The sequence below is a fragment of the Lysinibacillus sp. 10T31 genome (assembly GCF_056394365.1).
The window spans coordinates 1-57671 of record NZ_JBFTHS010000025.1 but is presented as its reverse complement, the minus strand read 5'-3'; the positions used below and the strand labels follow the sequence as shown (position 1 = coordinate 57671).

55 protein-coding genes, 1 pseudogene, 1 riboswitch and 1 other annotated feature (1 of these 58 running past the window's edge) are annotated in these 57671 nt (G+C 37.3%); of the genes and pseudogenes, 35 read left to right on the top strand and 21 right to left on the bottom strand.

Features of this window, described 5'->3' with window-relative positions; genetic code table 11:
* From AC1DCY_RS15715 to AC1DCY_RS15680, 8 genes are all read left to right on the top strand, one after another.
* Positions 1-731, top strand: the end of a protein-coding gene (locus AC1DCY_RS15715; protein ID WP_477351591.1) for an acyl-CoA carboxylase subunit beta. The gene continues 808 nt to the left of window position 1, outside the view; 731 of the gene's 1539 nt are visible here — the last part of the coding sequence; its start codon lies beyond the left edge, outside the window; its stop codon occupies positions 729-731.
* Positions 732-958: 227 nt separating this feature from the next.
* Positions 959-1558: a VanZ family protein gene (locus tag AC1DCY_RS15710; RefSeq protein WP_477351590.1), complete on the top strand. Its 600-nt coding sequence runs from the start codon at positions 959-961 to the stop codon at positions 1556-1558.
* 307 nt (positions 1559-1865) lie between these two features.
* Positions 1866-2582, top strand: coding sequence for a hypothetical protein (locus AC1DCY_RS15705; protein WP_477351588.1), 717 nt, complete (start codon positions 1866-1868; stop codon positions 2580-2582).
* Between the two features lie 24 nt (positions 2583-2606).
* Positions 2607-3101 carry a Cys-tRNA(Pro) deacylase gene (gene ybaK / locus AC1DCY_RS15700; RefSeq protein ID WP_477351586.1) on the top strand — a complete coding sequence of 165 codons (495 nt, stop codon included), beginning with the start codon at positions 2607-2609 and terminating at the stop codon, positions 3099-3101.
* A 103-nt stretch (positions 3102-3204) separates the two neighbouring features.
* Positions 3205-3840, top strand: a complete 636-nt coding sequence (locus AC1DCY_RS15695) for a YczE/YyaS/YitT family protein (protein WP_477351584.1) — start codon at positions 3205-3207, stop codon at positions 3838-3840.
* Positions 3841-3939: 99 nt separating this feature from the next.
* Positions 3940-5016, top strand: coding sequence for a nucleotide kinase (locus AC1DCY_RS15690; RefSeq protein WP_477351582.1), 1077 nt, complete (start codon positions 3940-3942; stop codon positions 5014-5016).
* A 58-nt stretch (positions 5017-5074) separates the two neighbouring features.
* Positions 5075-6274: a glycine C-acetyltransferase gene (locus tag AC1DCY_RS15685; protein ID WP_477351581.1), complete on the top strand. Its 1200-nt coding sequence runs from the start codon at positions 5075-5077 to the stop codon at positions 6272-6274.
* Positions 6275-6635: 361 nt separating this feature from the next.
* The gene (locus AC1DCY_RS15680; protein WP_477351579.1) at positions 6636-6824 is read left to right on the top strand and encodes a hypothetical protein; all 189 of its coding nucleotides are present in this window, start codon (positions 6636-6638) and stop codon (positions 6822-6824) included.
* An 856-nt stretch (positions 6825-7680) separates the two neighbouring features.
* On the opposite strand, the gene AC1DCY_RS15675 is transcribed toward AC1DCY_RS15680, so the two are convergent.
* Positions 7681-8841, bottom strand: a complete 1161-nt coding sequence (locus tag AC1DCY_RS15675; RefSeq protein WP_477351577.1) for an alpha-hydroxy acid oxidase — start codon at positions 8839-8841, stop codon at positions 7681-7683.
* A gap of 13 nt (positions 8842-8854) precedes the next feature.
* Positions 8855-9877: an aminotransferase class I/II-fold pyridoxal phosphate-dependent enzyme gene (locus AC1DCY_RS15670; RefSeq protein WP_477351575.1), complete on the bottom strand. Its 1023-nt coding sequence runs from the start codon at positions 9875-9877 to the stop codon at positions 8855-8857.
* A 132-nt stretch (positions 9878-10009) separates the two neighbouring features.
* On the opposite strand from AC1DCY_RS15670, the gene AC1DCY_RS15665 reads away from it, so the two are divergent.
* Entirely contained in the window at positions 10010-10804 is a 795-nt protein-coding gene (locus AC1DCY_RS15665; RefSeq protein ID WP_477351573.1) for a PhzF family phenazine biosynthesis protein, read from the top strand.
* A gap of 1058 nt (positions 10805-11862) precedes the next feature.
* The gene (locus AC1DCY_RS15660) at positions 11863-13356 is read left to right on the top strand and encodes a BglG family transcription antiterminator (RefSeq protein WP_477351571.1); all 1494 of its coding nucleotides are present in this window, start codon (positions 11863-11865) and stop codon (positions 13354-13356) included.
* A gap of 371 nt (positions 13357-13727) precedes the next feature.
* Here AC1DCY_RS15660 and AC1DCY_RS15655 read toward each other — a convergent pair whose 3' ends face one another.
* Complete coding sequence (locus AC1DCY_RS15655; RefSeq protein ID WP_477351569.1) at positions 13728-14303, bottom strand: HD-GYP domain-containing protein; 576 nt, start codon at positions 14301-14303, stop codon at positions 13728-13730.
* Positions 14304-15220: 917 nt separating this feature from the next.
* Here AC1DCY_RS15655 and AC1DCY_RS15650 point away from each other — a divergent pair.
* Together AC1DCY_RS15650 and AC1DCY_RS15645 are read left to right on the top strand one after the other, a co-directional pair.
* Positions 15221-15556, top strand: coding sequence for a late competence development ComFB family protein (locus AC1DCY_RS15650; protein WP_477351567.1), 336 nt, complete (start codon positions 15221-15223; stop codon positions 15554-15556).
* A gap of 205 nt (positions 15557-15761) precedes the next feature.
* Positions 15762-16556, top strand: coding sequence for a carbon-nitrogen family hydrolase (locus AC1DCY_RS15645; protein WP_477351565.1), 795 nt, complete (start codon positions 15762-15764; stop codon positions 16554-16556).
* 85 nt (positions 16557-16641) lie between these two features.
* Here the strand turns inward: AC1DCY_RS15645 and AC1DCY_RS15640 are convergent, their stop codons facing one another.
* Positions 16642-18210 carry a PucR family transcriptional regulator gene (locus AC1DCY_RS15640; RefSeq protein ID WP_477351563.1) on the bottom strand — a complete coding sequence of 523 codons (1569 nt, stop codon included), beginning with the start codon at positions 18208-18210 and terminating at the stop codon, positions 16642-16644.
* Between the two features lie 493 nt (positions 18211-18703).
* Between AC1DCY_RS15640 and AC1DCY_RS15635 the strand changes: the two genes are divergently transcribed.
* From AC1DCY_RS15635 to AC1DCY_RS15625, 3 genes are read left to right on the top strand one after another with little or no spacing between them, the layout of a single operon-like run.
* The gene (locus tag AC1DCY_RS15635) at positions 18704-20119 is read left to right on the top strand and encodes an amino acid permease (RefSeq protein WP_477351561.1); all 1416 of its coding nucleotides are present in this window, start codon (positions 18704-18706) and stop codon (positions 20117-20119) included.
* An 18-nt stretch (positions 20120-20137) separates the two neighbouring features.
* Positions 20138-21667, top strand: a complete 1530-nt coding sequence (locus tag AC1DCY_RS15630) for a CoA-acylating methylmalonate-semialdehyde dehydrogenase (RefSeq protein WP_477351560.1) — start codon at positions 20138-20140, stop codon at positions 21665-21667.
* A 24-nt stretch (positions 21668-21691) separates the two neighbouring features.
* Complete coding sequence (locus tag AC1DCY_RS15625) at positions 21692-23050, top strand: aminotransferase (protein ID WP_477351558.1); 1359 nt, start codon at positions 21692-21694, stop codon at positions 23048-23050.
* Positions 23051-23709: 659 nt separating this feature from the next.
* Here AC1DCY_RS15625 and AC1DCY_RS15620 read toward each other — a convergent pair.
* Complete coding sequence (locus tag AC1DCY_RS15620) at positions 23710-24894, bottom strand: FtsW/RodA/SpoVE family cell cycle protein (RefSeq protein WP_477351556.1); 1185 nt, start codon at positions 24892-24894, stop codon at positions 23710-23712.
* A 435-nt stretch (positions 24895-25329) separates the two neighbouring features.
* Between AC1DCY_RS15620 and AC1DCY_RS15615 the strand changes: the two genes are divergently transcribed.
* Together AC1DCY_RS15615 and AC1DCY_RS15610 are read left to right on the top strand one after the other, a co-directional pair.
* Positions 25330-27000, top strand: coding sequence for a methyl-accepting chemotaxis protein (locus AC1DCY_RS15615; protein WP_477351554.1), 1671 nt, complete (start codon positions 25330-25332; stop codon positions 26998-27000).
* A gap of 354 nt (positions 27001-27354) precedes the next feature.
* Entirely contained in the window at positions 27355-28308 is a 954-nt protein-coding gene (locus AC1DCY_RS15610) for an L-threonine 3-dehydrogenase (RefSeq protein ID WP_477351552.1), read from the top strand.
* 317 nt (positions 28309-28625) lie between these two features.
* Here the strand turns inward: AC1DCY_RS15610 and AC1DCY_RS15605 are convergent, their stop codons facing one another.
* On the bottom strand, positions 28626-29618 hold the full coding sequence (locus AC1DCY_RS15605; RefSeq protein ID WP_477351550.1) for a serine hydrolase domain-containing protein: 993 nt from the start codon (positions 29616-29618) through the stop codon (positions 28626-28628).
* Between the two features lie 209 nt (positions 29619-29827).
* Between AC1DCY_RS15605 and AC1DCY_RS15600 the strand changes: the two genes are divergently transcribed.
* Both AC1DCY_RS15600 and AC1DCY_RS15595 read left to right on the top strand, forming a co-directional pair.
* Complete coding sequence (locus AC1DCY_RS15600; protein WP_477351548.1) at positions 29828-30043, top strand: hypothetical protein; 216 nt, start codon at positions 29828-29830, stop codon at positions 30041-30043.
* Positions 30044-30206: 163 nt separating this feature from the next.
* Positions 30207-31832 carry a long-chain fatty acid--CoA ligase gene (locus AC1DCY_RS15595; RefSeq protein ID WP_477351621.1) on the top strand — a complete coding sequence of 542 codons (1626 nt, stop codon included), beginning with the start codon at positions 30207-30209 and terminating at the stop codon, positions 31830-31832.
* 46 nt (positions 31833-31878) lie between these two features.
* Here the strand turns inward: AC1DCY_RS15595 and trpB are convergent, their stop codons facing one another.
* The 4 genes from trpB to AC1DCY_RS15575 form a co-directional block, all read right to left on the bottom strand.
* A complete protein-coding gene (trpB, locus tag AC1DCY_RS15590) occupies positions 31879-33042 on the bottom strand; it encodes a tryptophan synthase subunit beta (protein WP_477351546.1) in 1164 nt (387 codons plus the stop codon).
* Positions 33043-33102: 60 nt separating this feature from the next.
* Positions 33103-33303: a binding site (T-box leader), on the bottom strand.
* 90 nt (positions 33304-33393) lie between these two features.
* Positions 33394-33876 (bottom strand): QueT transporter family protein, encoded by a 483-nt coding sequence (locus AC1DCY_RS15585; protein ID WP_477351544.1) that lies wholly within the window; start codon positions 33874-33876, stop codon positions 33394-33396.
* A 6-nt stretch (positions 33877-33882) separates the two neighbouring features.
* Positions 33883-33927, bottom strand: a riboswitch (PreQ1 riboswitch).
* 276 nt (positions 33928-34203) lie between these two features.
* The gene (locus AC1DCY_RS15580) at positions 34204-34599 is read right to left on the bottom strand and encodes a DUF1259 domain-containing protein (RefSeq protein ID WP_477351543.1); all 396 of its coding nucleotides are present in this window, start codon (positions 34597-34599) and stop codon (positions 34204-34206) included.
* 152 nt (positions 34600-34751) lie between these two features.
* A complete protein-coding gene (locus tag AC1DCY_RS15575) occupies positions 34752-35000 on the bottom strand; it encodes a hypothetical protein (protein WP_477351541.1) in 249 nt (82 codons plus the stop codon).
* 548 nt (positions 35001-35548) lie between these two features.
* On the opposite strand from AC1DCY_RS15575, the gene AC1DCY_RS15570 reads away from it, so the two are divergent.
* The 4 genes from AC1DCY_RS15570 to AC1DCY_RS15555 all read left to right on the top strand — a co-directional run bounded on the left by AC1DCY_RS15570 (position 35549) and on the right by AC1DCY_RS15555 (position 39893).
* On the top strand, positions 35549-36571 hold the full coding sequence (locus AC1DCY_RS15570) for an ABC transporter substrate-binding protein (protein WP_477351540.1): 1023 nt from the start codon (positions 35549-35551) through the stop codon (positions 36569-36571).
* A 387-nt stretch (positions 36572-36958) separates the two neighbouring features.
* Positions 36959-37987 carry an ABC transporter permease gene (locus AC1DCY_RS15565; RefSeq protein ID WP_477351538.1) on the top strand — a complete coding sequence of 343 codons (1029 nt, stop codon included), beginning with the start codon at positions 36959-36961 and terminating at the stop codon, positions 37985-37987.
* Positions 37980-38774: an ABC transporter ATP-binding protein gene (locus tag AC1DCY_RS15560; RefSeq protein ID WP_477351536.1), complete on the top strand. Its 795-nt coding sequence runs from the start codon at positions 37980-37982 to the stop codon at positions 38772-38774. The genes AC1DCY_RS15565 and AC1DCY_RS15560 overlap by 8 nt, the downstream gene beginning before the upstream one ends.
* Positions 38775-38948: 174 nt before the next feature.
* On the top strand, positions 38949-39893 hold the full coding sequence (locus tag AC1DCY_RS15555; protein WP_477351535.1) for a nuclease-related domain-containing protein: 945 nt from the start codon (positions 38949-38951) through the stop codon (positions 39891-39893).
* 200 nt (positions 39894-40093) lie between these two features.
* Here the strand turns inward: AC1DCY_RS15555 and ilvA are convergent, their stop codons facing one another.
* A complete protein-coding gene (gene ilvA / locus AC1DCY_RS15550; protein ID WP_477351533.1) occupies positions 40094-41356 on the bottom strand; it encodes a threonine ammonia-lyase IlvA in 1263 nt (420 codons plus the stop codon).
* 244 nt (positions 41357-41600) lie between these two features.
* On the opposite strand from ilvA, the gene AC1DCY_RS15545 reads away from it, so the two are divergent.
* Positions 41601-42344 (top strand): TerC family protein, encoded by a 744-nt coding sequence (locus AC1DCY_RS15545; RefSeq protein ID WP_477351531.1) that lies wholly within the window; start codon positions 41601-41603, stop codon positions 42342-42344.
* A gap of 51 nt (positions 42345-42395) precedes the next feature.
* Here AC1DCY_RS15545 and bshB2 read toward each other — a convergent pair whose 3' ends face one another.
* Positions 42396-43085, bottom strand: a complete 690-nt coding sequence (gene bshB2 / locus AC1DCY_RS15540) for a bacillithiol biosynthesis deacetylase BshB2 (protein WP_370082812.1) — start codon at positions 43083-43085, stop codon at positions 42396-42398.
* Between the two features lie 13 nt (positions 43086-43098).
* Positions 43099-43449 carry a YojF family protein gene (locus AC1DCY_RS15535; protein WP_477351529.1) on the bottom strand — a complete coding sequence of 117 codons (351 nt, stop codon included), beginning with the start codon at positions 43447-43449 and terminating at the stop codon, positions 43099-43101.
* A gap of 282 nt (positions 43450-43731) precedes the next feature.
* Here AC1DCY_RS15535 and exaC point away from each other — a divergent pair, with 282 nt between their 5' ends.
* Both exaC and AC1DCY_RS15525 read left to right on the top strand, forming a co-directional pair.
* Entirely contained in the window at positions 43732-45252 is a 1521-nt protein-coding gene (gene exaC, locus AC1DCY_RS15530) for an acetaldehyde dehydrogenase ExaC (protein ID WP_328007773.1), read from the top strand.
* Positions 45253-45273: 21 nt separating this feature from the next.
* A complete protein-coding gene (locus tag AC1DCY_RS15525) occupies positions 45274-45636 on the top strand; it encodes a DUF779 domain-containing protein (RefSeq protein ID WP_477351527.1) in 363 nt (120 codons plus the stop codon).
* 393 nt (positions 45637-46029) lie between these two features.
* Here the strand turns inward: AC1DCY_RS15525 and AC1DCY_RS15520 are convergent, their stop codons facing one another.
* A complete protein-coding gene (locus tag AC1DCY_RS15520) occupies positions 46030-46365 on the bottom strand; it encodes a hypothetical protein (RefSeq protein ID WP_477351525.1) in 336 nt (111 codons plus the stop codon).
* A 190-nt stretch (positions 46366-46555) separates the two neighbouring features.
* Here AC1DCY_RS15520 and AC1DCY_RS15515 point away from each other — a divergent pair, with 190 nt between their 5' ends.
* Complete coding sequence (locus AC1DCY_RS15515; protein WP_477351523.1) at positions 46556-47080, top strand: acyl-CoA thioesterase; 525 nt, start codon at positions 46556-46558, stop codon at positions 47078-47080.
* 57 nt (positions 47081-47137) lie between these two features.
* Here AC1DCY_RS15515 and thiD read toward each other — a convergent pair whose 3' ends face one another.
* Together thiD and AC1DCY_RS15505 are read right to left on the bottom strand one after the other, a co-directional pair.
* Positions 47138-47968, bottom strand: coding sequence for a bifunctional hydroxymethylpyrimidine kinase/phosphomethylpyrimidine kinase (thiD, locus tag AC1DCY_RS15510; RefSeq protein WP_477351521.1), 831 nt, complete (start codon positions 47966-47968; stop codon positions 47138-47140).
* Positions 47969-48130: 162 nt separating this feature from the next.
* The gene (locus tag AC1DCY_RS15505; protein WP_477351519.1) at positions 48131-48298 is read right to left on the bottom strand and encodes a hypothetical protein; all 168 of its coding nucleotides are present in this window, start codon (positions 48296-48298) and stop codon (positions 48131-48133) included.
* A 159-nt stretch (positions 48299-48457) separates the two neighbouring features.
* On the opposite strand from AC1DCY_RS15505, the gene AC1DCY_RS15500 reads away from it, so the two are divergent.
* From AC1DCY_RS15500 to AC1DCY_RS15480, 5 genes are all read left to right on the top strand, one after another.
* Entirely contained in the window at positions 48458-49135 is a 678-nt protein-coding gene (locus tag AC1DCY_RS15500; RefSeq protein WP_477351517.1) for a uracil-DNA glycosylase, read from the top strand.
* A 76-nt stretch (positions 49136-49211) separates the two neighbouring features.
* Complete coding sequence (locus AC1DCY_RS15495; protein WP_477351515.1) at positions 49212-49391, top strand: uracil-DNA glycosylase; 180 nt, start codon at positions 49212-49214, stop codon at positions 49389-49391.
* Complete coding sequence (locus tag AC1DCY_RS15490; protein WP_477351513.1) at positions 49388-49654, top strand: YwdI family protein; 267 nt, start codon at positions 49388-49390, stop codon at positions 49652-49654. Before AC1DCY_RS15495 ends, AC1DCY_RS15490 begins: the two co-directional genes overlap by 4 nt.
* Positions 49655-49855: 201 nt before the next feature.
* Positions 49856-50236, top strand: coding sequence for a DUF423 domain-containing protein (locus AC1DCY_RS15485; RefSeq protein ID WP_477351511.1), 381 nt, complete (start codon positions 49856-49858; stop codon positions 50234-50236).
* Positions 50237-50461: 225 nt separating this feature from the next.
* A complete protein-coding gene (locus tag AC1DCY_RS15480) occupies positions 50462-51640 on the top strand; it encodes a M20 family metallopeptidase (protein ID WP_477351509.1) in 1179 nt (392 codons plus the stop codon).
* A gap of 316 nt (positions 51641-51956) precedes the next feature.
* Here the strand turns inward: AC1DCY_RS15480 and gerQ are convergent, their stop codons facing one another.
* The 3 genes and pseudogenes from gerQ to AC1DCY_RS15465 form a co-directional block, all read right to left on the bottom strand.
* A complete protein-coding gene (gerQ, locus tag AC1DCY_RS15475; protein ID WP_477351507.1) occupies positions 51957-52298 on the bottom strand; it encodes a spore coat protein GerQ in 342 nt (113 codons plus the stop codon).
* Positions 52299-52319: 21 nt separating this feature from the next.
* Positions 52320-52702: pseudogene (locus tag AC1DCY_RS15470) on the bottom strand (cell wall hydrolase).
* 486 nt (positions 52703-53188) lie between these two features.
* On the bottom strand, positions 53189-53344 hold the full coding sequence (locus AC1DCY_RS15465; protein ID WP_477351505.1) for a hypothetical protein: 156 nt from the start codon (positions 53342-53344) through the stop codon (positions 53189-53191).
* A gap of 533 nt (positions 53345-53877) precedes the next feature.
* On the opposite strand from AC1DCY_RS15465, the gene AC1DCY_RS15460 reads away from it, so the two are divergent.
* Positions 53878-54060: a hypothetical protein gene (locus tag AC1DCY_RS15460; RefSeq protein WP_477351503.1), complete on the top strand. Its 183-nt coding sequence runs from the start codon at positions 53878-53880 to the stop codon at positions 54058-54060.
* Between the two features lie 283 nt (positions 54061-54343).
* Here the strand turns inward: AC1DCY_RS15460 and hemQ are convergent, their stop codons facing one another.
* Positions 54344-55093 (bottom strand): hydrogen peroxide-dependent heme synthase, encoded by a 750-nt coding sequence (gene hemQ, locus AC1DCY_RS15455; RefSeq protein WP_477351502.1) that lies wholly within the window; start codon positions 55091-55093, stop codon positions 54344-54346.
* Positions 55094-55250: 157 nt separating this feature from the next.
* Here hemQ and lipL point away from each other — a divergent pair, with 157 nt between their 5' ends.
* On the top strand, positions 55251-56084 hold the full coding sequence (gene lipL / locus AC1DCY_RS15450) for an octanoyl-[GcvH]:protein N-octanoyltransferase (protein WP_477351500.1): 834 nt from the start codon (positions 55251-55253) through the stop codon (positions 56082-56084).
* A 65-nt stretch (positions 56085-56149) separates the two neighbouring features.
* On the opposite strand, the gene AC1DCY_RS15445 is transcribed toward lipL, so the two are convergent.
* On the bottom strand, positions 56150-56797 hold the full coding sequence (locus tag AC1DCY_RS15445) for an RsfA family transcriptional regulator (RefSeq protein WP_477351499.1): 648 nt from the start codon (positions 56795-56797) through the stop codon (positions 56150-56152).
* A 444-nt stretch (positions 56798-57241) separates the two neighbouring features.
* On the opposite strand from AC1DCY_RS15445, the gene AC1DCY_RS15440 reads away from it, so the two are divergent.
* Positions 57242-57466 carry a YuzB family protein gene (locus AC1DCY_RS15440; RefSeq protein ID WP_049667962.1) on the top strand — a complete coding sequence of 75 codons (225 nt, stop codon included), beginning with the start codon at positions 57242-57244 and terminating at the stop codon, positions 57464-57466.
* Positions 57467-57671 lie beyond the last annotated feature (205 nt).

The window sequence follows — 57671 nt, the reverse complement described above, 5'->3', positions numbered from 1 at the left end:
TACCAAAAAATCAAAACGTTCCTTTTGATATGTATAAACTAATTGAACGTATTATTGATGAAGATACGTTTTGTGAAGTGAAAAAATTATTCGCTCCAGAATTAATTACAGGACTTGGGCGCATTAATGGGCAATCCGTTGGAATTATCGCCAATCAACCGCGCGTAAAGGGAGGCGTTCTGTTCCACGATTCAGCTGATAAAGCAGCAAAGTTCATTTCACTTTGTGATGCGTTTAATATTCCACTTCTTTTCCTGGCGGATGTACCAGGCTTTATGATTGGTACACAGGTCGAAAAGGCTGGGATTATACGCCATGGTGCGAAAATGATTTTCGCAATGAGCGAGGCAACTGTCCCTAAATTAACGGTCATTGTTCGTAAAGCATATGGTGCAGGGCTGTATGCAATGGCAGGTCCTGCTTTTGAGCCAGACTGCTGTATTGCGCTATCCAACGCGCAAATTGCTGTAATGGGCCCTGAAGCTGCGGTCAACGCAGTATATGCAAATAAAATTGCTGAACTCCCAAAAGAGGAGCAAGCAAGCTTTATTGCAGAGAAGCGCAAAGAATATCAAGAGGAAATCGATGTCTATCGTCTAGCTTCAGAGCTTATCATTGACGATGTTATTGAGCCAAAAGATTTAAGAAAAGCACTCGAATCACGTTTAGAGCTTTATATGTCAAAATATTTATTATTCTCGGAACGTAAACATGGAGTAAATCCAGTATAAAGTCTGAAATAATGCTGTCTCAGTTTAATCGAGGCAGCTTTTTTATTTTTTAAGTTCATCACCGAAAGCTTGGGGACAGAATTTTGTTAAAATTTGTTTACTCATCTCTTTTCTAATTGAACCTGGACAAACGTATAGTATAGGGGGATAAGTACTCCTAATGCGCCTTTGAAACGCATTACCCATCTTATTATTACCACTTGCTTGGGGAAGTGGAGCATATTAAAATGATGAGAGGATATAGGGAAGTAGGTGGTATAGGCATGACAAAAAATAATATACAGGGTAGTGCCAAGCTACCATTACCTTATCGTTCATTGATAGATACATATTATTTACCAATTAAGATAACAGGCTGGATATTTTTTTGTATTTATTCCGTTATAGCTTTTTATAAACTAGTCATTGATCGTCTAGTGAATGTAATCATTATTTTATTCCATGGCGAATATTCTTTTGATGAATTAGGGCTGTTTGATTATAGTGACTGGCGTTTAACTACAAATTTTATTCCCTTTGATACAATTCTTCGTTATATAAATTACTCTCAGTATTTTAATTTTGATATCATTATTATTAATTTACTCGGCAATTTATTAATATTTACCCCAATGGGCTTTTTACTTCCATTATTATCAAAAAAGTTTCGGAAAGCTCGGACAGTTATTTGGGTAGGCTTTTTCTCTAGCTTAGCGGTAGAAACTATCCAGTTTATTTTTAGGGTCGGATCGGCAGATATTGATGATTTAATTTTAAATACACTTGGAGCATGGCTTGGTTACCTAGCCTATAAAAGTATACTTATTAAATCTAAAAAAAATAGATAGAAACAGTCCTTGCTAAAGGGCTGTTTTTTTTAGTGGTGAATTAACACCATTTATAAAGTGGTTACAGTAATAATTTTTATTGAAATTATATATTGCAGTAATAAATGAACGAAAAAATGAATTTGAAGATAGGTCTTTATGCCCGTTTTATCGAAAGTGGGTTATTCCTTTAGGAGCTTAGTATTAATTTGTTCTTGAATTTGGTAAAGAAAATTCCGATAATTAGGGTACAGAAACTATTAGAGAAGAAATTATCATATCTATTATTTAAATTGCATATTAAATAAGAAAGCCGAGGTGAATCTATATGAAACTATCAAGTTTAATCGAACAAGAAAGAATTTCATCACACTATAATCGTAAAAAACTTTTACAGCGCAAACAAGCAGGTGATGCATATCGAAAAAACTCACTGTATTTTCAGCCAAAGAAAAATCCGTTATTGCTTGAGCTAGAAAATTTACTTTTAGGGCATACAGATCAAGAACTCTATGAGCAACAAAAAGAGGAATCCAACGAAATCACGCCTCAACAGCAAGCAATTATTGAAGATTTACAACAAACTAAAAAGAATGTGCTCGCTCATGAGCAAACGCAAAAAACTGAAGCTCTTGAGAATTCACAGCTAGAGCATGTAGATGAAGAGACGTTACAAATTTTAGAGCAGGTGAGGAATACAGCGCTAGCACCCACGCAATCTTCACCACAGGATTTACGTATAGCGTCAAGTGCAAATGATCAAATACAGCAAATGCAAGCACAATTAAATGGCCAAGAGCTAGATAAAAGTGAACTCGATGAGCCTGCTTTTGTTCGTGAAGTAATTGAAGTTAAAGTGCCAGAACGTTTTTCGAAGGAATTGAAATTAAATCCATTTGCAGATACAATTTTCGGTAAGAGTTATGCAGAGGCATATAAGGCGCGAACATTTAAATATGCGTCTGAAAAATATACCACTCATATTCAAATGGCGAAAGACGGCTATCGACCAGGAAATGACCCTATGTTCTCCATGATAGCCTAATGCTGCAGATGGGAGTTTTTTAATATGGCTAAGGCGAAGCATGCGAAAACGAATGCTATAAGATTATTGGAGCAACAAAAAATTCAGTTCGAAGTAATTGAATATGAAACAGGTGACGGCCAAGTTGACGGAATATCGGTTGCTGAAAAAATTGGTCACCCGGTTTCTCGTGTTTTCAAAACATTAGTAGCAAAGGCAAGTGCACAAAAGCTTTTTGTATTTGTTATTCCTGTAGCAGAAGAGCTTGATTTAAAAGCTGCTGCAAAGGTTATAGGAGAGAAGAAAATCGACATGCTCCCTGTCAAGGAGTTGCTCGGCTACACAGGCTATGTACGAGGCGGATGCTCTCCGGTCGGCATGAAGAAGCTTTATCCTACTGTCATTGATGCGTCAGCTCAAGAGCAAGGAAAGATTATTGTGAGTGCCGGAAAAATCGGCATGCAAGTCCACCTACAACTAGATGATTTAGTTGCTGCAACAAAGGCAAAGCTCGCACCAATTACCACTACCCAAGCATGATATGTTGGGTAGTTTTTTATTTAAGTTGTCAGGAAGTAAGAGTAAGATTTTTGTAGAAATAGGTTACTGTTAGAGCAATATCATACATGAGAGAAGGATATGAATGAGGAAAATTACGGGGTGGCGTTGGACTTTTTTTATTGGTGGCTTAATGGTGATGTCACTTGGAATTACAATGTCCATTAAAGGGAAAATCGTAGGAACGAGCCCTTGGGATGTGTTGCATGTGGGTTTATTTCAGAATTTTGGTTTATCAATTGGTACTTGGTCTATTTTAACAGGGCTTTTAATTGTTATTTCAACTTCAATTGTTTTACGAGAATGGCCAAAAATCGGGACATGGCTCAATATGCTTCTTATCGGATCTTTTATTGATGTTTTTAATTGGCTATTACCGTCAACAAGTATTTATGGCTTACAGATAACTTATTTTGTGGTAGGTTTATTTGTTTTAAGCTTTGGCTGTGGTATGTATATTGCTCCGAATATGGGGGCAGGGCCACGGGATACATTAATGATGATTCTTGTTGAAAAATTTGGCGGAACGATTAAAACAGCACGAATGGGTATCGAGGTGCTTGTAACAATTCTTGGCTGGTTACTCGGAGGTCCTGTTGGGGTTGGTACTGTGGTCATTGCTTTAACATCAGGCTATATTGTGCAATATTCGTTACCTTATTGTCGAAAAGTATTAATGAAGTGTATTGGCAATGTAGAGGACATGATCCCATTCTATTAAATAGGAAGCTACTTTTATTTGTAAAAAATAAAAGTAGCTCTTCATTTTTTTTAACGTTCCTTCATATAATGCAAGGCATAAGATAAAGGGGGAGCGTTATTGAACGGAAATGTGACCTATTATTATGGGCACGCACTGACTGGGCAAGGAATTAAACATTTATATAAAGAAATGATGGATGAGGCAGAATTAGTTTATATTTTGCAAGGTGCACCTACGTTTAAAGGATCCGAGCTTATTAAAGAGCTAGGTTATTTTTATGTGAAGCAAGGCTTTGCGGTGGAGTGGTTTAAGCATTCTTTGCTGGAGGATATTGTTGAGGCAGTGTATGTTCAAGGATGTAATCGACTATTTGTATGGTCATCAGGGTGGGGGATTGAACCGATTTTCCTTGGAACAAAGCATCGGGTAATGTCATTTTATGATTGCTTAGAAGAAGTCCAGCTTGAAAGGGTTGGCGAACAGCTCGCTGATGCTATGACGGAACGAGAGTCGTGGCGTGAGAAGTGTATTTCGAAGCTTAATAGTGCTATAAAGATCCATGATGATTGGGAAGTAGTTACACAAAGCTGTATGAACTGGCAGGCATTAAATGACCAAGTTGAAAATTTAAAGACAGATGTTTTCCAGTCAATCGTCTTAAATAAAACAGGAATGCGTACGCATCGCTTACTCGGAACGTTAACACCGAGGGGGGCCGAAAATACAGTAGATAGCATAACAAAAAATGTATCTCGAAGATTGATGATCAAAGGGAAGCCGGGTACAGGTAAATCTTCTTTAATGAAAGGTTTAGCAGACGAAGCAAATGCGAGAGGGCTCGATGCACAAATTATTTGGTGTGGCTTGGATTCAAACTCTGTTGATATGGTTATTATTCCGGAATTGAATTTTTGCATCTTTGATAGTACAGATCCACATGTCTTCGAACCTCAGGATGGAAGACTAGGAGATGAAATTTTCGATATAGGGGTACATTGCGCAATTTCACAGGAAGCAGAAGCTAAAATTGAAGATATTCGGGCAAAGTATAAAGAAGCAATGCAGGATGCAATGGGTTATTCGAAGCGTTATGCGGAAGCGGAGTATACTGTTCGTCGATTAATAGATAATTGTTTATCTTCATCGCTTTGGCGAGAAAAAACTGCCCCACTATTCGAAAGATTAACAAAGTAATTTTTCTAATAGCATGCTTGTGCTACACTAGGAACTAGAATAGTGTTCCTAGGAAAGGATGATACGCTTGTCAAAAGTATTGAATGCATTTTTAGATGAAAACCTACAAGCCTTACGCAATCAAGGCTTATACAATGAAATTGATCCAGTAGAGGGAGCAAACGGACCAACTATCCAGGTACGTGGCAAAAATCTAATTAATCTATCCTCAAACAACTATCTTGGCTTAGCAACGAATGCAGATTTAAAGCGTATTGCCAAAGAAACAATTGAGAAATACGGTGTGGGGGCTGGAGCAGTCCGTACGATTAACGGTACACTTGATCTACACGTAAAATTAGAGGAGAAGCTCGCTGAATTTAAAGGAACAGAAGCAGCGATCTCTTACCAATCAGGTTTTAACTGTAATATGGCAGCTATTTCAGCTGTTATGGATAAAAATGATGCGATCCTTTCAGACCAATTAAACCATGCATCGATTATTGATGGCTGTCGTTTATCACGTGCGAAAATCATTGCCTATAATCACTCTGATATGGACGATTTACGTGCGAAGGCAAAGGAAGCAAAAGAATCAGGCTTATACAATAAAGTCATGGTCATTACTGATGGTGTATTCTCAATGGACGGTGATATTGCAAAATTACCAGAAATCGTTGAGATTGCGAAAGAGTTTGATTTAATAACATACGTTGATGATGCACACGGATCAGGCGTAACAGGTAAAGGAAAGGGTACTGTGAAGCATTTCGGTTTAGAAAAAGAAATTGACTTCCAAATTGGTACACTTTCTAAAGCAATTGGTGTTGTTGGTGGATATGTAGCAGGTAAGAAAAATTTAATTGACTGGCTGAAAGTGCGTTCTCGTCCGTTTTTATTCTCAACGGCATTACCACCAGGTGATGTTGCTGCGATTACAGCGGCAGTGCAAATGCTGATTGACTCAACAGAGCTTCACGATAAACTTTGGGAAAATGGCGATTATTTAAAAGCGGGTCTTGCTAAGCTAGGCTTCAATATTGGTGCATCTGAAACGCCAATTACACCATGTATTATTGGTGATGAAAAGCTTACGCAGGAATTTTCCCATCGCCTATTTGAAGAAGGTGTCTACGCTAAATCAATCGTTTTCCCAACGGTTCCAAAAGGCACAGGACGTGTTCGTAACATGCCTACAGCGGCACATACAAAAGAAATGCTGGACGACGCTCTAGCAATCTATGAAAAAGTCGGCCGTGAGCTAGGCGTTATTCAATAATAAAAAGAACCTTTATAATTTTAACTGTACCCTATAAGATAGACATTAAAAGTCTGTCTTATAGGGTAATTTTTTATAATTATAACTAGGTGAAGCAGATTTCCTAATATATAATCAGAAAGTTTGAGTGCTATACATTATAGATTTAAAGCATTGGATATAATGGGGGCCAAAAATAGAGGCTTTTGATGAAAATCTGAGGTTGGGTTATTTCAAGAATAATTTTCAAGGGATTGCAACGCTTGGCTTTAGTTCGTGAGGAATCTATTTATTGAAGCAAAATGTAGTTGTCATAATTTTTTTCATAAAATACCTCCTCATTTGTTGCGATATACTTAATAACACCAAAGGTGGGAATAAAATGAAATTGTTTGATGTGATGACTGCAATTTCTTTAGGATTTTTTACAGGTGTTTTACTTAGTGGTGGTGGAATAAAACTTCATGAAAGTGGAATCCATATTTTATTAGGTTGTATTTTTTGGATGTTAACTTTCATTTATTGGCGCATGCCTTCCCTGAAAACTACCAGAGAAAATAAAGAGAACTAGTATTGATTAAATTTTATATACCCTAGGGATTTAAGTTTAATCTGACTTCTTCTTTTTAACTTAAAAGGCAGTAATAACAAGAAAAAAACGTGTTATTACTGCCTTTTACTAAAGTTATGTGTTAACAGAAATTGTATAAGAATATATAAAAGCTCACGTGCTCTGGGAAAGTACTTTGCAAAAATTTTAAAATTGTTGAAGTGAGCATGCTTCTAGTATGAATGAAACAGGGGAACCCCATAGCTTTTCTGTACCTGACAGATCCACAAAACTTTCATCAACACTGTATACGTGTATAGCATCCACAGGAACATAACTAGAAATCAAAAAAATAATTCCAGTCCCTTTTCAGTCGATGAAATTCGATAACCAGTGAATTCATCTGGTTATAGAGAGCCTACCATTTGTGCAAGCACAAAGACGTTTCCGAACGCATTGTTTATCTACGCGAAAGCGACAATTAAGGCATAATTGATCTGTAACTACATCTGAGGCAATGCCTATAAGTTTAGGAATTACTTTTAAGCCATTTAAATACATATTTAATTTTTTACTGTAACTTTTATTGGACTTAAGCGTACTAATTAATAGAATCTAAAACTAAGCAAAAGTTATTAGTAAGATTCACTTTCGCGAAAAGACCAGGACTCACTTCATTGCTGAGATCCTGGTCTTTTTGTATTTGTTCCTAAGAAATGTTTTTAAAGCTGCTCTTACACAGACAACAGCGATATCATTTTTAACTTCTTTCAGCGGTTTTTCTCCGTAACGAAAGTGAAACGGCAGTTACAATTATTTTCTGTAGCGAAAGCGAAGCGTCAGCTACAAATGTTTGTTTTGGTTCTAACTACTTGTTTCATTTACTATCGACTTCATCTTTTTTCAGCAATGTGATATCACGTAATCCCTTTATAGATATTGCCCCTGCTAATGCGATAGAGACTTTTAATTCATCATATAAATTCGTCATTACTTTTTCGACTCCTTGCTGGCCTTCTAAGGCAAGTCCGTAGACGAAGGGACGACCAATGGCAACAGCATCTGCTCCTAAAGCGAGTGCCTTAAGAGCATCCATACCACGATACACACCGCTATCTAAAATAACAGGAATTTGTCCCTTTACGGTTTTCACAATGTCAGGAAGTGCATCAAGTGAAGCGATTACGCCATCCAATTGGCGGCCACCATGGTTTGATACGATAATACCGTCAATGCCGTTTTCTATAGCTAGTTTTGCGTCTTCAGGATGTAAGATTCCCTTCAATAAAATAGGGAGATTAGAACGGCGCTTTAATTCACGCACATTGTCCCAATTTAATGTTGGATGGAAAACATTTTGTAAAACGCCCTGTACATATGACTCAAATGAATCATCTGGTAAGGAAGCAGTAAAAACAGGGTCATTCATATAGTTTCCTCGTGCATACCCAAGCTTTAATGGTGAAAATTGATTGCGAACATCTTCTTCACGCCAGCCGAGCATGACTGTATCTACAGTTAAAACAATAGCCTCAAAACCAGCAGCCTCGGCTCGTGCAGCCATACTATAGGCTATTTCTTCATTTGTTGACCAATATAATTGAAACCATTTAGTAGCAGTGGGAGCTGTTTGTGCTACATCCTCAAGTGCATAGCTTGAAACTGTACTTTGAATATAAGGAATTTTTAACTGATCGGCAGCACGTGCAACGGCAAGCTCTCCCTCATCATGCGCCATTCTATTCATGCCAACAGGAGCAAATAAGAACGGGGTTGGATGTACTTTTCCGAACAGTTCAATCGATGTATCAATACTTGAAACATCATGTAAAAAGCGTGGAATAATAGAGTATTTTTCAAAAGCTGCACGGTTATTTCGTAATGTTTGCTCACCACCAGCACCTGAACGGATGTAACCAAACGGACCAGCTTCCATTTTTTCTGTAACTGCTTTTTCTAAATCTGCAAAGCAAATAGGGAAGGGGGCTTGTGCATTAATATTTTTTAACAGTAGATCGCCATCTGTTGTCTTTGTCATCGTAATCCTCCTACTAATCTTTCTTTAGCTTTGCAGCAAAGCGATTACCTATTGATTGAATAATCTGAACAAGGATGATTAAGATAAACACTGTCGCATACATCACATCGACCTCATAGCGTAAATGGCCGTAACGGTATGCGAGATCACCTAAACCACCAGCACCAACCATTCCTGGAGAAGCGGTAAGTGCAACTGCCGCCGCTTGTTGCACGGCAGGGAATTGACTACAAAATAGATGATCTTGAATAAGATTAATGGCTGCAACAATATCAGGGTTACCAACTGCAAAACCAATGCGCCAGCCTGCCATATTATACGTTTTGGATAATGTATACATTTCGATACCGACATCTTTAGCACCGTCAGCTTGTAGGAAACTGATAGGCTTATTGCCGTCAAATCCAATCGCCCCGTAAGCGAAATCATGTGATACGATAATGTTGTGCTCTTTTGCAAAGCGTACTGTTTCCTCGAAAAATTCAAGTGTTGCAGTACCACCAGTTGGGTTATTCGGGTAATTCAAGTAAAGCAGCTTCGTCTTTTCTTTTACTTCATCGGATAGAGCATTATAATCAGGCAGAAAATTATTTTCTGCAAAAAGTGGCATGACTTCAAAATTAACATCGCCTAATACGACACCAGATAAGTAATCTGGATATCCAGGGTCAGGTAACAGCATTGTATCACCGGGGTTTAAAACGGCTAACGGTAACTCAACAAGACCGATTTTCGTACCACCAAGAATAGCTACCTCTGTTTCAGGGTCAATGTCAACATTGTATTCACGTTTGTAGAAGTTTGCTGCTGCTTGGCGTAATTCTGCTATGCCACGAAATGGAGAGTATTTATGATTTTGAGGATCTTCTGCTGCCTCCTGTAATGCTTTAATAATGTGTGGAGGAGTGGGTTGGTCTGGATTACCTTGACCAAGATTAATAACATCACGCCCTTCAGAAAGAGCGGCGTTTACTTTTTGCACAAGTGCTGCAAAAAATTGAGTTGGAAGTTGCTGTAGTTTTTTTGAGAATTCCATGCATGTCCACCTTTTTCAGAATATAATAATTATTAAAGATATGATGCACATAATATTACTTTTTTTAGTAATTGTCTAGAGCTTTTTCAAAAACTACGGGCGACTATAAGAGGCCCATATGGGGTGGGGAAATTGAACAAAGTCTCATATTTTATCGTCAATTCTTTTACTACAGAGCTTTACAAGGGAAATCCTGCAGCAGTATGTTTACTTGATTCAACAATAACTGAGTCGACCATGCAGAAAATTGCTCAGGAGATTCCCGTACCAACAACAGCTTTTGTCCAAAAGAAGGATAATGATTTTTTTCTTAGATGGTTTACGCCAGCAAAGGAAATCCCGATTTGTGGACATGGAACAATCGCTAGCGCTTTTTTACTCTGGAAACAAGGGATTGTACCCGTCAACTTTTCCATTACATTCCAAACTTTAAGTGGTCTTTTGCAAGCAATTTGGTTGAATGAACTAGTAGAAATAACAATTCAAAAGTATCGGCTAGAAGAGATTGAATGTCCTGTGGAGCTTGAAGAATGGCTTGGTATGAAACCAATATATGTAGGGAAAACAGAATTGGATTATATCGTGGAGCTAAGTCATGAAGAGTATATTGCAGATTTCAAAGCAAATTTTCATGCGATGAATCAGTTCCCTGTACGTGGTGTTTGTATTACAAGTCGTTCTAAGGATGAGGGGATTGATATTGTCTCGAGATTCTTTTCTCCAGCACAAGGCATTGATGAAGACCATGTAAATGGTTCCACTCATGGTGCGTTAGGACCTTACTGGTGTGAAAAGTTATCAAAAGAAAGCATCGTTAGCAAACAGCTTTCAAAACGTGGTGGATTATTATACGTTACACCAAAAATAAAAGATGTGGCAATTGCGGGTTCGGCTGTTCAAGTATTAAATGGTGAGATATTAATCTAAATATTGAGCTAAAACCATGGAAGTAAGGTTGTTTTTGTGATTTTAAGTATATCTTTGCCACATTGGCAAGGATATACTTAATTTTATTTTAGGCAAGATTATACTTAAAAATAAGTCTGTAAACAAATAACGGATAACTTTAGATTTTTCAAACAATATACCCTTACTAACAAGTGATTTTAAATATAACATGTGACGTAAAGCATTAAATTTCCTGTTGGAAACTTTATGCTTTATTTTATTTCAGGAAATTTTATGCTTGATTTATTTTCCTGAATTGCAATTCCAAGTTGAACACTTTTTCTCAAAAAAACCTCAGAGGTTCCTTTGTCTTCTGTTCGTCGGTCGGCGTAGTCCGTTCAACCTGTGTTGGCTAGGTCTACAAGGCGTTTCTCTTGTAGGCTTTTCTGTTTAGAGGGAGGCTCGGCTTGAGGGGTATTCCCGCGGTCTTAGACGATGAGTTTCTAGAGTTCCTCTTCAAACAGTTCATTTGGTGTCTTGTAGACAAAAAAATTTCTTGGTAGGTTGTTCATAGCTTCCTCAACCATACGAATCTGCGTCAGGCTATAATCCTCAATCGCATGTCCTTTTGGGTGAAACGACGGATGATTCTATTGTGGTTCTCATTCGTTTGTCAAAGCTATGTCAATGAAACAAAATGATTTCTCTTTCGTATAATACTTTTGTCATCGTTTTAAATTGGTTGATGGTTCATCTGAATTATATATATTTTAAAGATATGTGGGATAAAAGATCCTCTATATAATACTTATTATGGTATAATAAATGCTGTATTTTTATAATATAGAAATTTATTACTTTTTTAATGAATTGTATTAAAATGGTTTTGAATAAAAAGGAAATTTAGTTTGATAATAGCTCTTCACCAAAAGTTGTGGATGACATTTGTTAAAAAGCATGACGACTTCGTGAGGTCAGAGTGAAAGCGCACAGTCGGAACGGATATAAACCACACGCTTATGGTGATGATCCCTGATAATAACATCATTTTAATAATTAATTTGTTAGGGAAAATTAAGTTATGAAGGATGAAAATAATGCGTAATTTTTTTATTGAGGATAATGGATTTGAAGTTAAGATTCAATCAGATTTACAACGAAAAATCAAAGTAATACAATTCCTTTCAAATAAAAAAAGGTGGTATTCATTCGAAGAGATATCGAATGCCATAGAAGCTACAGATAAAACAATTAGAAAAGATTTGAATTATATAAAAGATGTAATACCTGAAAATTGGAGTATTGAAATAAAAAAAGGTTATGGTGTTCAATTAATAATGCCTATCCATGCATCAGTAAATGAAGTGATTACGTTATTTTTTAGAAAATCTTTAACATTTCAGATTTTAAATAAGTTAATAGTGAACAATGAAACAACGGTAGTGAATATAGCTGAAGAACTGTTTGTTCAACCATATGTTGTCTCTAAAGCTTTAAAAAAAGTTGAAAGAGACTTAGCTCATTTTGGTTTAAAACTTGAAAGGAAACCGATTAAGATAGTAGGTGATAACTGGAGAGTAATCCATATGTTTACGAAATTATTTTCAAAAGCTTACATGAGTACAGATTGGCCATTTTCATTTGCCAAAGATGATATTTTTGATTTTATAGAGAGAGTAGAAAATTCGATGGATATTGTTTTATATATAAGTTCTAGACGTAAATTTGCATATTTTTTAGCTATTTTACTATTAAGGAAGCAACAAGGACATGAATTACAATGGATTAACGAATTTTCAAATCATAATTGGGATACACCGCAGTACAATGAAATATCTTTACATTTAGATCAGGTGGAAAGAGAACATAATATAGCATTTTCTGACGCAGAAAAAATTACAATAACGATTGTTTTTAAATGTTTGGATTATATATATAAGTATCCAGATAAAGAAAGAAAAAATGAAGTAAGCTTATTTTACGAAAGTAGTTTACCTGTGTATAATATCACAAGAGATTTTATATCTATGTTAGATAATAAATTTAGTAATTATTTTATTAAAGATGAGGAATTTATCTATTCAATTATTCTTTACTTTAGGAAGAAAGTACATATTTTAAATTTGCTTTCTTATATTCCAGGTAATAATAAAAACACTACATCTTCTATGAAAAAACAACACTTTAAAACTTTTCTGAAAGTTAAGGACGTATATATAGGCTGGGTACGAAAGCATAAAATAACTAATTATGTACCAGATGAAGAAATTATTAATATTGTAATGTACATAGAAGCTTCTCGAATTTCTAATGAGTTTAGACCCAAAAAAACTCTTATCATTGCAGGAGAAGGAAGAGGCTGGAGAAAATATATTTCAGCGAAATTAAAGAATCAATTTGGAAATAAAATAGAATTTCCACCTCTTATTTCGACTAACTTAGCAGAAGAAAAAGAGTTGGAAGTAGATTATGATATAGATTTTATTATTTCTACTATACCGCTTAGAATAAAATCACTTCCGGTCATACAAATCCAGCCTTTTGTAACAGAGCGGGATATTGATAATATAAGTAAATATATAAATGAATAAGTGACATTACAACCATCCTCCAAATGAAACGCCCTGTAAAGTTAGACCACAAAATCTAACTTTTGCGGGGCGTTTTATGTCCAAATTTATTCTGATGAAGATTGGCATTTTCACGTATCTAATCCTTGGCATATTTTATTGTTTCGCTGTGCTCCTACTGTCCACCTGTTTAATTGCGATTCGTAATTCATTTACTATGTTAATCCCTTAGATATTAGTAGGTTCGATGGCTAGTTTAATAAATAACTTTCCAATTATGGGGATACAGAATTTAATTAATGAAACGTTCTAAGGACAGCTGTTAAAAAGTGTGAATGGGACCATTTGGAACGCTTCTATTTAGGTAATTACATAGATAATTTGTTAAATTTTTATTCGTAATTTTTATTCTTCAAAAGTTCAATCCACTTAGGATATACCTTTTGAAAAATTTCTATTAAACCCGGATCGAATTGAGTACCTGCCCCTTCAATAATCCGTTTATAAGCTTCTTCTGCGGACAGTGCATTACGGTAAGACCTTGTAGATGTCATTGCATCAAATGCATCGGCAATAGAAACAATTCTTACATTTAAAGGAATTTCATGACCTTTTAATCCGTCTGGATAACCACTTCCATCCCATTTCTCATGATGAGAACGTATTATAGACCGATGTTCATGAATAAAAAGAGGAGTAAATGAAAGATTATTCAATAATTTTGCGCCAAGAAGACTGTGTTTTTTAATAACACTATATTCTTCATTTGTAAGATGAGAATCTTTATTTAGAATTTCATCGGGTATTCCTATTTTCCCAACATCATGTAATAAACAAGCGAGATAGAAATTTTCCAAATCCTTTTTTGTATATATTCGGCTTTCTTCAGCAAGAATTGTTGCATATTCGGCAACTCGTTCACAATGACCTTTTGTATACGGATCCTTTAGCTCTAATATTTCCATCATTAATAAAATGATATCCTTTATTCGTATTTCATATTCTGATTTAAATGTTCTAACTAAAAATTTTAGAGTGAACAAGATTAAAATAGAAACAAGTACAGCTGTATTAAATGCGAAAATTAACTCATCTAGATAATAAGATGGGTAGAAATAAAATAGTAGAAGATATTTTAGTAAAACAAAGAAAGAATACAAAGCAACGAGTTACTTAAAAACATAAGTGAAAATATAATCATGAAGAAATCAATATAGGATGCGATGATTAACTTTTCAAAGTCATCAATAAGGACAATAACGTGTACGATCCTATAGATGATATAGAGTAAAAGAAATACGTATTTTAAGTATTTTTGTTTTTTTATTAGGTATTTATTTATCAATAGGGAAGTCGAAAATAATAAGAGGAAAATCAGGAATTCTAGTATAGCTATTTTTAACGAGAGTATAGTATTAAAGATTATAAAATCATAGAAATTATGAGCTGATAACAGTATATATAATACAATAATAAATAATGCACTTATCAATAATTTAGTTGATGTAATTTTATTAAAATTAAGCTTCTTTGCCCTCATGATTATCACCTATTAAATCGAATATTTTATACCCATTACTATAAGATTATTCACTTCATCATTTTTTGATAGAAGTGTTATCAATTATTTTATATTTAAGTGGCTCGTGGTTTATTATTATTTTTCATGAGCTACTTTATAATTTATCAAAAGAGTAAGAAGTCATACCTATTAAAATATACCTAGTAGTAGGTAAATTTTAATAGGGTGATTTTCGTATATTTCTATATAATTTTACTTAGATGAAGCCAGTTGGCTAGAAATTCTGAGCAAGGCTTTGTTAACACTAATATCGTTTTAGGAATAGTAAAACAATAAAATATAAAATGAGGTGAAGGTTTGAATATGTCAAATCCTATTTTAGTAAATGTTACAGAAGAAATTGTGCGTGGTTTAGTGCGTTTTCTACTACAAGGACCGGAATATCAAACATTTTGTAAATGTGAAACCTGTGAACTTGCCGTAGTAGCACATACACTGAATGAATTGCCAAACACGTATGTTACATCTAATGAATACCGAGATGCAGCGTTTGAAATTATGAAAACTCCTGAAAATCTGAAATTAATCAATAAAGAGATTATTCATGCATTACATGCGGAAAATAATCATCCTCAACCAATATTTTCGAGAGTTCCTTTAGTTAATCATACATATGCCAAAAGTAAAATAATTAATTAAATCGATGCTGAAAGTTATAGATTAGCTCAACTGAAATCAATATAATACCTTTAACAGGATACGGTATTAAAAATAAGTAAGTTAAAATGGTTGGTGTGACAATGTTGGCAAATATATCGATAATTAGTTGGCAAATAAATAATTAAAATCACAGTTTTATTGTAGTATAAAATACAGAACAGTACTGTCTAGAGGAGGAATAACAATGAAAATCGGTTGTATCCAATTAAACGTAGGCTTTGGTAAAGTAGAAGAAAATTTTGCTCGCGCAGAGGAAAAAATTCGTGAAGCGGTAAAACAAGGTGCAGAAATTATTGTCTTACCGGAGATGTGGAATTCAGGCTATGCTCTTGAAAAATTACCAGAGCTTGCAGATGTTAATGGAGAGCGTTCGAAAGCATTTTTATCAGATCTGGCGAAAGAGCTTGGCGTACATATTGTTGGTGGCTCTGTTTCAACGAAGAAGGGCGATAAATTTTACAACACGATGTATACGTTTGATAAGAATGGTGAGTTAGTAGGTGAATATAACAAGGCACATCTTTTCCGTTTGATGGACGAGCATTTATATTTAGAAGCTGGGGATGAAATGAATCGCTTTGCCCTTGGAGATATCGAGGCTGCGGGTGTGATTTGCTATGATATCCGCTTCCCGGAATGGCTACGCGCTCACGCCTTAGAGGGTGCAAAGGTATTGTTCGTACCGGCGCAATGGCCGACACCACGTATCGATCATTGGAAAACATTGCTGCAAGCACGTGCCATTGAAAATCAATGTTTCGTCATAGCTGTTAATCGTATTTCTAGAAAGGTAGAAAACTTCAATGGTCAATCAATGATTATTCAACCGTGGGGCGAAGTGCTTTGGGTTGGCGCCGAGGACGAAGAAGTAGCTGTCATCGATGTGGACTTTTCGATTGTCGATGAAGTACGAGGCCGAATTCCTGTTTATGACGACCGTAGACCAGGATTATATAGCGGAGTAGTTACCGAAAACTAAAATTGATAGCACGCTCAAGAAGCAATGCAATCTTGAGCGTGCTAACCAATCAATATCGCCGATAACCCCTGCTAAAACTAAGAAATTAGTTTTTCTCCTCAATCAAAGAATTAGCAAGCAACATAAATTCAAGTGTAATTCGATTATGTCCCTTCATAAAATTTTCCCCTAAGAGACTTTCAAGCTTTTTTAAACGATGGTAGAGCGTTTGTCGTACGATATACAGTTGGTTGGCTGTTTGTTGTTTGGAGCCATTCGTTTGCAAGTATACCTGCAGAGTTTCTAATAGCTTACTGTTATATTTTTTGTCGTATTCAATAACAGGCTGCAAATAATCTTGAATCACTTCCTGTAAATTTACTTGCATCTGTAATTTATAGATGAGGTGATGTAGATGTAAATCATCGTAAAAATAAGATGTTGTTTGTACTTTACTGCAAATATACAATGTTTCGAGCGCGGTTTGATAGCTCTTTGGTATTTCTTCTACGTCTGCAACGACTTTGCCAATTGCGATTTGATAACCTTGGGCCATTTGCTTTTTATAAAAATCGGTTTTCTGAACAGAAGAAACTAACGTATTTAATAATTCGCGACTCGATTTGCTATCCTTCGTATGGAATAAAATAAAAATGACATAGCTTTTTCTTTCAAATAAAAATGGTATAAATCCATTTTGCTCAAAAAGGTTTCGATAGTAGAGCTTACTATAGACAATATCCTCTTGCACCCTAGAGACTGCATTAGGAGTTGCTAAAATAAAAACCGCTCCGCTAGAAAGTTTATAGTTAGAATGATGGGTTACAATAAATTTATAAATTTCCTCTTTTGATAGTTTTTGATCTATCCAATCCGCTAAAATAGAGGCATCCTCAATGTCCCTTTTCTCTTCAATATAAATTTCTCTCATTAACAGCTGCGCTAACGCAGTAGCTGTACGATCTAAAATAAGTAATTCGAACTCTGAGAATAGACCATCCTCTCTATAGAGCGTTAAATCTGCATAATGCTGATCAAAAATAAAGATTGGTTCATTTTTAAATACTGGTGCTGATTTGCTCATCGTTAAAAGCTGTTGGCGCTTATGATGAGGCATATTTGGAAAAAAGATAGGTTCTCGACCTTTAATAGAAAAGATAATTTGTGTCTTCAGTTTATTATACATATTTTGTAAAACTTCTTCTGCGGTGTGCCCTAATAGAGCATTTTTATTTAATGTTTGAGAGTAGGATTCTAAAGTAGAGATCATTAAATATTGTTGATTCATAATTTGACTATGTAAATCTTGTGTGATGCGGACAAAAGGAACAGTGTCATGAAAAACGATAATAGGGAAGCTATGACGGTTAGCAAGAGCTACAATCTCTTCTGGAATGATTTGTATGGAAGTCCCATATTCAATGCACAATGCAGCGCAATTTTTTTGAATTAAGGACTCTACAAAAAAGATAAAATCCTCTATGCAGTGCTGAAGGCTTATCCCTGTTGTTAAAACCAATTCATCACCAGCTAGAAAATTATCTACTTGTATAATTTCAATAACATGAGCCCACTTTACAATGCGTAATAATCCATCCTCTCCAGCTACGACCTCAGCACTTTGGAAGTATGTATTTTCTAATACATCCTTCACCTGAAGCTTAAATTGACTCATTTTTATCCTCCTACCATTTGACATAGACCATCTTCTGGTTTTCTTATTGATGTATCATTTCTGCTTAAATAAACTGAAATATCATATTTTAAGAATCTTTAGTCTATTTTACATTATGTATAAAACAAATGTATAGAATTTTACAGTTTGTCTATTACTTCGTTTCTATGTAACATGTAAAATTTTTGTAAGCGGTAATCCAATTTAACTTCTTTCAGCGGGTGTCCAACATCCGCTGAAATAGAGGAACTCAGTCTAAGAACGCCACGTCCTGTGGCAACGACTGAGTGACCAACTTCGTGCTGCTGACGCTACGTTAGCACTACGCTTTCGCGCAAAAAACATCTGTTGGCCTAAAGCCTCCGGCGGATGTCACGGAAATCGGAAAGGAGTATGTACAAAGCCGATTCCGGACGCATTGTTTATCTGCGCGAAAGCGAAGCGTCAGCGGCAATTATGCCGAGGCATAATTGATTAAAAGAGGTGAACAGATATGGAGCAACAGACGCATTTACAGAGAGGGTTAAAGAAAAGGCATATGACGATGATCGCTATTGCAGGGGTTATCGGAGCCGGTCTATTTATGGGGAGTGGCTCAGTGATTAACTTAGCTGGCCCTGGAGCAATTTTATCTTTTATCTTTGCAGGTATTATCGTTATTCTTGTCATGCGAATGCTTGGAGAAATGGCAGCCGTCAATCCAACAAGTGGGTCATTTGCGCATTATGCACATGAAGCAATTGGTCCGTGGGCTGGTTTTATGATTGGTTGGTTATATTGGTTTTTCTGGGTTGTTGCAATTGCTTTAGAGGCAACGGCAGCAGCTGCGATTATTCAATATTGGTATGATGGGGTTCCTTTATGGCTACTAAGTCTTTTATTAACGGTAGCACTTACTTTAACAAATGCCCTTTCCGTTAAAGCTTTTGGTGAATTTGAATATTGGTTCTCTCTTATTAAAGTTGCAAGTATTATAGTTTTCCTAGGACTTGGTGCATTTATTATCTTTGGTATCGCACCTAATTTTGATGCGGTAGGTACAACCAATTTAATCGGTGAGGGTGGATTTTTACCGAATGGTTTTGGTTCTGTTTTGATGGGGGTAGTCATTGTTATTTTCTCCTTTATGGGCACAGAGATTGTTGCCATTGCAGCAGGGGAATCTGACGAACCATTAGCAGCGGTGACAAAAGCTACAAATTCAATTACTTGGCGTATTTTGATTTTCTACGTTGGATCGATAACAGTAGTTGTCACATTATTACCTTGGCATTCCTCAAGTATTTTAACGAGTCCATACGTAGCAGTATTGGATTACATCGGCATTCCCGCAGCTGCGCAAATCATGAATTTTGTTGTTTTAACAGCGGTTTTATCGTGTTTAAACTCCGCGCTTTACGCTACATCTCGAATGGTATTTTCTTTAGCGGAGAAGGGGGAGGCCCCAAAAGCATTTTTGAAATTAAATAAAAAGGGAGCACCTGTTAATGCCATATTAACAGCGACATTCTTCTCTTATATTGCCGTTATTATGAACTATGTTTCACCAGATAAAGTATTTATGTTTTTACTTAGTTCATGTAGTGCAATTACGTTGATTCTTTACTTAATCATTGCTTTTTCACAATTAAAAATGCGACGGAAAATTGAGAAGGAAAATCCTAAACTATTAAAAGTGAAAATGTGGTTATTCCCATATTTAACGTATTTCACAATATTGGCTACAACATCATTACTGATCGCTATGTTCTTTATTGAATCGATGCGTTCACAAATTTTATTTACATGTATTGTAGTGGCGGTCGTGATGATTTTCTATTTTGTTACACAAAGGAAAAAGTCGCCAAACCCAGTAGAGGAAGCAAGTTCTATTTTCAAAAAGGAAGAATTAGATTTTGAACAACAATAGATGAGGAGTGGGGAAATTATGACAGTTCAGCAAAAAGTGAAAACGCTATCACATTTTATCAATGGTGTTGAAACAGCAGGTACTAGTGGCCGTTACTCGGAAGTTTATAATCCAACAACAGGAGAGGTCATTGCGCAAGTTCCGTTAGCGACTAGAGATGAGGTGAAGCAGGCTATCCAGCAAGCGAAGGCAGCTTTCCCTGCATGGAAAAAAACATCAATTGGTAAACGGGTTGAGGTTTTACATCGTTTCCGTCAGTTATTAGTTGAAAGACAAGATGAGCTCATCAAAATAATTTGTGAGGAAAGTGGGAAAACAAAGGAAGATGCTAAGGGCGAAATTGTTCGTGGCATTGAATCCGTAGATATGGCAATAAGTGCCCCACAAATGCTGAAAGGGGAATACTCGGTTAATGTAGGTGGCGATATTAATGCCTTTTCTGCAAAAGCCCCACTTGGAGTCGTTGCAACAATTGCTCCATTTAATTTCCCTGTCATGGTTCCATTGGCGATTACAAGTATGGCGGTTGCGGTAGGAAATGCAGTTATTTTAAAACCGTCTGAGCGCGTGCCAATCTCAGCCTTATATTTAAGTAACTTATGGAAAGAGGCAGGACTGCCAGATGGGATTTGGACAGTTATAAATGGTGATAAAGAAGCGGTTAATGAACTGCTTGAAAATAAAGAGATACAAGCAATTTCATTCGTTGGATCAACACCTGTTGCGGAGTATATTTACCAGACGGGGACGAAGCACAATAAACGTGTTGCTGCATTTGGTGGCGGGAAGAACTTTATGATTGTCATGCCAGATGCAAACCTAGAGCAAACAGCTAATGCCTTTTTAGGCGCAGCCTATGGAGCAGCATCCCAGCGTTGTATGGCTATTTCAGGAGCGATCGTCGTTGGGAAAGATACTGAACAACGCTTTACAGAGATATTGAAGGAGAAAATTTTAAAATTAAAGGTTGGTCCATATACAGATGACGAGGTAGACTTTGGCCCAGTCATTACGCAGCAATCAAAAGATACTATTCTTCGATATATCGATGGTGCTATTGCGGAAGGAGCAAATCTTGTAACGGACGGCCGAAATCCAAAAATATGCGAAACATCTAAAGGCTTCTATCTTGGTCCGACATTGATAAATAATGTAACTCCAGAAATGACTATTTTTAAAGAAGAGGTTTTTGGTCCTGCGCGTATTATTGTAGGCACTGAAACCTTACAAGAAGCTATTGATTTGATTAATGATCACGAACTTGGAAATGGTGTCACGATGTTTACGGGCAGCGGTTCGGCGGCGCGTAAATTCCAAGAAGAAATTGAAGTAGGTATGGTAGGCGTTAATGTTCCGATTCCGATTCCAGTTGGCTATCACAATTTTGGAGGGTGGAAGCGCTCTAAGTTCGGTGAAGGGCATATGTTTGGACCGGACCAAGCACGATTCTTTACGAAAGCGAAAACAATTTCTGAACGTTGGCCAAATGAAACAGAGGATACGACAAGTTCATTTGCGTTCCCAAGTAATAACGATGTGAATAAGTGAAAAAACATAAAGGGGTGTATAGATATGGTTCAAGTAAATCTTAAAAGTGATATTTTAAAGAAAGATGAACAATATGTATGGCATTCAATGAAACCTTACAATCCACAAGCGACATATGTAGTAGAAAAATCAAATGGTGCAAGGATTGTTGATACAGATGGGGTTGAATACATCGATGCAATGGCGGGATTGTGGTGTGTAAATGTAGGCTATGGTCGCAAGGAATTAGCAGATGTTGCACATGAGCAGATGATGAAAAATGCATATGCTCCTTTATCGCAAGGACATTTACCAGCAGTTGAACTGGCTGAAAAGATAAATGAGATGCTTGGTGGAGATTATGTTATTTTCTTCTCTAATAGTGGATCAGAGGCTAATGAAACTGCGTTTAAAATTGCGCGTCAGTATCATCAACAAAAAGGGGAAAGCTCTCGCTATAAAATTGTTTCTCGCTACCGTGCATACCACGGAAGTTCTTTTGGAGCATTGGCTGCGACAGGGCAAGCGGAACGAAAATATAAATATGAACCACTATCTCCGGGCTTTATCCATGTAGCACCACCTGATCAATATCGGGAACATGAAAGTGATACACTTGCCCCAACAGATTTAGCAAGCGTCAAGGCTGTAGATAAGACGATGACATGGGAGCTAAGTGAAACAGTAGCCGCAATGATTTTAGAGCCAATTATTACAGGTGGGGGCGTCATCATGCCACCGGAAAATTATTTAAGGGGCATTCAGGAAGTGTGTAAAAAACATGGGGCTTTAATGATTGTAGACGAAGTAATTTGTGGCTTTGGTCGAACAGGCAAGCCATTTGGATTTATGAATTACGGTGTAAAACCAGATATTATTACAATGGCAAAAGGAATTACAAGTGCCTATTTACCATTATCAGCTACAGCGGTAAAACGGGAAATTTATGAGGCATTTACTGAGTCAGATGCATACGGTTATTTCCGTCATGTCAATACATTTGGCGGATCACCAGTCGCATGTGCGGTCGCGTTGAAAAATATTGAGATTCTTCAGCGAGAAGCATTATTCGAAAGATCCAGTGAGGTTGGAGCAACTACTCTGCAAGCACTTCAGCAAGCATTGGAGAATCACCCGAATGTTGGGAATGTTCGAGGCAAAGGCTTATTAATTGGCATCGAGTTAGTTTCAGATAAAACGTCGAAAGAGCCTTTACCAGTAGATAAAGTAAATGCTGTAATCACTGCATGTAAGGAGCAGGGTGTTATTATTGGTAAAAATGGTGCCACTGTTGCAGGCTTTAATAATGTATTAACATTATCTCCACCACTTAATATTGTACAAGAAGATCTTGATACAATATTAAAAGTTGTCATTGATAGTATTCATAAAGTGAAGCTTTAACTTCTTTCAGCAAAAATAAAGCTGTCTCAAAAGTCGTAGTAAAACTTTTGAGACAGCTTTTTGAATGTTTTATAGCATAAGAAAGGCGAGGCGCACTATGAGTATGAATAATACTCCACCTGTTAGGGAGAGTAATAATCAATTTCGCCTTGGCGTAATTGTAGCTGTCGCTTCGCTTTCACTACAGAAAACATTGCCGCTGACGCTTCGCTTTCGCGCAGATAAACAATGCGTCCGGATTTTAAATTGTGCTCAGGCCTGCACGACGTAGGTCAGTTAGCCTAAAACCTTATATTCGTTCCTTTCAAAATCCGTGACATCCGTCGGAGGCTTTAGGCCAACAGATGTTTTTTGCGCGAAAGCGTAGTGCTAACGTAGCGTCAGCAGCACGATGTTGGTCACTCAGTCGTGTGTTGTTGCTGMCGCTACGCTTTCGCACAGATAAAACCGTGTTGCTGTCGCTGCGCTTTCGCACAGATAAATTGCCACAGGACGTGGCGTTCTTAGACTGAGTTCCTCTATTTCAGTAGATGTATGGACATCCCTAAAAAAGGAAACACATCCGTGTTCATCTCACCACTTTCAAAGGTAGGGATCTTCTACTGAATGAAGATAAAATTCTCTTTTTTATAGTAGTATCATCCATACAAACCTTCACCTTACTCCTTTGTTGTTTTAAACATGTAGCCACTATAAGAATTATAAATAATCATCACAATGCCCATTAACATGAAATTGGATATGAGTGAACTTCCGCCATAGCTTAAAAATGGCAATGTCATACCTGTTACAGGTAAAAGTCCAATTGTCATACCGATATTTTGTGTAATTTGGAAAGCTAATAAACTAGAAATACCTGCTCCCATCAGCGTCATAAATAGATCCTTTGCTTCTACTGTAATGAGAACGATACGATAAATAACAAAAAATAAAAGAGCAATGACAAATGCCCCTCCAATGAACCCGGCCTCTTCAGCGATGTTGGCAAAAATGAAATCTGTATGCTTTTCCACGACATAGACATTATTCTGCATGTAACCTTTTCCGGTAAACTGTCCTGAACCAATTGCCGAAAATCCCTGCCTAGTTTGATAAGATGAATCTGGATGCTCATTAGGCTGCAACCAGCCATGAATTCGAGAAATTTGATGCCCTGATAATTTATTTAAAATTTTATCTGTGAAAAATTCATTGAATTTTACATAAAGAATAACCACAACGCTGAGAATTGATACTGGAATAGCTGTAAAGATTATCAGTAATTTTTTTTGTATACCTGAAAAGAAAATCATCGGTATAATCATCGACATATAAATCATTGCCATGCCCGTATCAGGCTGCTTATAAACAGCAAGTGTAGGCGGAAGGGTGATAACAGCAATTATGAAGAGGAGTCGCATATCTGTTAAAAAGGTAGGGCGCACATATTTCTCTCGATGTGCAACAATGACCTTACTGACAACGATTAAAAGTGCGAACTTTAAAAACTCTGACGGCTGAAATGATCCTAACACTGGAATTTGGTACCAACGCTTCGCCTCATTTACAGTTCGGGCTATACTTTCGGGTGAAATAAATAAAGCAAATGTTAACAAGACCATCGCCCAATAAAATGGCCAGCCAATTTTTTTTAGTTGCTCAATATCAAGCGTCGCTACTCCATACATAGCTAAAAATCCGATTAGGTAATAAAAAAATTGCTTTATAATAAATGAGCTTGTATACTGCTCAAACACTGTACTACTGGAATGAACAAAGAGACAACTAATAATACCGAGCAATGACAAGCTAATGACTAAACTTTTATCTAATTTATTGAACTGTAATTTATTAAACGGTAACATTCAAACACCTCCTTTTTTCTGTACTATTAATAGACAACGATAGGAAATGTAGAAGGTTGCGAGATAAATGATTATTATGATTGTTATAAATTATAAACCCATTCTACTATTTCGTTGATTTTCCATTTGATGCTATATGAGTGAATTCGGAGGAATATTAAGATGATGTTTGATTGATTTATGTACGGAAGTAAAGTATTGGGAGGTTAAGGGAAAAGTGAAGCTCTTCACCATAATGTGGATGAACTGGCATGTTCCTGAATGCATTTAATGAGGACTAATATCACGTTACCCAGAGGAGAATATATGCCTATTATATTAGGAGTAATGGGATTAATTTCACAACTCTTCGTGCAATCTTTACAAAAACATAACACTGGCTTTATATCTTCATACTATCATTATTGGTAAGAGTTGGAGAAGGAGCCAAAGATGATGCATTTTTTTCGATACATAATGGTGAAGGACAAATTACTTATACTGATGATTGTTTGTGTACTATCGAATGTATTGCTAGGTATTTTTAGTGTTGATTATTTACGGAAAATGTCATGGCATGCAAGTGAAAGTTATACAGAAGGACTTGTACCGATCGGATGGTTAAATGAACTAGAGGAATCACAACGACAATTAGATTATTTAGTGGACTCTGCTGGAGCTTATCAAGAAATGACTACCATTTTAAAAAACGCTGAGCAGCCTTTCAATCATTTAGAAAGTCTAGAAATCGATAAAAAGACGGACCATCAGATGAAGAAATTTAAGACCTTACTTGCACAGCAGGTAGAATTAATCAATAACTATAAGCAATTGGGGCAAAATGAACAACAACAATTTTATGCTCAGTCTTATTTACCTGTAAGCAAGCAAAGTCATTCGTTATTAGAAGAAACTCAAAGCTATTTGGTTCAGAGGGCTAAGGAACAGCAACAGGCATACCAGAAAGATGTGCAATTTGGTTATTGGTTATTGGGAGGCGTATGTTTATTCGTTGTTTTGTTAGTAATCTGTATAGGGTTTATAGCAACAAAAGCTGTGAATATACCAACTCGTCAATTGAAATCATTATTAAAGCGTGCAGAGCAGGGTGATTTCACAGCGAATGCCAGTTATGTGGCGCAGGATGAGCTTGGCGAGGTAGTCTTGTCTTACAATCAAATGGTAACAGAGGTGAAAAGACTACTTCATACAGTATCCAATAGTGCACATGAGGTTGAAGAAATGACTGGGAAACTACAGGAATCTTCTGAGCAATCGTCTAACACGACGCACAAAATTGCAAAGGATGTGCAGTCTATTTCAGATTCAACTGCTGCTTCTACCAAAAAATTAGCTTCCAATACAGCATCTCTAGAGGAAGTGCTGAATGGTGTGCAAATAATTTTAGAAAAAGTACAGGTTGTTGAAAATTTTGCTCATAAAACTGCACGTGATGCAGAAAGTGGTACGGAAATTGTACAGGCAAATTTAACACAAATACAGGCTATTAAACATGCAGTTGAAAAATCGAATACAGCCATTTTTAATCTTGTAGAGAGAGCAGCTACAATCGATCAAATGGTTGAAGTGATTGAAAAAATTACCGCACAAACAAACCTCTTAGCCTTAAATGCATCTATTGAAGCTGCTAGAGCAGGGGAGCATGGTAAAGGATTTGCGGTTGTGGCCAATGAAGTTCGCAAGCTTGCGGAGCAAACAGTTCATTCAACGCAAACGATTACGTCCATTGTGCAAAATATTCATTTAGATTCTAACTATGCTGTGCAAATGATGGAGGGTGTGTTAGTCGCAACTGAAAAGGGTGTACAGGTTACAGGAGATACGGCAACAAGCTTCGATCAAATTTTAGAAAAAGTACATACAATGAAGCCATATATAATGGAAGTATCTGCAACTATTCAAGAAATTTCTGACCATACGAAAAAGGTTAGTGAAGATGCGGTAATGTTAACATCATTTTCTGATACGAATGCAGCATCCACTAGACACGTAGCTACTTTAACAGCTGATCAATTAACCGCACAGCAGCAATTCCATGATTATATTAAAGAGCTACATAAGGTATCAAAAGTTTTACAAATAGCCGTAAAGCGTTTCTTAATCTAATAGGAAATAAGGGACTTTCTTTGTATACAAAGAAAGTTCCTTTTTTTGGACTAGAGGTGCAAGGGTCATTTCATCGAACAATTAATACTGCTCCTATGTGGGGAAATGAATAATGTCCTTTTGAGGTGTACATATGTATTTTGTTTGTTTTACTAGCACAATAATTTATTGGTCTCATATACTGATGATAAAGGATTTTACGTTCTGTTTTTAAAATTTAAAAATATTATGGTTGTATTTTTAATATGAACAAATTATAATGAAATTCATTAGAAGTGTTATTAAATCAATGTTTAATCATATATTATTGTACTCTTGAGAAGTACAATTGTTCACAGGTGGAGGTTTGGAGAAATGAAAAAGATAATGGTTACAGGAGCACTAGGTCAAATAGGTTCTGAGCTTGTAGAAAAACTTCGTAGTGTTTATGGAGAGGACAATATATTAGCGACAGATATCCGGAAGCTTGAGCATTCTAAAGGTCCATTTGAAGTATTGGACGTGACTGATGGACAAAGAATGCATGATTTAGCGAAGGATTTTGGTGCAGATACAATGATGCATTTAGCGGCGTTATTATCGGCAACGGCAGAAAAAAATCCTTTGCTAGCGTGGAATTTAAATATGGGTGGTTTAATGAATGCATTGGAGGTTTCGCGTGAGTTAGACTTGCAATTTTTCACACCGAGCTCAATAGGTGCGTTCGGTCCATCGACACCGAAGGATAATACGCCACAGGATACATTACAGCGTCCAACAACAATGTATGGGGTAAATAAAGTTGCTGGTGAGCTGTTATGTGATTATTATTTCAATCGTTTTGGTATAGATACTCGCGGTGTACGCTTCCCAGGGTTAATTTCATATGTAACTCCACCAGGAGGTGGTACGACAGACTATGCAGTAGAAATCTTCTATGAGGCGATCAAGCAAGGGAAGTACACATCCTATATTCAAGAAGGTACGTACATGGACATGATGTACATGCCAGATGCATTGCAAGCTATTGTAGACTTAATGGAAGCAGATAGTAGCAAACTAATACATCGCAATGCCTTTAATATCACTGCAATGAGCTTCGAGCCATCTGAAATTGCGGCGGAAATTAAAAAGCATTTGCCACATTTCCGTATGGATTATAATGTAGATCCAGTACGTCAAGCGATAGCAGATAGCTGGCCAAACTCTATAAATATAGAAGCGGCACAAAAAGAATGGGGCTTTAAAGCACAGTATGATCTAGCAAAAATGACAGTTGATATGCTAGAAAAATTAAAAATCAAACTACAAACAAAAGCCTGTTCATAAATAAACAATCCTAAAAATCGGACGAAGAATTTAGTTTTCTTCGTCTTTTTTTATTTTGACGGGCAATCACTTAAAATTGGAATGATACTTGCACGTATACCTTGTATATAAGTTGATTGGATATGAAGGCTGGGCGAACCTAGGGATTAGCGTCACAGATGATTAACCTCATGATGTTGCTGTCGCTTTGCTATCGCACAGATAAAACCTTTTGTTGCTGTCACGTTGTGTAAAAGACAATAAAGTTATTTATTTTTAAAAACCTAAACAAGCATAACCCCGTCCTAAATTTAGGGCGGGTTAAAATATAGTTGTATTTACCGTTTGATCAAACCTTTGATATCTCTGAAAACTTTCCATACGTTACACCCAAAATTGCTTACCAATGTGATAAGTAAATCTTGTTGTTTGTCGTATGAACTATAAAAACTTATACCAGGATCGCAGCCTTCAAAGTGGTAATCAAACATGCCTTCTTCTTTTTTATCCAGCCAAATCCCATACCCATAGCATTCTTCTTTCACTTGAGGAGTTAACATTTCTTTTAACATTTCCTTCGATATCAATTGACCCTTCATCAGACTGGCCCAGAACTTTTCAACATCGATTACAGTAGTAAATGCTCCTCCTGCTCCTGTTCCTTTTACGTCAACACTGTAAATATTGGTATAAAACTCTTGCCTGCTGTCATCATATACATATCCGTTTGCACATTGAGCAGGCAATCTGTCCAGTTCATAATACCCCGTATTCAACATACCGCAAGGAATAAAAACATGTTCATTAAGATATACATCAAATGAAGAGCCAGTAATGGCCTCAACAATAAGACCAAGAACAACAAATCCTGTATTATTGTATTGAAATCTATCTCCTGTAGGATACATCATCGGCTTATGTATAGATAATGGAATGATATCTGATGATGTGCGAATTTTATAATTGGGGTAATCTATCCATAGTTCGTCATAATCTTCCATGACAGACTCATCAAAATAGTCGGGTATTCCCGATGTATGATTAAGCAACTGCCTCATGGTGATATGAGGATCAATATTCTTTAAATCAAAATTCAAGATGTCCCCGATACAACTATCAAAAGATAACCGCCTTTGTTCAATCAGTTGCAAAATGGCTATGGCAACAAATACTTTTCCTGCTGAGGCAGTTGCAAATTTTGTATCAATCTCGTTTGATACTTTATTTGGTAAATCTGCGTATCCAAAGGCTTTACGGTATACATTTTTACCATTTTGAGTGACCGATATGACCCCACTGAAATCCTCGTTTATACATTCGTCAAACCCCATCATTTCACTCTCCTTAAGTAAACTTATATTGATATATGCAAGTATTAATTTTACTCATTCTTCCCTCCAACGCTTCCAGGAAAGGCCAAGCCGGAACGGAAATCAACTCACGTTATGGTGATGAGCTATACAAGTGGATTTTCTAATATATTTTGGTTCATCATCGGAAGGTTAAGGTGTCATTTTGAAATATATGCCATGTAAATAAGTTGATTGGAGTTGCGACTGGGCGACTCCTTGGGATCAGCAATAGAGGAACGAAGGCTAAAACCATCACGTCCTGTGATAACGCCTTCGTGACCAACTTCGTGTTGGCCCGAGACCCTGGAACGAGCAACGCGAGTGAAGCGGCTCATCGGACGCCCTCAGGAAAGCGCCCAGTCGGAACGGAAATCAACCCCCGTTATGTGAATGAGTTATTTTAGAAAAAGTTAACAATAAAAAGAAAATTATTGGAATATATAGCTTAATTTATAATTTTCTACTATAATCATATTCAAAATATTAATAGTATTCAATTAAATTAGCTGTTAATATTTCACAAAGGTAAAAAAGGGAGTTCACAAGAAGAAGGGATGGATGGTTTTTATGATGCAGACGCCGTTAGTATTAACAAACTTTTTTAAACGAGCAGAAACTTATTTTGCTAGAAAGACTATTGTTTCACGGACGAGCCCACAGAAGATTCACCGTTTAACATATGGGGAATGGGCGAAAAGAACACGTCGCCTAGCAGATGCGCTTACAAAGCTGGGGATGACAAGAGGAATGAAGATTGGTTCCTTTGCTTGGAATCAGCATCGCCACTTAGAGGCTTATTTTGCGGTACCGTGTTCTGGCGCTGTTTTGCACATGGTGAATATTCGTTTATCAGAAGAACATTTAACTTATATTATTAATCATGCAGAAGATGAGATTTTAATGATTGATGTAGATATGTTACCAGTTATTGAAAACATTGCGCCTGAGCTCAAGACAGTGAAACATTATATTATTATGACGGATGAGGATACTTTACCAGAAACGACATTACCGAATGCATTATCCTATGAGGATTTATTAGCAGCAGCAGATGAAAACTATCAGTTCCCAGAGGATATAGGGGAAGAGGAGCCTGCTGGAATGTGCTATACAAGCGCTACAACAGGAAATCCAAAAGGGGTTGTTTATTCACATCGAGGTCTAGTGCTACATAGTATGATGCTGAGTATGTCTGATTCAATGGGCATTTCTGAGCGTGATGTCGTGATGCCGATTGTACCAATGTTTCATGCAAATGCGTGGGGCTTACCATTTGCAAGTGTCAATGTAGGTGCTACACAGGTATTGCCTGGTCCACAATTCACATCGGCAATCATTTTAGATTTAGTAGAGCAGGAAAAAGTTACATTAACAGCTGGGGTGCCGACCATTTGGATTGGTGCGTTGCAGGAACAGGAGAAGCGTGAGCGAGATATAAGTTCGCTACGTGCCATTTGTTGTGGCGGCTCTGCTTCACCTACGCGACTTATTCGTACATTTGAAGAGCAGTATGGCATTCCATATATAGTCGTGTATGGGATGACAGAAACAACGCCGATTGTAGCGTTATCAAATTATATGTCTTGGATGGATGAATGGCCAATTGAAAAGCGTATTGAATCGCGAGCAATGCAAGGAATGACGATGGCCGGTATTGAATCAAGTATTATTAATGATAATGGAGAAGTGCCATGGGATGGGGAGACGATGGGTGAGTTACGCTTGCGAGGTCCATGGATTTCACATGAATATTATCGTGATGAACGTACAAATGATGCGTATCGAGATGGTTGGTTGTATACAGGGGACATTGCGGTACGAACAGAGGATGGCTTTATCAAAATAACAGATCGTACAAAGGATTTAATTAAATCAGGTGGGGAGTGGATATCCTCAGTGGATTTAGAAAATGCGTTAATGACCCACGATGCTGTTTTGGAAGCAGCAGTTATTGCAATTCCACATGTCAAATGGCAAGAACGCCCGCTAGCATGCGTAGTGTTGAAGGAAGGAATGTCAGCAAGTGAAGAGGAGCTTCTTGCATTTTTAGAAAGTCAATTTGCGAAATGGTGGGTACCAGATGATGTGGTATTTTTAGATGAAATACCCAAAACATCCGTTGGAAAGTTCCTAAAAGCTAAGCTTAGAGATAATGTGGCAGAAATTTATCCGAAATTAGGTTCATTCGTATAGTTAAAAGAGCGATTTCCACTCAGGGAAATCGCTCTTTCATTTCGCGTTACCTATTTAACATTTGAAATACTTGTTCTACGTCTTTGTCTCCACGGCCAGAGATATTGATAATAATGCTCTCTTCCGAAGATAATGTTGGGGCAAGCTTTAGTGCATGTGCAACTGCGTGGGAGCTTTCAAGTGCAGGAATAATTCCTTCAACCTTTGACAGTACTTGGAATGCTTCAAGCACTTCTTCATTCGTCACCGTTACATATTCTCCACGACCAATTGTTTTTAAATAGCTATGCTCTGGACCAGCTCCAGGATAATCAAGCCCAGCGGCAATTGAATATGTTGGTAATGGATTGCCTTCTGAATCTTGCAGTACTAAACATTTGAAGCCATGTAATTCACCCGGTGTTCCTTCATTTAAAGTTGCCGCCTTATCTGGTTCAATGCCAATAAGACGAACATTTTCATCTGCAATATATTCTGCAAAGGCACCAATCGCATTACTACCGCCACCGACACAAGCAAGTACTGCTGCTGGTAGCTTTCCTTCTTTTTCTAAAATTTGTTCGCGACTTTCACGGCTAATGACTGATTGGAAATGCTTGACCATTGAAGGGAATGGATGAGGTCCAACAGCAGAACCTAATAAATAAAAAGTCGTCTCATAGTTTTCAACTAAATCAGCAAATGCTTCATCCACAGCATCCTTTAGTCGCCCCTGGCCTTTATCAACAGCTACTACCTTTGCACCAAGAAGCTCCATACGGAAGACGTTTAATGCTTGACGCTTTGTATCCTCTAAACCCATATAAATTGTGCAATCCATTCCGAACATTGCACAAGCAGTTGCTGTTGCTACACCATGTTGACCTGCACCTGTTTCGGCGATCACACGATTAGCACCCATGCGCTTTGCCAATAAAATCTGTCCAAGAACGTTATTAATTTTATGTGAACCTGTATGGTTAAGATCTTCACGCTTTAAATAAATTTTTGCGCCGCCTAATTGTTTTGTTAAATTTTCAGCAAAATAAAGTGGAGATTTGCGTCCAACATATTCATGGAAATAATACTCTAGCTCTTTATTAAAGTCTTCATCGTCTTTATATTTTTGGAAGTTTTCATCTAAAATATTTAACACATCTTGAAGCTCATCAGGAACAAAGCTACCGCCAAATTCACCGAAATATCCTTTTTTCTCTACTACTGTGCTCATCTTCTCTCGACTCCTCTTATCTAATTTTTTCCATAAAAAAAGTCACTACAATCCTTCTGTAAAAAGGACGAGTAACCGTGGTGCCACCTTCATTCGCAAAAATTGCGCGCTTTCGTACTCCGGTAACGTGGAGTAAATTCGTCCTCACATTTGATGAGGCTGCTCCAAAGCCCATTCACAAGTATGTACTACTGATTTGCACCAACCATCAGCTCTCTTTAAGTACTACAGCTTGCTACTATTCTTTTTCCTAGCATTTATTGAAATGAATTGTAAAGTATTTTCAGAATAGTGTCAAGGTATGCTGGTACCAAGAAAATAAAAAAAGACGAATCTAATAAGATTCGTCAGTTAAATTAAATTTTTGAAGTTTAAGCGTTTATTCAATAGATACATAATCGGCGCACCGACCGCTAAAACAACAAATTCACCTGCAGCAACAGTCAACCATGTCCAGAAGAATGGTAATTCTAATGCTATGTTTAATTCTAAGGCAATGATGAACATTGTGCATGTAAATAACAATGTATTGATGACTAAACGAGCCCAAATATTTTTGACAAATTTACAAATAAGAATGAACAACCCAAGGGTAATCATCGAATGGGCTACACCGAAAAACAAATCGATAATGCCGTTTGGTGAAAATATATTGGAGATAAATACACCAATAATGATCCCAACGGCAAAGCGTGGATTAAACGCTACGAGATGATTAAACATTTCCGATAGACGGAACTGCACTTCTGTAAAGCCAAATGGTGCGACTAACAATGTAATAGCAATGTAGAGCGCTGCAATAATGCCACTCGTTGCTAAAAATTTAATTTTCATATTCATTTCTCCTTAGTTTTTTTACGTGGGATGGTTACGAACCACGTGAAGCAAATGCAATCATATCAATGTTCGTGCTTGTTTGTAAATAGCGTTGAGTAAAAAAAGCGCAGGAATTAATAGTGCTAACGGTAATATTTAGCTTTTGTTAGTTGCTCATTAATTAGATATGTGTGTGCGTGACCAGGATTCGAATGTTGAATTCATAAGAAGGGGGCTTGTACACTTGCTTCTTTGCAGGTGGAATGGATGAGAAGCAACAACTAAAGGGGAGTCCGGTCATATCAAAAAAGAACTGTTATAAGCAGTTCTTTTAAAGTGAACATGTCAATAGTTTTTTAATAGTCTAAAAGCATGAGCAAATTTTTGCGCAAAAATTAATGGGGGCTCTATTGATTGAAAGTGAACGTATAAAATAGCGGGGTCCGAATATATCCAGTGATTATGAACAGCACTTATAATCAAATTATTATCGGCAAGTACCTTAACAAATGGGGATAATTCCTCTTCTAGTACTACAACCTCACCTAAGTTAAGTGCATTTCCATATATATCGAGCGATTCGAATGTTATCCCAGCATGAAGTGCACTACGACTTGGGCGACCTTGAATCATAACATTAAGGTTTCGATTAAGTCTTACTGAACATACGCCATGTTCGATAGAAGCTTTTCCGTTTGCAATCTGAGCAAATTTTGTACACATATCTTGAAATCTTTGCATTTAGACACCTCTATTATTAAATTTCTTTCGGCAATTATTTTCTGTAGCGAAAGCAAAGCGACAACTACAAACAAGCCGAGGCATAGTTGATTATTTATAATGAGGATGCCTTGAAGAGAAAGTAATAAGGGTTTTTTATTTGAAACTAATCCTCACATAACATTTTTAATTTCTTCTATTTCAACAATTAAATCGTCCAGTTGCTTTTTAAATTCATCCGTATATTCTAGTTCTTCGTCTAATTCTTTTGTATATTCTAAGGCATTTAAGGCAAAATCTAGAGCGAATTCGAATAGACTGTCACAAAGATTAGAAATGATTGTGTCAATATCTCCTGTTTTTGCATTTTGCTGCTTTTTTGAATGAGAAGGTTGATTTAAATCCATTTCATCATTATTCATGGTATTCCTCCTTTTGGGAACAGCACTGTCTCATTTGCATCATATGCATTAAATACAAAAAAGGAGACTAAAAACATAAAGGGAATAATACGAGCTGGTGATTCTAAAGTACTCGCATGTTGTCTTTATTCAGCCATTCAAGGTGTTGCTTAAACGCACGTATGCTTCCCAGATATTCCGTTACCTCAAAGTAGTTGGTTAGTAGATGAAGAAGTAAAAGCACTGTTATGAAGGCCTGACATTTCTTACGGAGAATGTCAGGTTTTTTAGGTTTTCCATAAATTACTCTAAAAATCAAATGACTTCGCAAAATTGTCAAAAAAATTTTTGTTATGTTAGAAAAAGAAATCAATTTATAGAAACAGCGCAGTTTAGCGGTTTAAAGCGGCAAATTGAGTGAAAAGATAAAATATTTCATCGATTTTAAAAGTCAGAACATTCATAATGTTGTTGACGAACCTTGATAATAACGATAATATAGCGATACATTCACACTTTGTTTGGATAAAGTGTGATAAATATTAGAGATAATATCGGGGGGATTATTTGTGAAAAGCAATTTAAAAAAGCTTTCGTTCCTGTTATTCGGGTTAGTTTTAATGCTCGCTGCTTGTGGTGGCAGTGGTTCTAGTTCATCAGATTCGAAAGGGAACGAAAAGAATAATGCAAGTGAGAGCGGCAATACAGATGACAAAACATATAAAATCGGGATTACTCAAATTGTTGAGCATCCATCTTTAAATGCTGCAACTGATGGCTTTAAAAAGGCAATTGAAGAATCGGGCTTAAAGGTTGAATACGATCCACAAATAGCGCAAGGAGATAACAGTCTTAACACGACGATTGCAAACAATCTAGTAAGTGCCAACGTAGATTTAATCTTTGCTAACTCTACGCCATCTGCACAAGCAGCGGCGACAGCTACTAGTGATATTCCAATTGTCTTCACTTCTGTAACAGATGCTGTTGGCGCACAGCTCATTGAATCGATGGAGAAGCCAGGGAAAAATGTAACAGGAACGATCGATTTACATCCTGATACTATTGCGAAAACAGTAGCATTCTTGAAGGAATTAGGTGCGAAAAAAGTAGGTATGGTTTACAACGCAGGTGAGCAAAACTCAGTAGCACAAGTAAAAGAAGTGAAAAAAGTTATGGGTGAGCAAGGCCTAACAGTAGTTGAGGCATCTGCAGCAACTTCTGCAGAAGTAAAACAAGCTGCTGAATCATTAATCGGTAAAGCAGATGCATTCTATATCATTACTGATAATACAGTAGTTTCGGCTCTTGAGTCTGTAATTGATGTAGCAAATTCTAATAAATTACCACTAGTTGTAGGAGAGCTTGACTCTGTTGCACGTGGTGGCTTAGCGGCATATGGTTTTGAATATTATGACATCGGTTATGAAGCGGGGCAAATGGCTGTGAAAATTCTAAAAGGTGAAGCAACACCTGCGGATATACCAGTACAATACCCACAAAAGCTAAAACTATTAATAAATAAAAAAGTAGCGGATGATTTAGGAATCGAAATTAAAGATTCTTGGGGTGCAGAACTGTTAGAAAAGTAATGACCTGACATGATCATCTTATGGAGCGAAGCGGGGGAGATCTAAAACTGCCCCCGCTTTATCTACTTTTAGAATGAAAAACGAAATCATTTATGAGGGAGAATTACCGCTCTGTTTGTGGATAAGAAAAATTATAAGTATTATGCATTGATCCATGATTATGGTGGGGTAATTCTTACTAGTTTCATCTTATTAGAATACTAATATATGAGAAGGCTATGGTTTGTCATCGAAAGTTATATGTCACATGGATAAGTTGATTGGAGTGGGGGCTGGGAGACTCCTTGGGGATTATCGGACGCGCCCAGCCGGAACGGAAATCAACTTCAATTTATGGTGATGAGCCGAATTATATTTATTAAGAAATTATTAGGAGATGATTCAACTATGTTTATAGCAATATTTGGCGCGATGGAGCAAGGAATCATCTATGCAATTATGGCACTTGGTGTGTATTTAACATTCCGCGTGTTAGATTTTCCGGACTTAACGGTTGATGGAAGCTTTGTAACAGGGGCGGCTACGGCAGCGACGATGATTATGCTTGGCTACCACCCAATCTTAGCGACTTTAGTGGCAATTGTTGCTGGATTTATTGCTGGATGTATGACAGGAATTCTTCACACAAAAGGGAAAATTAATCCTCTATTATCGGGGATTTTAATGATGATTGCTTTGTATTCTATTAACCTACGAATTATGGGGTCAACTGCAGAAAATACGATAGGTCGTCCGAATATTCCGCTATTAAATTCAGAGACTTTATTTTCAAAGTTTCAAGCATTTTGGAGTGATTTAGGAATCGATACGGCTTTAAATAACCTATTAAAAGGCTTCGGTGTTCAGCAACTACCTTCAACATGGAGTACGATAATCGTAGTATTAATCATTACGATTTTAATTAAGTTCATTGCTGACTGGTTCTTAAAAACAGAGGTTGGATTGGCTATTCGAGCAACCGGTGATAATAAGCGTATGATTCGTAGCTTCTCGGCAAATACAGATACGCTAATAATTCTAGGGCTAGGACTTTCTAATGCACTTGTTGCATTTTCTGGAGCTTTAATCGCTCAATATTCGAAGTTCTCAGATGTCAGTATGGGGATTGGGATGATTGTGATTGGTCTTGCCTCTGTTATTATCGGCGAAGCCATTTTCGGTACAAAAACGATTATGCGCACAACTTTCGCTGTCATTGCTGGAGCGATCATTTACCGCATTATTTTAGCATTAGCATTACGAGTAGATTTCCTTGATTCAGGAGATATGAAATTAATAACAGCTATCATTGTTATTATAGCGTTGGTTTTACCTCAATTTATCAATAAGAGTAAGGAGCGCAAACGTAAGGTGAAGCGCGCAGCAGAGAGAACACGAGTAAAGACGATTGAGCAGGGAGGGAAGGGCCTTGCTTAAATTAAACGGCATTAATAAGATTTTTAATGAAGGTACGCCTGATGAAAAAATGGCACTTGCAGAAATTAATTTGCACTTAAAGCCAGGGGATTTCGTCACAATTATCGGCAGTAATGGAGCTGGCAAATCGACCATGATGAATATGATTTCTGGCGCATTAACACCAGACTTTGGCACGGTTTCAATTGATGGGAATGAGGTTACTACTTTGCCAGAATATAAGCGTTCTCACTATATCGGTCGCGTATTCCAGGATCCGATGGCTGGTACAGCACCAACAATGACGATTGAGGAAAATTTAGCATTAGCTTACTCGCGTAATAAGAGTAGAGGTATGCGCTTCGGTGTTGATAAAAAGCGTCGAGAATTTTTCAAGGAATCGTTGGAGATGTTAGGTTTAAATCTGGAAAATCGATTGTCTGCAAAAGTTGGCTTACTTTCGGGAGGGGAGCGTCAAGCTTTGTCTCTTTTAATGGCAACATTTACGAAGCCTTCTATTTTATTGCTAGATGAGCATACGGCGGCACTTGACCCATCTCGTGCAGAGTTAATCACACGTATTACGAAATACTTAGTTGAGAAAGACAACTTAACGACATTGATGGTCACGCACAATATGCAACAAGCATTAGACTTAGGAAATCGACTGATTATGATGGATAAAGGTCAAATCATTTTAGAGGTTGGCGAGGATCGTAAGCATGAATTAACCATCCCAGATTTAATGGCAGAGTTCGAACGTATCCGCGGAGAGAAAATGAACTCAGACCGTGCGCTACTAGGATAATAAATGAAAAAACGCTCATACATAGGTATGGGCGTTTTTTCGCTTGATGTCGATATTTTTGGGAAGTTGGGTGATAAATCAAAAAAGTTGGTAGATAAACAATCAAAAGTTCTCGATAAATAAGCAAACTCTTTCGATAAAGTGCATTATAATCTAGCTAAAGGAGGTGAAAATATGCTACTGAAAAAACGGGAAGTTTCATCGAAGCAACTCGTGTTAGAAATGATCGAAAGAAGACTATCTAAATCTCACGCTAAGTATGATTATTTTCAAGAAATGCTAGGAAGAACAAAGGCTGGCATTGTTGGCGAGCAAAGAGTAGACCGAGAATGGCGGGAAATCTATTTGGAGCATGCGCATTATTTATTGCATGATGTACAGCTTAATGCTGAAGGTGGAGCAATACATCAAATGGATACATTATATATGTCGCGAAATTTTGTTTTAATAGTGGAAATCAAAAATATCGTTGGGCGTATAGAATATATGGAAGATAACCATCAATTTATTCGAATTACTTCTGATGGCAGAGTAGATGGCTTTAGAAATCCCTTTGATCAAGTGAAGCGACATGCTAGGTTTTTGCGTCAGATTTTCCAAAAGGCAGGCTATCCTATACCTATTGTTTATATGATCGTTTCTGCAAATCCGAATATGATTATGACGCCAAGTTTGTCTGCGCAACCGATTATTCATGTGAGTGGTTTGGCAGAGAAGATGGAGCAGCTGTTCAAGCAACATCGACAAGTCTATCTAAGTGAAAAAGTTTTAAGAGAACTCTCAACACATATTCTAAAGATGCATAAACCTACACAATGGACATGCGATATGAAGATGGATGAACTAAAGAAAGGTGTATTATGCTCTAAGTGCGATTATCGATTTGTCATGCAATATCGTCAAGGTAAGTGGCAGTGTGAGAAGTGTGGTGAGGTAGATAATCAAGCATTCAATGATGCACTGAAAGATTACCGTTATATGTATGGAGAATTGATATCCAACAGTTTATTTCAAGATTTTTTCGGCATCTCTTGCGTTAAAACAGTATATAAAATATTGAAGTCGTTACAGCTTCAAGAAGTAGGCGCAAAGAAGAATCGAAAGTATATTATTAAATAGTATAGTCTATCAGAGCGGTCAGATAGACTGTTTTTATCTATTGTTCCGATAAATTGATGAAACATTCCGATAAAATCATGAATTGTTCCGATAAATCTCGAAATTGTTCCGATAAAACACAGAATTGTTCCGATAAATCACAAATTTATTCCGATAAATCTAAAAAAGCCACACTCACATAGCAAGTGTGACCCTTTCGTTTAGACTAGTAAGCCAAATAATTGAATGTCGTTGTTTACTTCTTTGTATTTGAAGCCGAATTCATTCATGCGTGCTAGTAATCCTTCGTAGTCTTCACGATTGCCAAGCTCGATACCGACTAAGGCAGGACCACTTTCTTTGTTGTTTTTCTTTGTGTATTCGAAAGTTGTAATGTCATCATTTGGTCCTACTACGCTTGTAAGGAATTGGCGAAGTGCGCCTGCGCGTTGTGGGAAACTAACGATGAAGTAGTATAGTAAGCCTTCGTGAATTAAAGATTTCTCTTTAATCTCCTGCATGCGACCGATGTCATTATTACCACCACTAATGATGATAACGACTGATTTACCTTTAATCTCCTCTTTATAAGAGTCGAGTGCTGCTACTGATAATGCACCAGCAGGCTCTGCGATAATGGCGTGTTTATTGTAAAGATCTAAAATCGTCGTACATACTTTTCCTTCTGGTACTAGTACGATGTCGTCTAAGTAGCGACGACAAACATCATATGTGTGATTACCGACGCACTTTACCGCAGCACCATCTACGAATTTGTCAATCCAATCAAGTGCCACTGCACCACCTTCAGCAAATGCAGCCTTCATGCTGCCCGCCCCAGCAGGCTCTACACCGATAATTTTACTGTTAGGGGAAAGGTTTTTCACATAGGCTGAAACACCTGACATTAAGCCACCGCCACCAATACTACCAAACACGTAATCAATCGGTTCCTCCATGTCATTCATAATTTCAACAGCGACCGTTCCTTGTCCAGCGATGACATCGAAATCATCAAATGGGTGAATAAAGATTTTTTCGTGTTCGTCACAGTAAGCAAATGCACTCTCTGCAGCATCATCAAAGGTATCACCTGCTAAAATAATTTCTACATAATCACGACCAAACATACGAACTTGGTCAATTTTTTGCTTAGGTGTTGTTTGAGGCATAAAAATACTTGCTTGAATTTTCAATTGTGCACAAGCGTAGGCCACGCCTTGGGCATGATTACCCGCACTCGCGCAAACAACGCCAAATTTGCGAGCCTCTTCTTCAATTTTTTTAATCTTATAATAGGCACCACGAAGTTTAAATGAGCGTACATGCTGTAAATCTTCGCGTTTAAAATAAATATTAGCTCCATATTTCTCGGATAGATAGTCATTTTTTTGTAGCGGCGTGTGCACCACTACGTCTTTTAAGAAATGATGTGCAATCAAGATATTTTCTACCTGCACAGTTCTAGTGTCAGCAGCTTCCATAATATTCATCCTCCGTATACGTTAAAACATTTATCTATGATAGCACATATTATAAGCTTTTTGTTATTAATTTTTAGTAAATTCTAAATTTTCGGTGTCTATTTCTTCTAGGAAACTACAAAATGCAGAATAATTAAATTTCTACGAGAATTTTTTGTAGAAATAAAGGGTCCACACATTTCCTCATAACAAAAATGGTCAAGCATATAATAGAATACCTTAGGACAAGTAGGAGGGTATGTAATTGGAAATCATTCAAGGAATTCTATCTACATACATGCAATTTTTCAATTGGGAGATGTGGAAAGAGATCTTAACTGACCCTGTATCTTGGGGGTTAATATCAACACTAATTATAATAGAAGGTTTACTCTCAGCGGATAACGCACTTGTATTAGCAGTGCTAGTGAAGCATTTGCCAAACAAGCAACGCAAACGAGCATTAATGTACGGTATGTTGGGGGCCTATTTTTTCCGATTTTTATTTATCGGGATAGGGGTTTATTTGGTAGAATTTTGGTTTATTAAATTGCTAGGGGCTCTGTATTTAGGTTGGCTATGTGTTGCGCATTTCTTACAGATAGGGGAAGCGGATAGTACCAAAGAGATGAAAAAAACAGGGTTGTTGGTTCGGCTTTTTGGAACGTTTTGGGCAACAGTTATTTCTGTAGAACTGATGGATATTGCCTTTTCAATTGACGCGATTTTTGCGGCTTTTGCGATATCCAATCAAATTTGGATTTTACTAATCGGGGGAATGCTAGGTATTTTAATGATGAGAACTATTGCAGGCTTATTTTTAATCATTATTGAAAAAATACCTGAATTAGAGGCAACAGCATTTATTATTATTGGAATTATTGCACTGAAAATGCTAGCCAGCGTCATCGGTATTCACGTTCCACATTATATGTTTTTTGTCGTGTTAATTATTATTTTCTTTATAACCTTCATTATTCATTTTTTAAAAAAGATGAAGGTCGCTTAATATAAAACGGTTCTGTTCTCAATGAAGAAAGAGGACAGAACCGTTTTATTGTTATTTTACATATTGATCAGGATTCACAATATAGAATTTTTCAATATTAAGCCAGCTTTCACTCATTGGCTCACCGTCATCAACACGTTTTTCTGTTTCTTGCATCATCCAAGCAGTTTGAGATGCATGTGCTTGTAATGCTTTAATTTTATCCATCTTCATTTCACTGATATCGTTGACAACATGTGGCTCTCCATTTTTTTCAATCGTATCATTTGCAAAGGCACAACCTAACACTTGTGGACGTGCAGCTTTTGGCATACGTCGAACAGCTTCCACTACGGCACGTGCTGTCGCTTCATGGTCAGGATGCACTGCAAAACCAGGTAAGAATGTAATAATAAGAGAAGGCATTAACTCTTCTATTAAACCTTCAACAAGCTTTACCATTTTTTCATCGTCTTCAAATTCAATCGTTTTATCACGGAAACCAAGCATACGTAAATCTTGTATTCCCATAGCTTCTGCTGCTGCAACAAGCTCCTTACGTCGAATTTCTGGCAAAGATTCACGAGTTGCAAAAGGTGGATTTCCTAAATTACGTCCCATTTCACCTAAAGTTAAACAGGCATATGTAACAGGTGTATTCATCTTCTTTGTATAATAGGCAATTGTTCCAGCAACTGAAAAAGCCTCATCATCTGGGTGAGGGTAAACAATTAAAATATGACGTTGTGGTTGTAAATTCAAAAAGTTGTCCCCCTTAGTAAGTAAATGGCGTTTCGCTAATTTCAAGTGCAATCGCCAATTTACCTGAGTAGTCTAGTCCAGCCATTAATAAACGGCCTAAATCATCTAATTCAAAATGTGTGATGCCTTGAGCATAAACCCAGCCATGTGCCATTTTTAACCCGACACGATGGGGTGAATCATCTACCACTTTAGCAAGTTCATAGCTGATTTTTGCATTGCGAATAAAAGCACCTGCATTGAAAAATTTCTCATCATAGTGTGCTGCATAAGAACCGTTTGTCGTCTCAAGATGAATATAAACGTCTTTGTTGGCGAAAGAATTCAATAATTCCTGCAACGTCTTTACTTGTACTTCTTGCATCTTAACACTCCTCTCGATTATTTCTCCTTTAAGTATAGTTAAAAAAGATGACAAAGGGAAATTGAAAGACTTTGTTGCCAACATAATCATAAATGTTATTGATAAAATACAGAAATTTCTTTATTTTAAAAAAACTATTTTACACTATTAACAAGGTTAATTACTTGAAAAAACTATTTTGATGTATCAATATAGGACACATGAAACAGATTAATATAAATTGAATTGTGTCGTTATAATTTGTATGCGGTTTCATAAATAAAATATGGGGAGATTGATACTATGATTTATGCAAATCCTAATACTCCGGGTGCAGTAGTAAATTTCAAAGAAAAATATGATAACTTTATCGGTGGCGAATGGGTTCCTCCAGTAAAAGGTCAATACTTTGAAAATAAAACACCAGTAACAGGTCAAGTTTTCACAAAGGCAGCTCGTTCAACAGTTGAAGATATTGAGCTTGCTCTTGATGCAGCACACGCAGCAAAAGATGCATGGGGTAAAACAAGCGCAACTGAGCGTGCATCTATTTTAAATAAAATCGCAGATCGCATTGAAGAAAACTTAGAAATGATTGCTGTTGCAGAAACATGGGATAATGGTAAAGCAGTTCGCGAAACTTTAAACGCAGATATTCCTTTAGCAATTGATCACTTCCGTTATTTTGCAGGTGTTATCCGTGCACAAGAAGGACGTACAACACAATTAGATAACGACACTGTTGCATACCACTTCCAAGAGCCACTAGGTGTAGTTGGCCAAATCATTCCTTGGAACTTCCCGATCTTAATGGCTGCTTGGAAAATTGCTCCTGCACTTGCAGCAGGTAACTGTATCGTGATGAAACCAGCTGAACAAACGCCAGTTTCATTATTAGTGTTAATTGAAACAATTCAAGACATCCTACCAAAAGGCGTACTTAACATTGTAAACGGCTTTGGTGTTGAAGTTGGTAAACCGCTTGCAACGAACAAAAGAATTGCAAAAATTGCTTTTACTGGTTCAACAGCTGTTGGTCGCCAAATTATGCAATATGCAACTGAAAATATTATTCCTGTAACGTTAGAGCTAGGTGGTAAATCACCAAACGTATTCTTTGAGGACGTAATGGCTTCAGATGATGAATATTTAAATAAAGCAATTGAGGGCTTTGTGATGTTCGCATTAAACTCAGGTGAAATTTGTACTTGTCCTTCACGTGCACTTGTTCAAGAATCCATTTACGATAAATTCATTGAACTTGCATTAGAACGCGTAAAAGCTATTAAAATTGGTAATCCATTAGATACAGAAGTCATGATGGGTGCTCAAGCTTCTAACGAACAAAAACAAAAAATCCTTTCTTACCTAAAACTTGGTAAAGAAGAAGGTGCTGAGTGCTTAATAGGCGGAGAAGAAAATATTCTTGAAGGCGACCTTGCAGGAGGTAACTACATTAAACCAACAGTTTTCAAAGGTCACAATAAAATGCGAATCTTCCAAGAAGAAATCTTTGGTCCAGTGCTTGGCGTGACTACATTCAAAGATTTCGATGAAGCAATGGAAATTGCAAATGATACAGAATATGGTTTAGGTGCTGGTGTTTGGTCACGTTCTGGTGACATTGCTTACCGTGCAGGTCGAGCTATTCAAGCTGGTCGTGTTTGGACAAACACTTATCATCAATATCCAGCGGGTGCTGCATTTGGTGGGTTCAAACTTTCTGGTATCGGTCGTGAAAACCACGCAATGATGTTAGATCACTACCAACAAACTAAATGTCTTTTAGTGAGCTACAAAAAAGAAGCACAAGGATTCTTCTAATACCAAGGGATGAATAACAACATGGCAGAACGAGTGATTGCAACAAAAGAGGCTTTAAATTTGATAGAGCTAATTAAGAGTAAGCATGGCGCTATCATGTTTTATCAATCTGGAGGTTGCTGTGATGGCTCTGCACCGATGTGTTATGTAGAAGGAGATTTTAAAATTGGTGAAAACGATATCTATCTTGGTACAATAGGTGACGTTCCTTTTTACATTCATAGAGCGCAATATGAATATTTTAAGCATACGCAATTGATTATTCATGCGATTGAGGGCAGAGGTGCAAGTTTTTCTTTAGATAGTGTTGAAAATATGCATTTCATTACAAACTCTAGAGTATTCACAACAGAAGAGTATGAAGAAGTAATAAAGCTCTTTTAATTGATTGCATCTTTTAATCTATGAAGATTTTTTAAGCAATATTCTTGAAAAAATTATAGAAATATATCAATATAATGAGTGTGAAAGCAATTTTGTACAAAATGTGTCGTTTTGCATTGTATACGGTTTCACAAATGAAAAGATACTGACCATGATTTCTTCCTTAACTGACGGAAAGGCAGCACATGATGTTGAAGGGAATTTTAAACTAGGTAATAACGAATTCTATCTTGGTACAATAGATGACGTTCCTTCAGCATTGATATGTATAGCTGTAATTAGGGAAGAAGACTGAAAGCTCATTATCATAGTATAGTAAAAAAGCCGCGATTCTCTTTTATGACGGAGAATCGCGGCTTTTTATAATTAGCGGTATTTTTGGGTATGTATTGATTAATATCGGTTGATTTTTCGTTCAATGGAATCTAGACGATTGTTGAGATGTGATAGATGCCTATGCATTTGTCTAAAAAGTACATTTTGATTTTGCGCGTCTGATGATCTTGATTGTTCAATTGCCTCTTCTTCCTGCAATGCTAAAATGTTAGAGAGGGTTGCTAATGAATACCCTATTGTCAAAACCATTGAAGATATTAATTCTACTTTCGTAGAGGTTATATTTCCACCTTGGGCACCCGTGTCTTCACCTAGGAGACCTGCTTCTTGAGCACCTAGGAAACTTGCTTGTGTATTTGGATCTGGATCTTGTTGTTGTCTACGTCTTGCCATTTTTCTCCCTCCCATATACAGCTAATATATGGCATATGAAGTAGTAGTGTATCTTGTCCTGAGCATTTGAAGAAATAAACCTTAAACCTCTGTTAAAATAAATATTCAAAATTTTCTAGTATTTAAATTGATTTTCATGGAAAAATAAATCAATATGTAGAAATAAACAGTTGTTTTAGGGGGAATGGATGTGAACAAAGACTTTAAATATTGTAAAGAATCTAGAGTTATGCGTACAAGTCGAGTTTTTCCGAATGATATTAATAATCATAATACACTGTTTGGCGGTCGATTAATGAGTGACATCGATCTAGTAGCTTCAATTTCCGCCGCTAAACATAGTCGTAGAGATTGTGTAACAGCCTCAACGGATTCTGTAGACTTCCTGCATCCAATACGCCCGACCGATTCTGTCTATTTCGAATCTTATGTAACGTGGACAGGGACATCTTCAATGGAAGTTTTCGTAAAGGTCATTTCTGAGAATTTGAAAACGGGAGAACGTAAGGTAGCGGCAACAGCGTTATTAACCTTTGTTGCATTAGATGAAAATAATAAACCAACCCCAGTTCCATCTGTTATTCCAGAAACAGTAGAGGAGACAAAGCTACATGAAACTGCAGCCGAACGAGCGAAAGCACGTGCAGAGCGTAAAAAGGAAAGTAAGGCATTGGCTCAATTCATTTCGAACGATCCATGGGATTGCTCGAAATGATGGAGAACGACTATATGTAAAAGAGGCATCTGAAACTAATCAGATGCCTTTACGTTTTTAGATTTCTGTCACTGTTACTTGTGGTGCGCCAAAACGAGATTTTGCACCGTGCATAACTGGTCCTACATAGTCATTTAATGCCCAACCGTGAGCGATTGCTGCTGAAACGAATTCTTTTGCTTCAATTACAGCCTCTTCTACTGAAAGACCATTTGCAAGGTTTGCTGTTACTGAAGCAGCAAATGTACAGCCAGCCCCATGATTATAAGTAGAAGCTACTTTTTCAGATTCTAATAAGTAGAATTTTGCACCATCGAAGAATAAGTCAGTTGCTTTTTCAGTAGCTAACGCTTTTCCACCTTTAATGACAACAGCTTTAGCACCAAGGTCATGAATTTTACGAGCTGCTATTTTCATTTCCTCGATAGTTTTTGGTGTTCCTGTTCCAGCTAATTGCCCAGCCTCAAACAAGTTAGGTGTTGTAACTGCAGCTAATGGTAAAAGATGTTGAATCATTGCATCTGTATTGCCAGGGTTTAATACTTCATCTTCTCCCTTACATACCATTACAGGATCAATGACAACATTTGTCGTACCAGATTTTGCGATAGCATCACCTGCGATACGAATAATTTCTTCCGTTGATAGCATACCAGTCTTTACGGCGTCAATGCCTGTTGAAAGAGCAGTATCGATTTGTTTTTGCAAAAGCTCTGTTGGTAATGGCGTTACGTTATGAGTCCAACCGTTTGGATCCATTGTTACGACAACTGTTAATGCCACCATACCATATGTGCCATGCTCCTGGAATGTTTTAAGATCAGCTTGCATACCTGCGCCACCTGATGTATCTGAACCAGCAATCGTTAAAGTTTTTTTAAGAGCCATGTGGAATTCTCCTTTATAGATAAAAGTTTTAAAATTACCATCTAGTATAGTCCTATTCTGATGCTATAAAAATAGTCAGAGTTAGATATTTTTAGAAGGTCAGTTTAAGCTTCTTGATTGTGACATCCGCCTGAGGCTTTGGGCCAACATGATGTTGGTCACTCAGTCGTGTGTTGTTGCTGCCGCTTCGCTTTCGCACAGATAAAGCCGTGTTGCTGCCGCTACGCTTTCGCACAGATAAATTGCCACAGGACGTGGCGTTCTTAGACTGAGTTCCTCTATTTCAGAGGGTGTTCTGCCGCTGCCGCTACGCTTTCGCACAAAAAACATCAGCAGGCCTAAGCACAAAGCCGATTCTGGACGCATTGTTTATCTGTAGCGAAAGCAAAGCGACAGCTACAAGTATGCCAAGGCATAATTGAACTTGATACTTGAATTCAACATTATTTTTTTGTACCGTTGTAAGAAGAGAGAGGGGCTTATATTACGATGAAAGAAGATTTCCCGAATGATTGGCGAGCAATACTTACAGAAGAAATAAAAAAGACATATTACACAAAGCTACGTCAATTTGTAGCAGATGAATATTCAACAGAAACAATTTATCCCCCGATGAATGATATAATGAATGCATTTTATACGACGGCTTATCATGATGTGAAGGTCGTAATTTTAGGTCAGGATCCGTATCATGGACCAAACCAAGCACATGGATTAAGCTTTTCGGTCATGCCGGGAATCAAACATCCACCAAGCCTACGAAATATGCTAAAGGAATTACAAGATGATCTTGGCTGTCCAATCCCTCAAAACGGAACATTAACAAAATGGGCACAGCAGGGAGTAATGTTATTGAACACTGTATTAACTGTTCGAGCAGGTCAGGCGAATTCTCATAAAGAACAAGGGTGGGAGCAATTTACTGATGCTGTAATCGATAAATTAGCATCAAGAGATAAACCCATTATTTTTGTGCTTTGGGGCAAACCAGCGCAACGAAAAAAACTATTAATTCGTAAATACTCAACATCACATTTAATTTTAGAAGCGCCTCATCCAAGCCCACTTAGTGCTTATCGAGGTTTTTTCGGCAGTAAACCATACTCAAAGATTAATGCACAGTTAGTGGAATGGGGAGAGCAACCAATTGATTGGAGTCTAGCTTAGATTGGCATAAATCGTTTTCTTTATGCACCTATCGTTTCGTGTTACAGTTAATAATAGAAGAAAGTGAGGGACAACGATGAAGGTAAATTGTTTCAAATGTCAATATTTTAAAGTAACATGGGACCCACAAACTCCACGGGCCTGTGTAGCATATGGCTTTAAAACGAAGCAAATACCATCTGTAGTTGTTAAACAATCCTCTGGCACAGACTGTTTAAAATATGTGCCAAAAGCAGAAAGTGGGAGAATGCAATGATTCCTTATCAAGCCGTTATTCAACAACTTGAAAAACAATTATCTGGTGTCAAAAATGCTGGAGACGAACAACAAATTCGTGAAGCCTTAATAGCAATCCGAGCATTATGTGATGTGGTATTAGACTCACCTGACGGCAATTCTAAAGCCCAGTCAAAACATCTGCCACAAATGCTAGTGTCAGAGCCGAAGCAAACAAGTTTATATACAGCAAAAATTGAAGAAGAAGACGGAGCAAATGGTGATTCAATTTTTGACTTTTAATTATCTTCATTCAGCGAAGACTCCCACCTCTGAAGGTGGTGGCTAGATGAATGCGGATGTGGTTCCTTTTCAGTAGGTGTCCTAACGCCTACTGAATGAAATGAAGATAAAGCCTCCGGACCATTGTTTTATCTGTAGCGAAAGCAAAGCGTCAGCTACAATTACGCCAAGGCGAAATTGATTAAAGGTAGGGAAAATGACATGAAAAAATTTATCGTAACAGGTGCACTCCACGGCTTTATAGCAGTGGCATTAGGTGCATTCGGTGCACATGCTTTAAAAGAGGTTCTAGACGATTATAGTCGTGGAATTTGGGAAACAGCTGTTCAGTACCAAATGTTTCATGCCACGGCTATACTTGTGATTGGCATATTGATGAGCTCGAAATTACTAGGTGAAGTAAAGCAGTTAAATTTAGCTGGAATCTTTTTTAACCTAGGTATTGTCTTCTTTTCAGGAAGCTTATATGTACTGGCAATCAGCGGCGTAAAAGTTCTAGGTGCCATCACACCAATTGGTGGTGTTCTATTTTTAGCTGGTTGGATTCTAATTATAGTTTCTGCCCTTAAACATGCTCGATAAAAGTTGAATATAAATATTCCTACAAAGTTACTCCTTTGCACTATGTGTAAGGGGGTTTTTGTTTTATTAGAAACTACTAGTAACGAATCAAGAGAATTTTTCTTCGTAATGAACAATATAATTTCTATAGAATGGATAGTTTTAATTCCTATTGTTTTTGTAAGGATTTATAGTACACTATTATTATCAAATAAGTTCGACAAATAGGAAGTGAGGTTTTGTGATATGGAGAAGCTTTTTACTTTACTAGATAATAACTATGATGAAATGGTAGCAATTCGTCGTCATCTACATGAATATCCGGAATTATCCTTTGAGGAAGTTGAAACTCCAGCGTATATAGCTGCTTTTCATCGTGCGCTAGGACATGAGGTTCGTGAACATGTAGGTGAACGTGGTGTTGTTGCTACTTTACGAGGAGGGAAGCCAGGTAAAACAGTGGCATTGCGCGCTGATTTTGATGCGCTGGCAATTCAGGAGGAAAATGAAGTCCCTTATAAGTCAAAAGTAGATGGTAAAATGCATGCATGTGGACATGATGGTCATACAGCAACATTACTAGGGCTTGCTAGAGCACTTAATGCAATAAAGGATGACATTGCAGGCAATGTAGTATTTATTCATCAGCATGCAGAAGAAATGGCGCCAGGTGGAGCAAAGCCTATGATTGAAGATGGCTGTCTAGACGGGGTAGATGTTATTTTCGGTACACATTTATGGGCACCAACACCGTTAGGAGATATATTGCTGAGAGATGGAGCAATTATGGCTGCTGCGGATAAAGTGGAGATTACAATTCATGGCAAAGGTGGTCATGGTGCGGAGCCGCATCATTCTATTGATGCAGTTACTCTTGCGTCACAGTTTGTAGTCAATGCACAGCAGATTATATCTCGACGTATTGATCCATTAAAATCAGCCGTCTTAACGATTGGTCATTTGGAGGCGATAAATCCTTTCAATGTTATTGCTGAACGGGTAGTATTAGCTGGAACAGTCCGTACTTTTGAAGAGCAGGTACGTCAACAAATGGAGCAAGAACTTGAGGCCGTTTTAAATGCCACTTGTTTGGCCTTTGGTGCAAGCTATGATTATCGTTATACAAGAGGCTACCCACCTGTTTATAACCATGTGAAAGAAACAGAATTTATTGCACAACTTGCAGCAGATATACCAGGAGTAGAAAATATTATAACGTGCCCACCATTTATGATTGGAGAGGACTTTGCGTATTATTTAGAGAATATACCAGGAACATTTTTCTTCACAGGTGCTAAAAAGCCGGAGTGGGAGGTAGCATATCCTCACCATCATGCACGCTTTGACTTTGATGAACGTGCAATGTTGATTGCTGCCAAAACATTAGGAAAAGCAACATTGCAGTATCTACAAGAAAATCAATAAAAAGCTCTTCCACAAGGCTTGAGCTATACACAAAAATTGGCATGATAGGAGGTATCCTAACATGCCAATTCTTTTGATTTAATGCCAAATATCCACGCAGATTCATCGTTTTCAGACGAAAAACATCTGCGGCACAAGCAAGAATACGAGCCCCCATTGGGAGTCTAGCGAAACTTGCTAAGGCGACGCAAGCATGAATAAGACGTAGCGAAGGAGCGCACACTGATTTTGCTTTTATCTTACTCGCATTTTGAGGAGCGGAATTTTACCATATAAGAAAATATAAATTAGAAGACTTTTTAAAAGTTCACGTCAATTATGGATTTTGGTTAAAATAAGCCATTTCTTCATCATATTCAGCAAAATCAAAGTAAATCATTGGGAATAGGAAACGATGATTCGATTTGAGTTCACGCAAAATAACATGATCTCGACCAGCAGCTTCTACAACGCCTCGCACAATTTTCGTGTTTTTTCCTGGCTCAACCGCATGCTCGAAGGAAAAATGAAAAGTAGCAGGTTTTCCACGATTTAAACGCAAAATATTTTCAATATACGATTGCTCCCGTCCAGGTGGTCGAGCTCCAGTCGTCTGTGGAGGCATTACCTGAGGAGGCATTTGTTGTTGCGTTGTCGGTGTCCAATAATAAGGCATCATAAGTTATCAACCTTCTTTCTTTTAGATTTGAGGACAATCTTCTTCGGTTGGCGAGAAGAAGCAATGTGCTTTGAATCTTCCCTTGTTCCACTGACCATACCATTGTGCTGGACAATCTCCCTCAGGTCTGAAAAACCATAGTGAGCGAGTCGCCGGATGGAATCTTTCGCCTTGAATAACTCTCTTTGCTAATCGAAGGTCTTGATCACGTGCTCGTTGATAAAAGTAGCCTTTTTGTGTCGCTTCAAAGCCTCCAGGACGCTGAAAAACCATTTGTTCAATTGTACGAACATCCGTAAAATCTAAACAATCGGCTCGTACACGATTGACGCCAACATTGCCGACCATCAGCATACCTAAATTCCCTTCACCTTCTGCCTCAGAGCCATCAGCCTTGCTAGCATGGATGTTTGTGCATCATTCGTCTTTATAACGGCGATTTTCACTCCTCCTCGCAAACAGTATATGCATGATGGTATTGTAGACATGTTCAATTTTAACTTTTTTCAGCAGATGGTGAGATGAACGGGTTTAAGTTACTGTTTCAGTAGATGTCTAAACACCTGCTGAAAGAAGTTAAAGCCTCCGGCCGATTCCGGACGTAATTATGCCGAGGCATAATTGATTGAAAGAAATTCACAAAAAAAAAATGCTAAGCATATATTAGTAATAACGAGTAGTCTGTAAAAGAGGGCTAGACTTTTAAAAAATTTTAGATGTTCAACACCAAACGTATGGCATGTATATAAGTTGATTGGAGTGGTTGGGGTCCTTGGGAATCATCATCACAGATGAGAACCTGGTGCGCAAACGAGTAGGGGAACGGAGGCTAAAGCATCGCGTCCTGTGATAACGACTTCGTGACGAATATCCTGTTGCTGCCGCTACGCTTACGCACAAAAAAACATCCTGTTGCTGCCGCTACGCTTACGCACAAAAAAACATCCTGTTGCTGCCGCTACGCTTACACACAAAAAACATTCTGTTGCTGTCGCTACGCTTACGCACAAAAAACATTCTGTTGCTGCCGCTACGCTTACGCACAAAAAAACATCCTGTTGCTGCCGCTGTCGCTACGCTCGCACAGAAAACATTTTTTGCCTCTACGTCCCCAAGAAACCGCCTAACCAGAAAGGAAATCACCCCTACGCTATGGTGATGAGCCTACATTTTATGGTAGATAGAGAATAAATATATGGGAATGTGAGATAGGAAATTGCATGTGTATTGAATACATGTGAGGTGACAGGGTATGGAGATTGGTGTTTGGGTAGGCATTTTGTTGAGTGCTGTGCTGGCATTTTTAGTAGGGAGTTTTTACGGACAGCCACTCCATTGGTATCTCTTTATATTAATAATCGTAGTAGGATTTTTCATTAATACGATAATACTAATTTTGAAAGTTAAGGATGAAAGATCTTGAGGTATGAAAAATAAGAAAGTGTCATCGTAGTGGATGACACTTTCTTATTTTTTTTGATTAAGTAGATGAAATCTAATGTTTTGCAAGTATATTAAAAATAAACTGTGACATACTAAAATGGAAAATTATTTTTTGCTTTCATGAAGGAGTGTTATAATGCATGTTTTTGGTACGTTTGTAGCAATTATCATAAGTGCATTCATGGCCGTTGGTATAGCAGAATACTATCATCAACCATATAATTGGTATTTAGTTTTCCTTATGATTCTAACTGGCTTTTTTATTCATACAATTATTTTAATATTGGAATCAGATAACAGCGAAGAAAATGAAATTTAAAAAATGCGAGTCCACTACTATGGACTCGCATTTTTATCTTCATTCAGCAGAAGACTCCCACCTCATGAAGTCAGTGAGAGGAATGCTGATGTGGTTCCTTTTCCAAACATCTACTGAAATAGAGGAACTCAGGCTAAAAACTTCACATCCCGTAAAAACGCCTGAGTGACCAACCTCGTGCTGCTGACGCTGCGTTAGCACTACGCTTTCGCGCAAAAAACATTTGTTGGCCCAAAGCTTCCGGACGCAATTACGCCAAGGCGAAATTGATATTTAAAAGATTTTAGACAGTTAAGAATTTCACTAGTTTTTCTTTATCAAGAAGGTTACCAACGAAGAATGCACCGAACTCACCGTAGCGAGCTGAAACTTCATCAAAACGCATTTCATATACTAATTTTTTGAATTGTAGTACGTCATCTGCGAATAGTGTTACGCCCCATTCGTGATCGTCGAAGCCAACAGAACCAGTAATAATTTGTTTAACTTTACCAGCATAGCCACGACCAATCATACCATGAGAACGCATTAGAGATTTACGGTCGTCCATTGAAAGCATATACCAGTTATCATTGCCTTGACGACGCTTATCCATTGGATAGAAGCATACATGCTTAGCACGTGGAAGTTCAGGATATAGACGAGCACGCACATGTGGATTTTGGTAAGGATCTTCGTCTGAATCTCCTGCTAAATAGTTAGAAAGCTCAACAACAGATACATATGAATATGTAGGAATTGTAAAATCAGCAATCGCTAATTTATTGAAATCAGCTTCAAGCTCTTGTAGCTCTTCCATTGTTTCGCGTAATGTCATAATCATAAAGTCAGCTTTTTGACCAACAATTGCGTAAAATGCATGGGCACCTGTTTTAGCGATATCAGCCCCGTTTAATTTTTCTAAATATGCAATGAATTCTTTTACTGCTGCTTGGCGTTCCTCAGCAGAAACTAGTTTCCATGAAGCCCAGTCGATTGAGCGAAAATCATGTAAAGCGTACCAACCATCTAAAGTAATTGCTGCTTCATTCATTATTAAAAACACTCCTTTATAAGTGAATACCATTCAAAATTTAGTTTATCATAGTTTGTACAAATTCCCTAAGTTCATGATTGCATTTCACGAATTTGACACCTTCCATAGATAATGTATTCTAAAGGGAAGAGAAGTAAATAGAGGAGCTCCAATCATGAAAAGTATTTTACAACAGCCGATTTGGCGTTTTTACGATCAATCCATTAGCGCGAAGCAAAGATCGCCACTTGAATCCTTTGCAACAGACGATACTTTATGTCAGCTAGTTGGGCAATTAGCCTCTCCACCAACTATTCGTACTTGGGTACATGATGCCTCTGTTGTGCTCGGTATTCAGGATCACCGTTTACCATATGTGCAGCAGGGTATGGACTTGCTCAAAGAACGTGGCTATGATCCTATTGTACGCAATTCAGGCGGATTAGCAGTTGTGCTTGATGAAGGTGTACTGAATATTTCTATTGTTTTATCTGAACAAACGGAAGCGCTAAGCATTAATGATGGTTATGATGTAATGGTAGCTCTAGTAAAAGGATTGTTCCCTGAAGTAGCTGATCAAATTGAAGCCTATGAAATTGTAGGCTCCTATTGTCCAGGTTCCTATGATTTAAGTATTGAAGGAAAGAAGTTTGCTGGTATTTCTCAGAGACGATTACGTCAAGGGGTAGCAGTGCAAATTTATTTATGTATTGAAGGAAGCGGTTCAGATCGAGCTGCACTCATTCGTGACTTTTATAAGGAAAGTATAAGAGGAGAGGAAACAAAATTTACCTATCCTAACATTGTCCCTGATGTGATGGCGTCATTATCTGAACTAATTGATGCATCATTAACAGTGGAAGCCGTTGTGATCCGTTTACAGCAGCTTCTTAACAATATGGCAGAAGAAATTCGAGTCGAACCTTTTCATGATGAAGAATTAACACTATATACGTTTTATTTACAACGTGTTTTAGATCGCAATACGAAAATGCTTGAACCAAAATGAAGTTAAACTTTAATCAATAAGGGTACCACGCGAGATAAATCGGTTCAAAGAAAAAAGCGATGCTGCTAATTAAGCGCATCGCCATTTTCTTGTGTATAAGGGCTACTTACAACAAGATTTCCGTTTTTCTCCATTTTAAAAACAGGTGCAACTCGTTCTTCCTCTTCATCTAGTGTTACTAGTCGTCTAGCACGATTCATAATTTGTACAAATTGCTCGTAATCTTTTCGAATAGCTCTATTTTCCTCTTCAAGCTGTGAAATTGTTTTCTCTAGTTTTTTATTTTTCTCAGATGTTACGTGTACTAGTTGTCTCCATTTTGAAGACTCATTACCTATTTCACCAGAGTGCTGTAAACGTAGTAAATAGGCTATGACAATATCAAGATTTAATGCAGATAGAGGAATTGATTTGCCCTCCGCAGCACTACTATTAACTGTAAACATACTAGAAGCACGGCGTCTTGCTGGAGCTCCCAACACTCGCATTCTTTCTTTTCTTTCTTTTTTTGCTTCGGATAATTGTTCCTCGTATTCTTTACGAACAACAGCATTCCAACGAAAACCACATGCAGCAGCAGTACGATTTAAAGCGTCACCAGCTTCTTCAAAGGCATTTAATTGTGTACTACCTTCCGTCACATGGCGAATTACCGCCTCAGCTAACAATTCATCGTTTTCGTCTAACCAAGCATCTTGTCTTACTTTACTCATATTAAAATCCTCCCACCTTTATTTGGAACTTTTATTTACAACTAGCATGACCAATCTTTTAACCTTTTATTCATCTATGTGAAAGGAATTATGCTTGAATACAAGGGGAAAAATGCGATACAATACCCGATGTAGGTTTGTACGTATGCTACATACTTAAATATGTGAAAGTTCATACGTTCAATAGAAACGACTTTTTGAATCAATTATGCCTCGGCATAATTGTTGCTGACGCTTTGCTTTCGCACAGATAAACATTGTGTCCGGAATCGGCTTTGTGCTAGCACGGATGTTTGGACACTCGCTGAAAAGTGAATTAATTCCGCATTTATCTCACCACCTATAGAGGTGGGAGACTTCTGTACCTGTCGCTACGCTTTCGGTACAGAAAATAATTGCTGAAAGAAGTTAAAAAAATACTATATAGAAAGGGTTGTTGACAAAATGGCAAACGAATTTAAAGTTTGCGATGAATGTCAGGCCGTTAACTTAAAAACGTTAATTCCAAAATTAAAGGAAATCGATCCTGATGCAACCATCGAAATTGGCTGTCATTCCTATTGTGGCCCAGGACGTAAAAAAACATTTACCTTTGTAAATAGTCGTCCTGTCGCTGCATTAACGGAAGAAGAACTAATGGAAAAGGTTTTAGCAAAGTTAAAAAAATAAGTAAAACAAAACGCTATCTTCACTAGTCTAGTTGGAGATAGTTTTTGTTTTATTTGGGTTCTATAATATTTGTTGGGGTATTCACACAATTCCACGCATAAAAAAAGCACAGATTCACCGATTTATATATACTTGAATTGTCGAGAAACAAGTAATAGAAAGGTGAACTGTGCAAATGAATTTTAACATGAATATCCCAGGATTA

Coding starts and splice junctions, on each gene's coding strand:
- AC1DCY_RS15710 (WP_477351590.1), top strand. CDS start 959: ATGATGAGAGGATATAGGGAAGTAGGTGGTATAGGCATGACAAAAAAT.
- AC1DCY_RS15705 (WP_477351588.1), top strand. CDS start 1,866: ATGAAACTATCAAGTTTAATCGAACAAGAAAGAATTTCATCACACTAT.
- ybaK (WP_477351586.1), top strand. CDS start 2,607: ATGGCTAAGGCGAAGCATGCGAAAACGAATGCTATAAGATTATTGGAG.
- AC1DCY_RS15695 (WP_477351584.1), top strand. CDS start 3,205: ATGAGGAAAATTACGGGGTGGCGTTGGACTTTTTTTATTGGTGGCTTA.
- AC1DCY_RS15685 (WP_477351581.1), top strand. CDS start 5,075: ATGATACGCTTGTCAAAAGTATTGAATGCATTTTTAGATGAAAACCTA.
- AC1DCY_RS15680 (WP_477351579.1), top strand. CDS start 6,636: ATGAAATTGTTTGATGTGATGACTGCAATTTCTTTAGGATTTTTTACA.
- AC1DCY_RS15675 (WP_477351577.1), bottom strand. CDS start 8,841: ATGACAAAGACAACAGATGGCGATCTACTGTTAAAAAATATTAATGCA.
- AC1DCY_RS15670 (WP_477351575.1), bottom strand. CDS start 9,877: ATGGAATTCTCAAAAAAACTACAGCAACTTCCAACTCAATTTTTTGCA.
- AC1DCY_RS15660 (WP_477351571.1), top strand. CDS start 11,863: ATGCGTAATTTTTTTATTGAGGATAATGGATTTGAAGTTAAGATTCAA.
- AC1DCY_RS15655 (WP_477351569.1), bottom strand. CDS start 14,303: ATGATGGAAATATTAGAGCTAAAGGATCCGTATACAAAAGGTCATTGT.
- AC1DCY_RS15650 (WP_477351567.1), top strand. CDS start 15,221: ATGTCAAATCCTATTTTAGTAAATGTTACAGAAGAAATTGTGCGTGGT.
- AC1DCY_RS15645 (WP_477351565.1), top strand. CDS start 15,762: ATGAAAATCGGTTGTATCCAATTAAACGTAGGCTTTGGTAAAGTAGAA.
- AC1DCY_RS15640 (WP_477351563.1), bottom strand. CDS start 18,210: ATGAGTCAATTTAAGCTTCAGGTGAAGGATGTATTAGAAAATACATAC.
- AC1DCY_RS15635 (WP_477351561.1), top strand. CDS start 18,704: ATGGAGCAACAGACGCATTTACAGAGAGGGTTAAAGAAAAGGCATATG.
- AC1DCY_RS15630 (WP_477351560.1), top strand. CDS start 20,138: ATGACAGTTCAGCAAAAAGTGAAAACGCTATCACATTTTATCAATGGT.
- AC1DCY_RS15625 (WP_477351558.1), top strand. CDS start 21,692: ATGGTTCAAGTAAATCTTAAAAGTGATATTTTAAAGAAAGATGAACAA.
- AC1DCY_RS15620 (WP_477351556.1), bottom strand. CDS start 24,894: ATGTTACCGTTTAATAAATTACAGTTCAATAAATTAGATAAAAGTTTA.
- AC1DCY_RS15615 (WP_477351554.1), top strand. CDS start 25,330: ATGCATTTTTTTCGATACATAATGGTGAAGGACAAATTACTTATACTG.
- AC1DCY_RS15610 (WP_477351552.1), top strand. CDS start 27,355: ATGAAAAAGATAATGGTTACAGGAGCACTAGGTCAAATAGGTTCTGAG.
- AC1DCY_RS15605 (WP_477351550.1), bottom strand. CDS start 29,618: ATGGGGTTTGACGAATGTATAAACGAGGATTTCAGTGGGGTCATATCG.
- AC1DCY_RS15595 (WP_477351621.1), top strand. CDS start 30,207: ATGATGCAGACGCCGTTAGTATTAACAAACTTTTTTAAACGAGCAGAA.
- trpB (WP_477351546.1), bottom strand. CDS start 33,042: ATGAGCACAGTAGTAGAGAAAAAAGGATATTTCGGTGAATTTGGCGGT.
- AC1DCY_RS15585 (WP_477351544.1), bottom strand. CDS start 33,876: ATGAAAATTAAATTTTTAGCAACGAGTGGCATTATTGCAGCGCTCTAC.
- AC1DCY_RS15580 (WP_477351543.1), bottom strand. CDS start 34,599: ATGCAAAGATTTCAAGATATGTGTACAAAATTTGCTCAGATTGCAAAC.
- AC1DCY_RS15575 (WP_477351541.1), bottom strand. CDS start 35,000: ATGAATAATGATGAAATGGATTTAAATCAACCTTCTCATTCAAAAAAG.
- AC1DCY_RS15565 (WP_477351538.1), top strand. CDS start 36,959: ATGTTTATAGCAATATTTGGCGCGATGGAGCAAGGAATCATCTATGCA.
- AC1DCY_RS15555 (WP_477351535.1), top strand. CDS start 38,949: ATGCTACTGAAAAAACGGGAAGTTTCATCGAAGCAACTCGTGTTAGAA.
- ilvA (WP_477351533.1), bottom strand. CDS start 41,356: ATGGAAGCTGCTGACACTAGAACTGTGCAGGTAGAAAATATCTTGATT.
- AC1DCY_RS15535 (WP_477351529.1), bottom strand. CDS start 43,449: ATGCAAGAAGTACAAGTAAAGACGTTGCAGGAATTATTGAATTCTTTC.
- exaC (WP_328007773.1), top strand. CDS start 43,732: ATGATTTATGCAAATCCTAATACTCCGGGTGCAGTAGTAAATTTCAAA.
- AC1DCY_RS15525 (WP_477351527.1), top strand. CDS start 45,274: ATGGCAGAACGAGTGATTGCAACAAAAGAGGCTTTAAATTTGATAGAG.
- AC1DCY_RS15520 (WP_477351525.1), bottom strand. CDS start 46,365: ATGGCAAGACGTAGACAACAACAAGATCCAGATCCAAATACACAAGCA.
- thiD (WP_477351521.1), bottom strand. CDS start 47,968: ATGGCTCTTAAAAAAACTTTAACGATTGCTGGTTCAGATACATCAGGT.
- AC1DCY_RS15505 (WP_477351519.1), bottom strand. CDS start 48,298: ATGTTTTTTGTGCGAAAGCGTAGCGGCAGCGGCAGAACACCCTCTGAA.
- AC1DCY_RS15500 (WP_477351517.1), top strand. CDS start 48,458: ATGAAAGAAGATTTCCCGAATGATTGGCGAGCAATACTTACAGAAGAA.
- AC1DCY_RS15495 (WP_477351515.1), top strand. CDS start 49,212: ATGAAGGTAAATTGTTTCAAATGTCAATATTTTAAAGTAACATGGGAC.
- AC1DCY_RS15490 (WP_477351513.1), top strand. CDS start 49,388: ATGATTCCTTATCAAGCCGTTATTCAACAACTTGAAAAACAATTATCT.
- AC1DCY_RS15485 (WP_477351511.1), top strand. CDS start 49,856: ATGAAAAAATTTATCGTAACAGGTGCACTCCACGGCTTTATAGCAGTG.
- AC1DCY_RS15480 (WP_477351509.1), top strand. CDS start 50,462: ATGGAGAAGCTTTTTACTTTACTAGATAATAACTATGATGAAATGGTA.
- gerQ (WP_477351507.1), bottom strand. CDS start 52,298: ATGATGCCTTATTATTGGACACCGACAACGCAACAACAAATGCCTCCT.
- AC1DCY_RS15460 (WP_477351503.1), top strand. CDS start 53,878: ATGCATGTTTTTGGTACGTTTGTAGCAATTATCATAAGTGCATTCATG.
- hemQ (WP_477351502.1), bottom strand. CDS start 55,093: ATGAATGAAGCAGCAATTACTTTAGATGGTTGGTACGCTTTACATGAT.
- lipL (WP_477351500.1), top strand. CDS start 55,251: ATGAAAAGTATTTTACAACAGCCGATTTGGCGTTTTTACGATCAATCC.
- AC1DCY_RS15445 (WP_477351499.1), bottom strand. CDS start 56,797: ATGAGTAAAGTAAGACAAGATGCTTGGTTAGACGAAAACGATGAATTG.
- AC1DCY_RS15440 (WP_049667962.1), top strand. CDS start 57,242: ATGGCAAACGAATTTAAAGTTTGCGATGAATGTCAGGCCGTTAACTTA.